General features: G+C 37.9%; 50 protein-coding genes (2 of these 50 cut by a window edge). 32 read left to right on the forward strand and 18 right to left on the reverse strand.

Translation table 11 applies throughout. From position 1 onward, the window contains the following. The 4 genes from rnc to Q0947_RS07020 form a co-directional block, all read left to right on the forward strand. A protein-coding gene (rnc, locus tag Q0947_RS07005) for a ribonuclease III (protein WP_299394300.1) crosses the window boundary here: on the forward strand, position 1 shows a 1-nt sliver of it. The gene continues 746 nt to the left of window position 1, outside the view; a 1-nt sliver of its 747-nt coding sequence is all that appears in the window; its start codon lies beyond the left edge, outside the window; the stop codon is cut by the window's left edge — 1 of its three bases falls inside, at position 1. 126 nt (positions 2–127) lie between these two features. Next, positions 128–607, forward strand: coding sequence for an IPExxxVDY family protein (locus tag Q0947_RS07010; protein ID WP_299394304.1), 480 nt, complete (start codon positions 128–130; stop codon positions 605–607). Positions 608–610: 3 nt separating this feature from the next. Next, positions 611–2,053 carry a pyruvate kinase gene (gene pyk / locus Q0947_RS07015; protein ID WP_299394308.1) on the forward strand — a complete coding sequence of 481 codons (1,443 nt, stop codon included), beginning with the start codon at positions 611–613 and terminating at the stop codon, positions 2,051–2,053. A gap of 146 nt (positions 2,054–2,199) precedes the next feature. Beyond that, a complete protein-coding gene (locus Q0947_RS07020) occupies positions 2,200–2,595 on the forward strand; it encodes a hypothetical protein (RefSeq protein WP_299394313.1) in 396 nt (131 codons plus the stop codon). Between the two features lie 28 nt (positions 2,596–2,623). Here the strand turns inward: Q0947_RS07020 and dinB are convergent, their stop codons facing one another. After that, on the reverse strand, positions 2,624–3,733 hold the full coding sequence (gene dinB / locus Q0947_RS07025) for a DNA polymerase IV (RefSeq protein WP_299394317.1): 1,110 nt from the start codon (positions 3,731–3,733) through the stop codon (positions 2,624–2,626). Between the two features lie 43 nt (positions 3,734–3,776). Here dinB and Q0947_RS07030 point away from each other — a divergent pair, with 43 nt between their 5' ends. Genes Q0947_RS07030 through Q0947_RS07040 form a run of 3 tightly spaced genes read left to right on the forward strand, consistent with a single transcriptional unit; the run spans position 3,777 to position 5,450 of the window. After that, positions 3,777–4,436 (forward strand): NAD(P)H-binding protein, encoded by a 660-nt coding sequence (locus Q0947_RS07030; RefSeq protein WP_299394322.1) that lies wholly within the window; start codon positions 3,777–3,779, stop codon positions 4,434–4,436. Further along, complete coding sequence (locus Q0947_RS07035; RefSeq protein ID WP_299394326.1) at positions 4,429–4,908, forward strand: CYTH domain-containing protein; 480 nt, start codon at positions 4,429–4,431, stop codon at positions 4,906–4,908. The genes Q0947_RS07030 and Q0947_RS07035 overlap by 8 nt, the downstream gene beginning before the upstream one ends. Positions 4,909–4,931: 23 nt before the next feature. Then, a complete protein-coding gene (locus Q0947_RS07040) occupies positions 4,932–5,450 on the forward strand; it encodes a YciI family protein (RefSeq protein WP_299394330.1) in 519 nt (172 codons plus the stop codon). 63 nt (positions 5,451–5,513) lie between these two features. On the opposite strand, the gene Q0947_RS07045 is transcribed toward Q0947_RS07040, so the two are convergent. From Q0947_RS07045 to Q0947_RS07055, 3 genes are all read right to left on the reverse strand, one after another. After that, positions 5,514–6,032, reverse strand: coding sequence for a heavy metal-associated domain-containing protein (locus tag Q0947_RS07045; RefSeq protein ID WP_299394334.1), 519 nt, complete (start codon positions 6,030–6,032; stop codon positions 5,514–5,516). A 232-nt stretch (positions 6,033–6,264) separates the two neighbouring features. Further along, the gene (locus tag Q0947_RS07050) at positions 6,265–8,340 is read right to left on the reverse strand and encodes a pitrilysin family protein (protein ID WP_299394339.1); all 2,076 of its coding nucleotides are present in this window, start codon (positions 8,338–8,340) and stop codon (positions 6,265–6,267) included. Between the two features lie 28 nt (positions 8,341–8,368). Beyond that, positions 8,369–9,688: a pitrilysin family protein gene (locus tag Q0947_RS07055; RefSeq protein WP_299394344.1), complete on the reverse strand. Its 1,320-nt coding sequence runs from the start codon at positions 9,686–9,688 to the stop codon at positions 8,369–8,371. Positions 9,689–9,877: 189 nt separating this feature from the next. On the opposite strand from Q0947_RS07055, the gene Q0947_RS07060 reads away from it, so the two are divergent. The 3 genes from Q0947_RS07060 (at position 9,878) to rpmA (ending at position 11,655) form a co-directional block, all read left to right on the forward strand. Continuing rightward, positions 9,878–10,366, forward strand: a complete 489-nt coding sequence (locus tag Q0947_RS07060) for a DUF4199 domain-containing protein (RefSeq protein ID WP_299394348.1) — start codon at positions 9,878–9,880, stop codon at positions 10,364–10,366. Positions 10,367–10,686: 320 nt separating this feature from the next. Beyond that, positions 10,687–11,355 carry a 50S ribosomal protein L21 gene (rplU, locus tag Q0947_RS07065; protein WP_299394353.1) on the forward strand — a complete coding sequence of 223 codons (669 nt, stop codon included), beginning with the start codon at positions 10,687–10,689 and terminating at the stop codon, positions 11,353–11,355. 39 nt (positions 11,356–11,394) lie between these two features. Further along, positions 11,395–11,655, forward strand: coding sequence for a 50S ribosomal protein L27 (gene rpmA, locus Q0947_RS07070; protein ID WP_299394357.1), 261 nt, complete (start codon positions 11,395–11,397; stop codon positions 11,653–11,655). Between the two features lie 129 nt (positions 11,656–11,784). Here rpmA and Q0947_RS07075 read toward each other — a convergent pair whose 3' ends face one another. The 6 genes from Q0947_RS07075 to Q0947_RS07100 all read right to left on the reverse strand — a co-directional run bounded on the left by Q0947_RS07075 (position 11,785) and on the right by Q0947_RS07100 (position 19,373). Further along, positions 11,785–13,554, reverse strand: a complete 1,770-nt coding sequence (locus Q0947_RS07075; RefSeq protein WP_299394361.1) for a DNA mismatch repair protein MutS — start codon at positions 13,552–13,554, stop codon at positions 11,785–11,787. A 15-nt stretch (positions 13,555–13,569) separates the two neighbouring features. Next, positions 13,570–14,502 carry a M28 family peptidase gene (locus Q0947_RS07080; protein ID WP_299394365.1) on the reverse strand — a complete coding sequence of 311 codons (933 nt, stop codon included), beginning with the start codon at positions 14,500–14,502 and terminating at the stop codon, positions 13,570–13,572. Between the two features lie 100 nt (positions 14,503–14,602). After that, positions 14,603–15,349 carry a succinate dehydrogenase/fumarate reductase iron-sulfur subunit gene (locus Q0947_RS07085; protein WP_299394368.1) on the reverse strand — a complete coding sequence of 249 codons (747 nt, stop codon included), beginning with the start codon at positions 15,347–15,349 and terminating at the stop codon, positions 14,603–14,605. A gap of 11 nt (positions 15,350–15,360) precedes the next feature. Further along, positions 15,361–17,358 carry a fumarate reductase/succinate dehydrogenase flavoprotein subunit gene (locus Q0947_RS07090; RefSeq protein ID WP_299394371.1) on the reverse strand — a complete coding sequence of 666 codons (1,998 nt, stop codon included), beginning with the start codon at positions 17,356–17,358 and terminating at the stop codon, positions 15,361–15,363. A 12-nt stretch (positions 17,359–17,370) separates the two neighbouring features. Next, on the reverse strand, positions 17,371–18,045 hold the full coding sequence (locus tag Q0947_RS07095; protein WP_299394375.1) for a succinate dehydrogenase cytochrome b subunit: 675 nt from the start codon (positions 18,043–18,045) through the stop codon (positions 17,371–17,373). A 95-nt stretch (positions 18,046–18,140) separates the two neighbouring features. Further along, positions 18,141–19,373, reverse strand: a complete 1,233-nt coding sequence (locus Q0947_RS07100; protein WP_299394379.1) for a hypothetical protein — start codon at positions 19,371–19,373, stop codon at positions 18,141–18,143. 289 nt (positions 19,374–19,662) lie between these two features. Between Q0947_RS07100 and Q0947_RS07105 the strand changes: the two genes are divergently transcribed. Then, complete coding sequence (locus tag Q0947_RS07105; protein ID WP_299394384.1) at positions 19,663–20,955, forward strand: aminopeptidase P family protein; 1,293 nt, start codon at positions 19,663–19,665, stop codon at positions 20,953–20,955. Between the two features lie 56 nt (positions 20,956–21,011). Here Q0947_RS07105 and Q0947_RS07110 read toward each other — a convergent pair whose 3' ends face one another. Continuing rightward, the gene (locus Q0947_RS07110) at positions 21,012–22,334 is read right to left on the reverse strand and encodes an aspartate kinase (RefSeq protein WP_299394388.1); all 1,323 of its coding nucleotides are present in this window, start codon (positions 22,332–22,334) and stop codon (positions 21,012–21,014) included. A gap of 103 nt (positions 22,335–22,437) precedes the next feature. Between Q0947_RS07110 and Q0947_RS07115 the strand changes: the two genes are divergently transcribed. Beyond that, positions 22,438–23,094, forward strand: a complete 657-nt coding sequence (locus Q0947_RS07115; RefSeq protein ID WP_299394392.1) for a hypothetical protein — start codon at positions 22,438–22,440, stop codon at positions 23,092–23,094. On the opposite strand, the gene brnQ is transcribed toward Q0947_RS07115, so the two are convergent. Beyond that, entirely contained in the window at positions 23,072–24,355 is a 1,284-nt protein-coding gene (brnQ, locus tag Q0947_RS07120) for a branched-chain amino acid transport system II carrier protein (RefSeq protein ID WP_299394397.1), read from the reverse strand. The two genes, Q0947_RS07115 and brnQ, sit on opposite strands and share 23 nt — an antisense overlap. A gap of 82 nt (positions 24,356–24,437) precedes the next feature. On the opposite strand from brnQ, the gene Q0947_RS07125 reads away from it, so the two are divergent. Together Q0947_RS07125 and Q0947_RS07130 are read left to right on the forward strand one after the other, a co-directional pair. After that, the gene (locus Q0947_RS07125) at positions 24,438–25,211 is read left to right on the forward strand and encodes an alpha/beta hydrolase (RefSeq protein WP_299394401.1); all 774 of its coding nucleotides are present in this window, start codon (positions 24,438–24,440) and stop codon (positions 25,209–25,211) included. A 64-nt stretch (positions 25,212–25,275) separates the two neighbouring features. After that, on the forward strand, positions 25,276–25,539 hold the full coding sequence (locus Q0947_RS07130) for a DUF1660 family phage protein (RefSeq protein WP_299394405.1): 264 nt from the start codon (positions 25,276–25,278) through the stop codon (positions 25,537–25,539). A 419-nt stretch (positions 25,540–25,958) separates the two neighbouring features. Here the strand turns inward: Q0947_RS07130 and thiL are convergent, their stop codons facing one another. Next, positions 25,959–27,008: a thiamine-phosphate kinase gene (thiL, locus tag Q0947_RS07135; RefSeq protein WP_299394409.1), complete on the reverse strand. Its 1,050-nt coding sequence runs from the start codon at positions 27,006–27,008 to the stop codon at positions 25,959–25,961. Positions 27,009–27,181: 173 nt separating this feature from the next. Here thiL and Q0947_RS07140 point away from each other — a divergent pair, with 173 nt between their 5' ends. The 13 genes from Q0947_RS07140 to Q0947_RS07200 all read left to right on the forward strand — a co-directional run bounded on the left by Q0947_RS07140 (position 27,182) and on the right by Q0947_RS07200 (position 39,677). Then, positions 27,182–27,511 carry an iron-sulfur cluster assembly accessory protein gene (locus Q0947_RS07140; RefSeq protein WP_299394414.1) on the forward strand — a complete coding sequence of 110 codons (330 nt, stop codon included), beginning with the start codon at positions 27,182–27,184 and terminating at the stop codon, positions 27,509–27,511. Between the two features lie 51 nt (positions 27,512–27,562). Then, positions 27,563–29,011 carry a Fe-S cluster assembly protein SufB gene (sufB, locus tag Q0947_RS07145; RefSeq protein ID WP_299394418.1) on the forward strand — a complete coding sequence of 483 codons (1,449 nt, stop codon included), beginning with the start codon at positions 27,563–27,565 and terminating at the stop codon, positions 29,009–29,011. Between the two features lie 120 nt (positions 29,012–29,131). Beyond that, entirely contained in the window at positions 29,132–29,884 is a 753-nt protein-coding gene (gene sufC / locus Q0947_RS07150) for a Fe-S cluster assembly ATPase SufC (RefSeq protein ID WP_299394423.1), read from the forward strand. Positions 29,885–29,956: 72 nt separating this feature from the next. Then, positions 29,957–31,270, forward strand: coding sequence for a Fe-S cluster assembly protein SufD (sufD, locus tag Q0947_RS07155; protein WP_299394429.1), 1,314 nt, complete (start codon positions 29,957–29,959; stop codon positions 31,268–31,270). 131 nt (positions 31,271–31,401) lie between these two features. Continuing rightward, complete coding sequence (locus Q0947_RS07160; protein ID WP_299394433.1) at positions 31,402–32,616, forward strand: cysteine desulfurase; 1,215 nt, start codon at positions 31,402–31,404, stop codon at positions 32,614–32,616. A 194-nt stretch (positions 32,617–32,810) separates the two neighbouring features. Beyond that, positions 32,811–33,854: a zinc metalloprotease gene (locus Q0947_RS07165; RefSeq protein WP_299394437.1), complete on the forward strand. Its 1,044-nt coding sequence runs from the start codon at positions 32,811–32,813 to the stop codon at positions 33,852–33,854. A 125-nt stretch (positions 33,855–33,979) separates the two neighbouring features. Then, positions 33,980–34,630 (forward strand): DUF4377 domain-containing protein, encoded by a 651-nt coding sequence (locus tag Q0947_RS07170; protein WP_299394441.1) that lies wholly within the window; start codon positions 33,980–33,982, stop codon positions 34,628–34,630. A gap of 25 nt (positions 34,631–34,655) precedes the next feature. Next, positions 34,656–35,114, forward strand: coding sequence for a hypothetical protein (locus Q0947_RS07175; protein WP_299394444.1), 459 nt, complete (start codon positions 34,656–34,658; stop codon positions 35,112–35,114). Between the two features lie 40 nt (positions 35,115–35,154). Beyond that, entirely contained in the window at positions 35,155–35,577 is a 423-nt protein-coding gene (locus Q0947_RS07180) for a SufE family protein (protein ID WP_299394449.1), read from the forward strand. 76 nt (positions 35,578–35,653) lie between these two features. Further along, positions 35,654–35,977, forward strand: coding sequence for an iron-sulfur cluster assembly protein (locus tag Q0947_RS07185; protein ID WP_133756813.1), 324 nt, complete (start codon positions 35,654–35,656; stop codon positions 35,975–35,977). A gap of 191 nt (positions 35,978–36,168) precedes the next feature. Further along, positions 36,169–38,004 carry an ABC transporter ATP-binding protein gene (locus Q0947_RS07190; protein ID WP_299394459.1) on the forward strand — a complete coding sequence of 612 codons (1,836 nt, stop codon included), beginning with the start codon at positions 36,169–36,171 and terminating at the stop codon, positions 38,002–38,004. Positions 38,005–38,141: 137 nt separating this feature from the next. Next, positions 38,142–38,648 (forward strand): DUF2480 family protein, encoded by a 507-nt coding sequence (locus Q0947_RS07195; RefSeq protein WP_299394464.1) that lies wholly within the window; start codon positions 38,142–38,144, stop codon positions 38,646–38,648. 81 nt (positions 38,649–38,729) lie between these two features. Beyond that, the gene (locus Q0947_RS07200; RefSeq protein WP_299394467.1) at positions 38,730–39,677 is read left to right on the forward strand and encodes a DUF3078 domain-containing protein; all 948 of its coding nucleotides are present in this window, start codon (positions 38,730–38,732) and stop codon (positions 39,675–39,677) included. A 73-nt stretch (positions 39,678–39,750) separates the two neighbouring features. Here the strand turns inward: Q0947_RS07200 and hflX are convergent, their stop codons facing one another. After that, positions 39,751–40,965, reverse strand: coding sequence for a GTPase HflX (gene hflX, locus Q0947_RS07205; protein WP_299394472.1), 1,215 nt, complete (start codon positions 40,963–40,965; stop codon positions 39,751–39,753). Positions 40,966–41,038: 73 nt separating this feature from the next. Between hflX and Q0947_RS07210 the strand changes: the two genes are divergently transcribed. Continuing rightward, entirely contained in the window at positions 41,039–42,037 is a 999-nt protein-coding gene (locus Q0947_RS07210) for an endonuclease (protein WP_299394476.1), read from the forward strand. Positions 42,038–42,063: 26 nt separating this feature from the next. Here the strand turns inward: Q0947_RS07210 and Q0947_RS07215 are convergent, their stop codons facing one another. The 3 genes from Q0947_RS07215 to Q0947_RS07225 are packed head-to-tail and all read right to left on the reverse strand — an operon-like array spanning position 42,064 to position 46,704. Further along, on the reverse strand, positions 42,064–42,438 hold the full coding sequence (locus Q0947_RS07215; RefSeq protein ID WP_299394481.1) for a hypothetical protein: 375 nt from the start codon (positions 42,436–42,438) through the stop codon (positions 42,064–42,066). A 45-nt stretch (positions 42,439–42,483) separates the two neighbouring features. Continuing rightward, positions 42,484–43,908, reverse strand: a complete 1,425-nt coding sequence (locus tag Q0947_RS07220) for a DUF5689 domain-containing protein (protein ID WP_299394485.1) — start codon at positions 43,906–43,908, stop codon at positions 42,484–42,486. A gap of 36 nt (positions 43,909–43,944) precedes the next feature. Next, complete coding sequence (locus tag Q0947_RS07225; protein WP_299394486.1) at positions 43,945–46,704, reverse strand: TonB-dependent receptor; 2,760 nt, start codon at positions 46,702–46,704, stop codon at positions 43,945–43,947. Positions 46,705–46,925: 221 nt separating this feature from the next. Between Q0947_RS07225 and Q0947_RS07230 the strand changes: the two genes are divergently transcribed. Then, positions 46,926–47,978 (forward strand): endonuclease/exonuclease/phosphatase family protein, encoded by a 1,053-nt coding sequence (locus tag Q0947_RS07230; protein ID WP_299394489.1) that lies wholly within the window; start codon positions 46,926–46,928, stop codon positions 47,976–47,978. A 72-nt stretch (positions 47,979–48,050) separates the two neighbouring features. Here Q0947_RS07230 and Q0947_RS07235 read toward each other — a convergent pair whose 3' ends face one another. Then, positions 48,051–49,604 (reverse strand): aldehyde dehydrogenase family protein, encoded by a 1,554-nt coding sequence (locus Q0947_RS07235; RefSeq protein WP_299394492.1) that lies wholly within the window; start codon positions 49,602–49,604, stop codon positions 48,051–48,053. Positions 49,605–49,722: 118 nt separating this feature from the next. On the opposite strand from Q0947_RS07235, the gene Q0947_RS07240 reads away from it, so the two are divergent. The 3 genes from Q0947_RS07240 to pbpC all read left to right on the forward strand — a co-directional run. Then, positions 49,723–50,808, forward strand: a complete 1,086-nt coding sequence (locus Q0947_RS07240; RefSeq protein WP_299394496.1) for an isoaspartyl peptidase/L-asparaginase family protein — start codon at positions 49,723–49,725, stop codon at positions 50,806–50,808. A gap of 67 nt (positions 50,809–50,875) precedes the next feature. Next, positions 50,876–56,458 carry an MG2 domain-containing protein gene (locus Q0947_RS07245; protein WP_299394501.1) on the forward strand — a complete coding sequence of 1,861 codons (5,583 nt, stop codon included), beginning with the start codon at positions 50,876–50,878 and terminating at the stop codon, positions 56,456–56,458. A 186-nt stretch (positions 56,459–56,644) separates the two neighbouring features. Next, positions 56,645–57,671, forward strand: partial view of a penicillin-binding protein 1C gene (gene pbpC, locus Q0947_RS07250; RefSeq protein ID WP_299394505.1) — the start only. Its footprint extends 1,325 nt past the window's final position; the window shows 1,027 of its 2,352 coding nt (coding positions 1–1,027); its start codon is at positions 56,645–56,647; its stop codon lies off the right edge, out of view.

Genomic DNA, 57,671 nt, shown 5'->3' on the forward strand with positions numbered 1-57,671 from the left:
GTTTCTTCACTTTAGATAAAAGTTACTAACTACAACGATTTCGAGCAGTTGCGCTGTTAAGAATTCTCAAAACATCACAAATCAGTAGAGATAAAGTGCTATCTTTACGGCTCATGTTGTTATTACTATGGCGTTACACAAACTACTTGTAGATGATTTCTATGACGCTTCCTACTCGCTTTTAGCCGTACATTGTAGGTTGGAAGATTACAGACTAGCCTATCTTCTTAATAAATATTTGAATCTGAATTTAAAACGTCAGCCTCAAGATTTAGACTATAAGTATTTTGCTGCAACCTATCCAATTTACGAATGGTATGATGAGAATTTGTTTACAACGTGGCACATGGTATCAAACGTTTGTAAAAAGGAGGAAGACAGCTTGCAAAGCTCAGGAAGCTTGTTTTCAACCAGTGAAAAGGTCTTAAAAACATATCATTTTTTACCGGAACTGAAAAATGTAGATTTTTTAATAAAAATCACTAACGAGGACCGCTATCTTGATGAAAAGGACATCTTGGAAAAAATTCAAGCCATTCCTCAAGTCATAACAACTTACACCATTGACGTAGACCAATTAAAGTCTAAAGACAACTTAATTTTTTGATTAATGCAAAAACGTAAAAAAACTAAAATAGTAGCCACTTTAGGGCCAGCAACAAGTACTAAAGCCGTATTAAAAGCAATGCTTGATGAGGGGGTTGATGTATTTAGAATCAACTTTTCTCATGCTGATTATGCTGATGTTGAAGAACGCATCAAAATGATTCGTGAACTTAATGAAGAATTTGGATATAACGTTGCCATTTTAGGCGATTTGCAAGGTCCAAAGTTACGTGTTGGTGTCATGAAGGGTGAAGTTGTTGTAAATGAAGGTGACGAGATCATCTTTGCAACAGGCAAGAAATTTGAAGGCACAAGAGAGCGTGTCTATATGACGTATGATAATTTTCCACAGGACGCTCAACCAGGAGAACGCATCCTTTTAGATGATGGGAAATTGATTTTTGAAGTGGTTTCTACGGATAGAAAATCTGAGGTTAAGGCGCGCGTTATTCAAGGTGGACCGTTAAAGTCTAAGAAAGGTGTTAACCTTCCAAATACCAATATCTCTCAACCAGCGTTGACTGAAAAGGATATTGAAGATGCCATTTTTGCTATTAAGATGCAAGTGGATTGGATGGCGCTATCTTTTGTGCGTCATGCTGAAGACTTGATGCAATTGAAAGAATTGATCGAAGAACACAGTGATCATAAAATTCCGATTATAGCAAAAATCGAAAAACCTGAAGCAGTAGAAAACATTGATAAAATTGTGGCCTATTGTGACGGATTGATGGTTGCGCGTGGCGATTTGGGTGTGGAAATTCCTGCAGAGGAAGTACCATTAATCCAAAAGCAATTGGTGTTACGTGCGAAGCGTGCCAGAATTCCTGTAATTATTGCTACCCAAATGATGGAAACGATGATTACAAGTCTGACGCCAACACGAGCAGAAGTTAATGACGTTGCCAACTCTGTTATGGATGGTGCTGACGCGGTAATGCTTTCTGGAGAAACTTCCGTAGGGCAGTATCCTGTTCAAGTAATCAGACAGATGAGTAACATCATTAAGAGTGTGGAAGATTCACCTTTGATTAAGGTGCCACAATCGCCTCCTCACATTCGAACCAAGCGTTATATTACAAAATCGATTTGTTATCATGCGGCAAACATGGCCAATGAAATTAATGCCAGAGCCATTTCAACATTAACAAATAGTGGTTATACAGCGTTTCAAATTTCTGCATGGAGACCAAGTTCTCATATTTTAGTGTTTACTTCCAATAAGCGCATCTTAACGCAGTTGAATTTATTATGGGGCGTGAAAGCGTTTTTCTACGATAAATTCGTCAGCACTGATGAAACGATTGAAGACGTAAATGCTATCGCCTGCCAAAAAGGATATCTTGAAGCAGGAGACATGCTGGTCAGCTTAGCAGCGATGCCAATACAAGAAAAAGGAATGGTGAATACATTAAGGGTTACTGAAATTACAAGCTGTAGTTTTTAAGGAGCACTTTTTGATTGACTTTCGAAATATAAAAAACCTCAAAGACACTAAGCCTTTGAGGTTTCTTGTTTTAGGAAGTGATTTTTAAACCGATTTTAGCGCAACCTTTGTGCTCAAATTACATCTATAAGTTAAAGTGTGTTGTTATGATACAGAAGCTATTAATCTCTTTGGTGTTATTGCTTTGTTTTAGCTGTGGCAGTGATGAGCTTGTTACACCGAGTCCCATTGTATTAAAGGTAAACGGTTGTTTTGAGAAGTCTGAAAACGATGTCCGTATTTGCTTGGACTCAGTTCTTAATGATTCCAGATGTCCCAAAGGCTTGCTATGTGTTTGGGAAGGTGATGCTACTGCTGCGTTTACTTTAAGAAAGAATCAGGTTAGCAAAAGTTTCAATCTACATACCAATACTAAATTTCAAAATGACACGGTAATTGATGGCGTATCTGTTAAACTCGTGAATATTACACCTTATCCAACCGCTAATGATTCCATTAGTGCTTCTGAATATAAAGCGGAGATTAGAGTAGAGGTCAATTAGATTAGATGTTGGGAAACGTTGAGCTGCGTTAAAAGCCAAACTTCAATTGTACACTGACGCTCTTTTCTTTTAGGTCCGTAGGTTTTGAAGTAGTTTCTTCCGTATTTAAATTTGACATTGAAATCCCCAACAATCTTACGGAATTGCTCATCTTTTCCTGATACAGTAAATCTTTAGCTGTTTCAAGAATGATGTCTTTATTGCTGATAAAATAGGGCAAGGTTTTACTTCTGGTCTGTAATGTGAAATCGCTGTATTTTATCTTTAGGGTCACCGTTTTTCCGGCCACTTTGCTTTGTTCCAATCGTTTTGCGACTACAGTGGCTATTTTATCCAAGCGTTCGAGCATAAAAATTTCGCTGGATAAATTTTCGTTGAAGGTGCGTTCTGCAGCCAATGATTTACGGATGCGGTTGGGTTTTACTTCACTGTGATGAATGCCTCTTACAAGGTTGTAATAGTAACTTCCAGATTTTCCAAAATGGTCTTCAAGATAATCTAGGTTTTTAGACTTTAAATCTTTACCGGTAAAAATCCCCAATTGGTACATTTTGTCTGCCGTCACCTTGCCGACGCCATGGAATTTCCGAATGTCCAAAACCTCCAAAAACTGTAAAACATCTTCCGGATTGACCGTCTTTTGTCCGTTAGGCTTGTTGTAATCGCTGGCAATCTTCGCGACAAATTTATTAATGGATATGCCGGCAGAAGCAGTTAGCCCGACTTCTTCTAAAATGCGCGCTCTAATTTCTTGGGCAATCAGGGATGCGCTAGGATTTCCTACCTTATTTTCCGTCACATCCAAATAGGCTTCATCTAAAGAAAGCGGTTCCACCAAATCCGTATACTCGTAAAAAATGGAACGTATGTGTTTCGAGATTTCTTTATACCGATCAAACCGCGGTTTCACAAAAATCAATTCCGGGCAGTTGCGTTTGGCTTGCATGCCACTCATGGCACTCCGCACGCCAAATTTCCGCGCTTCATAACTCGCAGCAGCCACAACACCACGCTTCTCGCTGCCGCCAACTGCGAGCGCCTTACCTTTAAGTTCAGGATGGTCCATTTGCTCTACAGACGCGTAAAATGCGTCCATATCTACATGAATGATCTTTCTTATTGGTAAATCGTTTGGCATAGTGTAAATTTATAACATCTAAGCGGAACAGAAATTATTAAAGATGGCAAAAAAAGCGATTGTTTTAGGAGCAACTGGACTTACAGGCAACATTTTGTTGAAAATGCTTTTGGACGATGAACGGTATGATCATGTCACCGTTTTTGGTCGAAATAGTTGTGACATTAAGCATCCAAAATTAGAGGAATATATCATCGATCTTTTTCAATTGGAGCATTATGCCGCCAAATTTCAGGCAGATGAAGTGTATTGCTGTATCGGCACTACCAAGGCAAAAACGTCAAATAAGGATACCTATACCAAAATCGATTACGGTATTCCTGTGGCAGCTGCTAAACTGTGTAAGGAGAATGGCATTGATACGTTTGTGGTTATTTCAGCCCTGGGAGCTAAGAAAAACAGCAAAGTTTTTTACAACAGAACAAAAGGTAAAATGGAAGCTGCGGTGCTATCGCTTCAAATACCAAACACCTACATCTTGCAACCTTCCCTAATCACTGGTGATCGTGACGAATTTAGATTGGGTGAGCATATTTTTAAGATTATAATGAATTTTATAAAACCGATTTTCCGTTTTGGGGACTTAAAGCGCTATCAACCTATAGCGCCCGACACTATTGCCAAGTGTATGATATGGGTAGCGAATAATGGCTATGAATCCGCACGTATTAAATCAAAGAAAATTCAAGAATTAGGTGAGTAAATTAATTGAAATTGAACGTAAGTTTTTAGTGGTTTCGGACGCCTTTAAGTCGGAAGCTTTTAAGCAGACACGTATCGTACAAGCTTTTTTAAACTCTGATAAAAGTCGAACTGTGAGAGTAAGGTTAAAAGGTGATAAAGGCTATTTAACCATAAAAGGACCGTCTTTAGAAGATGGCGTGTCTCGATTTGAATGGGAAAAGGAAATCTCTAAACAGGATGCGGAAGCGTTGTTGCCGTTGTGTGAAGAAGGAATGATTGACAAAATCAGGTATGAAATTCAAGTTGGTGATCATGTTTTTGAAGTGGATGAGTTTTTTGGTGCCAATGAAGGACTTATTGTTGCTGAAGTAGAACTTGATGCTGTTGCTGAAAACTTTAATAAACCAAATTGGTTAGGTGAGGAAGTGACGGGGCAAATTCAATATTTCAACTCTCAATTAGTAAAACATCCGTTTAAAAATTGGACTTAATATAAATCGATAAAAAGAATCTTATGAAACATATTGTGTGTGTACTCAGCGTATTATTCGTTTTAACGTCTTGTAGCGAAAAATACAGAAAAATAGATAAAGATGATGTTACCATCAGTTCAGAAAGGTTGGATTCAGTGGTTGCTGTGCCTAAAACTAAAACCCAACTCAGAAAGGATTTGATCGCAAAGGGCTATAAAATATTTGATGTGATTGATGAAAAGACCAATGACACCATTATCATGCAGCAATATTTTATGGCGTTTTTAAAAAGTGGACCGACCAAAATTCAAAATGAAGAAGAGTCTAAGCGTTTGCAAAAACTACATTTAGAGCATTTAAAGAAGATGTACGATATGGGGTATGCTGATATTTCTGGTCCGTTTGGAGATGTAGGAGACATCTTGGGGATAACTATCTATAATGTACCAACATTAAAAATGGCGGATAGTTTGGCCAATGCTGACCCATTGGTAAAAGCAGGTGGTTTGGAAATTGAAATACACCCTTGGTGGGCAGCCAAAGGTTATAGGTTGCGATAAAGACATTAAAAAAGCCACAATTCAACTGAACGTGGCTTTTTATAATTTGACTTGGAAATTTCCTTAGGCTTTCTCTTTTTTAACGCAACATGCTTTTTTGCAGTCTGCATCACAAGATTTTTTGTCGGCTGAATGGTCTCCCATATTTTTATGAGGGCAAGTGGCCATGTTACAATCGGCGCCACACACGTGCTCCGTAGAAAATGCATCAACGGTTTTCATATCATTAACACTATAGGTGTCTGAAACCGACACCACAGCTTCTTCAAGCGATTTTGGTGTTACTTTGGCGTTATCATATTCAACCATCGCTAAACGCTTGTCAAAATCGACCGTAGCAGATTTTACGCCTTCCATTTTAGCAATTTTCTTCTCAATTGTTTTTGCACAACCCATCGCGCAAGTCATGCCTTCAATACCGAATTCGGCTTTCGCATACGTAGCGTTAGGGTCCAACTTCATTTCTGAAGCCATTTCTGGTTGCGCCATTTCTACCGTTTTTATTTCCGGTTGTGCGTCTTTACAACTTACTGAAACTAGTGCAAGAGCAGTTAGAAATACAAGTGTTTTTAATGTTTTCATAAATATGGTTTTTAGAACGCTTTGGAGTTCTCGTTTTAGAAAATCTTATAAACATCAAAATTAAGGAATTATAACGTTTACGCATCTGAAAATTCACGATTTAACATGTCAGCGCTTCCTATCGTTTGAGGCTATATAAGCCTTGATGTTAGTGTTTATCAGTCCAGTTTAGGCATAAAAAAAGTCTGAAGCATTATACTTCAGACTTTTTCTAAATCGTATGAACTAAATGTTATTTGAAATCTGCTTCAGTAACACCTTCATTAACTACATGATTCGTAACGTTCATTTTCACTACTTGCGGACCTGTAGTCACAGAGATGCTGTAAGGGTACATCACTTCTTTTACAGGAGAGTAGTTTCCGTAATCTTCTACGGTTGTAAATGATTGTCCTTGCATTTCAGTTGTTTTTTCAACTCTCTTTAAGAACCCAGATTCTACAGCATAATAGCGGAAAGAATCTTTTCCATTTTCGGTAACTTTAATTTTATAAACATCGCTTCCGTCAATGGTAGTAAGGCTTTCTAAAGATAAAGCGCTTGGCTCATAATACAATTCCGGGAAAATTGTATGTGTTGCCTTGTGCTCAGCAATCTGATCGGCAGTAAGGTCTCTTTTAGCACCTTGTTGTTCAACATATCCAGTAGTACCATCAAACTTTTGTTTCATAATCACACCCATACCATCTATAGACATTTCCATAGAGGTCTTGTTTGGTGTCATTGCTTTCATTTCGCTTAATGGAGAAAAAGGAGCGCCTTCAATAGTCACATTCGCTGAAGTCCAAACGGTTTTAACAGCTTTAGCTTTTTCTTTTCCACCAACAGCTTTAAAATAAGCATCCATTACAGTAGCTACTGTAACACCAGCAGGGATTGGTTTTGAAAATTCAGGTTTATCAACTGGATTTGCAAACGTGTCAAAATACATGATTGGAATACCTGTTTTTTCAAGGTTTCCAATTACGTCAGAACCTTTACCAACAACGACGATACGTGCGTTTTCTGGTTTGAAATATTTATTTGCCACACGTGTTACATCTTCAGCAGTTACTGCATTGATCTTTTGCAAAAAGGTTTCGTAAAAATCTTTTGGCAAGTTGTTCAATTTGATGTTTAGTGCATATCTAGCAACAGTCTGAGGATTTTCTAAAGCCAAAACAAAGTCACCCACATATTTTGCTTTTGCGTTTTTTAGCGCTTCAGCATCTACAGGTTCTGATTTTATACGCTTAATTTCCTTTAAGGTTTGAACCACTGCACTATCAGTTACCATGTTTCTAACCGCTGTACTTGCAGTAAAACGACCTACATATTTGTCAGCATCTATACCAGAACGTGCACCGTAAGTATATGCATGTTTTTCACGTAAGTTCATGTTAAGGTAGCTATTGAAACCACCACCCAAGATTCTATTCGCAATTAACACAGCGTGATAATCTGGGTCATTCATTTTTAGATCAATGTTGTTAGACAATGAAATGTTCGATTGAACCGCATTTGGCATGTCAACAAAATTAATCTGTGTGTACTGAACATTCGGGATGGCGTCTGGCACCGTAGTTTGAACATCAATAGATTTTTTCCAGTTGCCAAAACGTTTTTCAATTTGAGACTTTACTTTTTTGAAATCTACATCACCAATAACAACTAAATAGGCATTGTTTGGATTGAAGTTTTCTTCGTAAAATGCAGAAATATCGCCAAAAGTGATGTTGTTAACAGTTTCAATAGAAACAAACTCTCCATAAGGATGTTTTACACCGTAGGATAATGCTTTACCAACACGTCCTGCAACAGCATCAACACTCTTTTCTTGAGATTTTAAGCCTTCAATAAGTCTTTCTTTTTCTTTATTGAATTCCTCTTCAGCCAATAATGGGTGCATAGCAGCATCTGCCATTAATTCCAAAATACGATCAGAGTATTGAGAAAGTGCACTCGCATAAGCGCCTGAAGAACTGAAATTTAATCGAGCTCCTAAGAAATCAATTTCTTCATTGAATTTTTCTTTAGAAATAGACGTAGTCCCGTTGCCCAACATCCCACCAACTAAGGTAGAAACACCAGCTTTAGCGCCTTCCGTTTCAGGTTTGTTGTCAATAGTTAAGCTAAAAGAAACTCTCGGTAATTTATGATTTTCTACAACCATCACCTTCATCCCATTTTTAAGGGTAAATTCTTGTGGTGATTTTAAATCGATTTTTGGAGCAGGTCCAGGTTGCGGTTGTTTTGAACGGTCAATTTGTGCGTGCACAGAAAAGGCCATAAAAAATACCATTAGGAACGCTGATATATAAGTTTTCATATGATACAATGTTTGTTTAAAGTTTTAATTATTGGTCATCTTTTTTTGGAAGATATTCAAGTTCTACACGTTGGTTAGGACTTAAGTATTTTTTAGCAACATCTCTAATTTCTTCTCTCGTTATTGAACGGTAGATTTCAATTTCAGTATTGATAAGGTTAACATCACCTTTAAGTAAATAATTGGTTGCTAAGTTTTCGGCAACACCTTCAACACTTGAGTTAGAGTTAACGTAACGGTTTTCGAATTGGTTTTTAAGTTTTTGATAATCGCGTTCAGAAATTAATTCAGTTTGCAATTTTGCAATTTCCTCATCCATTTCACTTAATAACGCATCTAAAGTAACCTCACCTAATGGTAAAGCTAAAATTGCAAAAACGCTATAGTCCATTTGACCAAGGTTGATAGCTTGTGCTTGAAGTGCCATCTTTTTCTCGTCTACCAATTTTTTGTAGAGTACAGAACTCTTTCCACCACTTAAATAGCTAGAAACCATATCTAAAATATAAGACTCACGCTCTTTAAAGCCAGGCGTACGGTAAGCAGCAATAACCGCTGGGATTTGAATGTTATTGTCGTAAGCTTTTGCTTTAATGGTTTCAGTGATAGGCGTTTCTTTTGGGAAATTTCTAACTACATCAGCACCTCTTGGAATAGCACCGAAATAATCTTTTACCATTTTTTTGGTCTTGGCTACGTCGATATCACCTGCAACTACTAAAACAGCGTTGTTTGGTACGTAGTATTTTTTGAAATATGCTTGGAACTCCTCTAAAGTAGCCGCATCCAAATCTTCCATTTCACCAATATTTTTCTCTTTATAAGGGTGAACTGAGAATAAGTTTTCTCCAATAGCGCCTAAAAATCCACCGTAAGGTGCATTGTCATAACGCAATCTCTTTTCTTCTTTTACCACTTCGTTTTGAGTGTTTACACCAATTTGGTTGATGATTGGGTGCATTAAACGCTCAGATTCCATCCATAACCCTAATTCTAGATTGTTTGATGGAAATATCTCGTAATAATAAGTTCTGTCTAAAGACGTGTTTGCATTGTTGGTACCTCCGTTTGAAGAAACAACGTTAAACCATTCGCCACGGCCAATGTTTTGTGTGCCTTCAAATAAAAGATGTTCGAAAAAATGGGCAAATCCGGTACGGTTAGGCTCAAAATCTTTTCCTCCAACGTCGTACATAACTGAGGTAATTACTACTGGAGCTGTATTATCTTGATGTAGGATAACATGAAGACCGTTATCAAGATCAAACTCCTCAAATTCGACCTGTTGAGCATTGGCAAATGTGCCAAAAAGCAGCAAAGAGGCTAAAGAGAATAAACATTTTTTCATTGTGTTCTTTTTAATATTAATTATTATATACTGTAAGTAGCAACTTACTAACAAATGTTACACTTACAGCCAAAAATATCAAAATATAGTGGTATTTAGGTAGTTAAGCTGTAAAATAAATCTTAAAAATTGTGTTAATAACGAATTTTTCACGAATTTTAAGAATCATAATTCTAAAACAGTACAGCCATGAATAGATCTTTGTCCGTTGCCTTAAAATATGGCTTATTTATTACCGCCAGTTTAATCGCGTATTTCTTAATCTTGAGGTTATTCGATTTGCACAATAATGCGTGGTTGCGTATGGCCAATGGAATTTTCATGGCAGCAGGTATTTATTTCGCCATCAAGTATTACAAATTTAAATACAACGCAGACTTTACCTATGTTGACGGATTTAAAACAGGCTTACTGACAGGTTTTATAGCTACCGGTTTTTTTATCGTTTTTATGGCGATTTACATGTTCCACTTGGATACTGAATTTCCTAAAACGATCTTAAAAACGTGGTTTGATGACACCAATCAAGGAGCAGGAATTCTCATTATCATTATTTTGATGGAGGGTCTGGCCTCTACAGCGATTTTAACCCTCATGTTCATGCAAATCTTTAAGAAAAGTCAACATGTTGGTCAGCAGGAGCATTTGATGGGTGACGATAAATCAAAAATAAAATAATAAACGTTTTAGTTTAATCCTGTATTCCATTTATTAAAATGGGATTATTGCGCTATGCAAAATTTTAGGATTTCCGTGGTAATAAGAACTCATGTTAGGGAATTAGGGCGTTGAGGTGTTTATAGCACGTTGAGGTTTTTAAGAATTGTAATTGCTTCTAAGTCAAATTAAAGCATCGTAAAAAAGCAACGCTATTGACTTTTCCAAATTTTGGAGCAATTTATTTACTTCTGACGCTAAAAAACGTTTGTAGTTTAATTAATTAGGTGTATATTTGCACCCATTTTATAACAAAAATTAACTAATTTAAACGTTACGCTATGTACGCAATTGTAGAGATAGCAGGGCAACAATTCAAAGTTGAAAAAGACCAGAAAGTGTTTGTTCACCGTTTAGCAACAGAAGAAGGAAAGACAGTGTCTTTCGATAATGTTCTTTTGATTGGTGATGGTGAAAATATTACTTTAGGCGCCCCAGCTATAGACGGAGCTCTAGTAGGAGCAAAAGTCTTAAGTCACCTTAAAGGTGATAAAGTTATCGTTTTCAAAAAGAAAAGACGTAAAGGTTACCGTGTGAAAAACGGACACCGTCAAGCTCTTACTGAAATCGTTATTGAAAGCATTGTTGCTTCAGGAGCTAAAAAAGCTGAGAAAACTGAAAAAGCAAAGCCGGTAAAAGAAGCGAAAGCTGAAAAAGCTGCTCCAAAGGCGGCAGCAAAAAAATCAACTGGAAAAGCTGACGATTTGAAAAAAATCGAAGGTGCTGGACCTAAAGCCGCTGAAGCATTAGTTGCAGCAGGTGTTGATACATTTGCTAAATTAGCTGAAATGAAGCCAGAGGCTATCAGCGAAATTTTGACTGATGCTAGTTCAAGATTGGCTCACATAGTCACAGACACTTGGCCAAAGCAAGCTCAATTAGCTGCAGACGGTAAGTGGGATGAATTACAAGTTTATCAGGAAAAATTAGATGGTGGTATTGAAAAATAATTCAATCCATTAAGTATAACAAATTAAAACCTTAAGACAATGGCTCATAAAAAAGGAGTTGGTAGTTCTAAAAACGGTAGAGAATCAGAATCGAAACGCTTAGGTGTGAAGATTTTTGGTGGTCAAGCTGCTATTGCTGGAAATATCATCGTAAGACAAAGAGGCTATACACATCACCCAGGTGAGAATGTGTATGGTGGAAAAGATCACACTTTGCATGCAAAAGTTGACGGTCTTGTCAAATTTACAAAGAAGAAAGACAACAAGTCTTATGTATCAATTGAACCGTTTGACGTTTAATTAACACATATTCTTTTATATATCAAAAAACCCTTTCTGTTATCAGAAAGGGTTTTTTAGTTTAAAGCAGCACCTATTAATTTATATCAGACCTCCCAGTTTTTCAAACCCTGTGAGGTCTTTTAGCTTTTATACAATGTTCATCTTTTTCAATAGGAAACTCGCATTCATATTCTTGCAAACCCCAGTTTTGAACGTATAATCGAAATGCAATTCATCGTCAATAATTTCAGCGTCAAAATAGTAATTCTTGACATCCTCAAGTTCTTTCTCTATTTCACACAGGCTTAAATCGTGCGTTGCAATGATACCTGTAGCATTTGATGCGACAAGTTTTTCAACAAATTTGCGTGAGCCTATCGCTTTATCGGTACTGTTGGTGCCTTTTAATATTTCATCTAAGATGATAAAATAGGGTTCTTCCTGAATGGCGTCTACAATAAATTTTAAGCGCGTTAATTCTGAAAAGAAGTATGAGCTATCATCGGTTAAAGAATCGCTTGTACGCATGCTCGTAATGAGTTTTACAGGATTGTATTTGCTGGACGTAGCACAAACTGGCAGACCCACATTCGCCATCACGATATGGAGGGAGACCGTTCTCAAAAATGTACTTTTTCCAGCCATATTAGCGCCTGTAACAATAAAGAACTGTTCGTTCTCAATGACAAGATCATTATCCACTCGCTTTTCAGTTTTTAGTAACGGATGACCTAAACCAATTGCATTGATGACGTTCTTGTCATTGGTAATTGTTGGAAACACATACTGTGGATGGTTAAATGCATAATTCCCTAAACTGTTATAGGCATCAAAGAACGATACGACTTCAAACCAATCTTCTACTTTGTTTTTATAGTCTTCCAGCCATTGTTCTACTTTATAACTGTTTTTTAAATCCGATAAGAAATAACCGTTTCCAAAAATAGCAGAGATGAAGTTATTTCTATTATCCAACGCATCTAAGGCTTTCGAGAACTTATTGAAAATCAACGAAGCTTGCTGTGCTTCTGATTGAATTTGTTTTTGCTTTGCTTTTAGTAATTCTGAGGTGAACGTTTCATTTTCGATTTGATTCAGAAGTAAGGCGTATTGCTTAAAAGTGTCCTTCACCTTTCCGGTGTGCACTGATAATTCATTAATCCTTTTAACGTAAATCGCGGTAATCCCTAATCCTAAAAAGAGCCAATATCCTAAAAAGTTAGGACTGAGAATTTCAAAAAAGAACAATGCAAATAGCGTAATCGTACCCCCAAGAAACGCCATCGGAATCCATTTCATCGCTTTTGGCAGGAACATATTGTGGTTCTTTAGCCAAGTGATAATTGTTTGCGCTGGAGTTTCAACTTTAATTAAACTTGCTGTTGCGGAATATAATTGACGCCATTCCGGTTTTGACGCCAGTTCCTTAATAGCTTCCTGGCGTTGTTCAATACCATCCACCGCGTTTGCTGTTAAAGCTTTCGCCAATTTTTCAGTACCCTCATCAATAACGGTTCTATTGATAAATTGAAAGAAAGAACCACGTCCAAATAAATCGATATCCAAACTATAAAAGTGTAAAGGATCTTGATAGGTTAGCCCTTTATTTCTATCGTGAAAGCTACCTTTACTAATGTCAATCTCTGTTTGGTTAATAGCGATTAAGGCTTTTTTAAGCTGTCTTTGGGCTTTTACATCAGTATATCTGGACAAAAGGAAAACAAAGATTAGAATGCCTACAAATGCGATTCCTGCTGCTATTTTCCAATTGGAAAAGGTCATATAGATTCCAAATGCGGTCAGCAAAAAAACCACTATGCGTAACGTGCTTAACAAGGTCATTTTTTTGTGCAATGCACTTGCTTCAGCCTGATAACGTTCTATATTTTGCTGGTAATAATGGTTTGGATTATCCATGTATAAAATATTTATCTATAATTGCATGGCATCTACTGTGCCGAAAATTGAAATTATAGTTTTAACGGCATTTTTGTAAAATTCCGGATGAATGTTTTCAAAAGTGTCAGAAGGTTTATGATAGTCTTTGTGGTCTTCTACACCAAAGTATAAAAATGGAATCTTCATTTTATGAAACGGCGCATGGTCTGAAGCGTGGGTCCAATTCTGTTTCCCATCTTGACCATCATGGCCCATTAGCAGTATTACATCTGTTGAACTTTTATAATTGGAAATAACCGATTTTAAGGTAGTGTTATAAGCTGTTCCTACGGCATATAGCTCGTTTTTATCATTCCGACTGATCATGTCCATATTGATATTGAGCTTAATTTTATCCAACGGAACTATGGCATTGTTGACGTAATGATGGGAACCTGAAATGCCTAATTCTTCTGCATCAAAAGCTGCTAAAATAACCGAATGCTCTGGCGGATGGTTTTCAAGATATTCGGCAAATGCGAAAAGTGCTGCTATACCTGATGCATCATCATCCGCACCATTATAAATTTGGTTGTTTTTGATGCCTTCGTGATCATAATGCGCTGAGATAACTATATATTCCTCTGGCTTTGTTGAACCTTTAATTAGTCCTAAAACATTGACAGCATTGTAGGTGGTGCCTCTTGTCGTAAATGTAAATGCTTGTTCGTAATCCTTAACTAATGGTTCAACATTTAAGATTTTGAATTTGTCTATGATATAGTGTTTAGCTTTTTCAGCACCGGCGGTTCCTGTACGTCTGCCTTCAAAGGCATCTGAAGACAAGGTTTTAATGTGGTGGATTAAACTGTCTGTGTTAAAACCATAGTGTGCGTCAACACTAATCTGTTGCGCAGTAACCTGGGCATGAGCTAGTGTAATACTGCAAACCAATGCGAAAATCGAAAGGCACAATTTGTGCTTCATAATAGGGAGTATTTAAGATATAAAGAAACAAAAAATCCCAATAAAGCATTGGGATTTTGAGTGATATTAATTTCTTCCTTTTGGGAAGTATATGATTGGATTATCCTTTTAATCCTGCAGCTAAATATTCACGGTTTAATCGTGCAATATTTTCAAGAGAAATACCTTTAGGGCATTCCACTTCACAAGCTCCAGTATTGGTACAGTTACCAAAACCTTCTTCATCCATTTGCTTAACCATGTTTAAAACACGCTCTGTAGCCTCAATTTTTCCTTGTGGCAATAATGCAAATTGCGATACTTTAGCACCAACAAATAACATGGCAGATGAGTTTTTACAACTCGCTACACATGCACCACAACCAATACAGGTTGCAGATTCGAATGCTGTATCAGCATCATGTTTATTAATTGGAATAGCGTTGGCATCTATCGTGTTTCCTGAAGTGTTGACAGAGATAAATCCACCAGCATGCTGAATACGGTCAAATGAACTACGGTCTACAACTAAATCCTTAATGACAGGGAAAGCAGTTGCTCTAAAAGGCTCTATATGAATCGTGTCGCCGTCATTGAACATACGCATATGCAATTGGCACGTAGTTACTAATCGGTCAGGCCCATGAGCTTCTCCATTAATATATAATGAGCAAGTACCACAAATACCTTCACGACAGTCGTGATCAAATGCTACTGGTTCTTCGCCTTTATTAATGAGTTGTTCATTTAAAACGTCTAACATTTCTAGGAAAGACATATCGCCTTCAATACCGTCAATTTGGTAATCGACTAGTTTTCCTTTGGTGTCAGCGTTTTTTTGACGCCATATTTTTAAGGTTAATTTCATAACGTTACTTCTTATTTATAACTTCTCTCTTTCACTTCAATATTCTCGTACTTCAATTCTTCCTTATGAAGAACAGCCTCTTTTGGCTCACCTTTAAATTCCCATGCCGCAACATATTGGAATTCTGGTCGTCTCAATGCTTCACCTTCTTCTGTTTGGTATTCTTCTCTAAAGTGTCCACCAGCAGATTCTTCTCTTTGTAAAGCATCTTTCGCAAATAACTCACCTAATTCCAAGTAATCAGCTACACGCATTGCTTTTGCCAATTCCTCGTTATACTCGTTTTGCGTTCCAGGAACTCTAACATCTCTCCAGAATTCTTTACGAAGCTCTGCAATTTCAACAATAGCTTCTTGTAAGCCTTGTGCGTTACGAGCCATTCCGCATTTGTTCCACATGATTTTTCCAAGACGTTTATGGAAATGATCAACAGAATGTGTTCCTTTATTATTGATTAAGTGATCTAAACTGTCTTTAACGTTTTTCTCTGCTTGATCAAATTCAGGTGTATTTGTAGGTATTTTTCCTGTACGAATATCTTTCGATAGATAATCGCCAATAGTATATGGCAATACAAAATATCCATCAGCCAAACCTTGCATCAATGCCGAAGCACCAAGACGGTTAGCACCGTGGTCAGAGAAGTTTGCCTCTCCAATAGCATATAATCCAGGTACATTGGTCATCAAGTTGTAATCAACCCAAAGTCCACCCATGGTGTAATGCACCGCTGGATAAATCATCATTGGAGTGTTATATGGATCCTGATCTACGATTTTCTCATACATCTGGAATAAGTTGCCATACTTTTCTCTGATAACTTCTTGACCTAATTTTTTAACAAGCGCTTTATCGTTAACATCTAAATGTCTTACGGTTGCTTGTTCTTTTCCGTAACGCTCAATAGCAGATGCGAAATCTAAGTAAACGGCTTCACCTGTTTTATTAACACCATATCCAGCGTCGCAACGTTCTTTTGCTGCACGAGAGGCCACATCACGAGGTACTAAGTTACCGAATGCTGGGTAACGACGCTCTAAATAATAATCTCTGTTTTCTTCAGGAATTGCTGTTGGTTTTAATTTTCCTTCTCTAATGGCAAGAACATCTTCCATGTTTTTTGGTACCCAAATACGTCCGTCATTACGAAGCGATTCAGACATCAAAGTCAATTTAGATTGATGATCTCCAGAAACAGGAATACAAGTTGGGTGAATTTGAGTATAGCAAGGGTTTGCGAAGAAAGCGCCACGTTTGTGTGCTTTCCAAGCTGCCGTTACGTTACTTCCCATCGCATTGGTTGACAAGAAGAATACGTTTCCGTAACCTCCAGTTCCTAATACAACAGCATGAGCAGAATGACGCTCAATTTCACCTGTTACCAAGTTTCTTGCGATAATTCCTCGTGCTTTTCCATCAACGATAACAACGTCTAACATTTCGTGACGGTTATACATTTTGATTTTACCACGACCAATTTGACGGTTCATGGCAGAATAAGCACCTAATAATAATTGTTGCCCTGTTTGACCAGCAGCATAAAACGTTCTTGATACAAGAACACCACCAAATGAACGGTTATCTAATAATCCGCCGTATTCACGTGCAAAAGGAACCCCTTGAGCAACACATTGGTCAATGATATTTGCCGATACTTCTGCCAAACGATACACGTTAGCCTCACGAGAACGGTAATCACCACCTTTTACAGTATCATAAAATAAACGGTAAGTAGAATCCCCATCACCTTGATAGTTTTTCGCAGCATTAATACCACCTTGTGCAGCAATAGAGTGAGCACGACGTGGTGAATCCTGGAAACAAAACGCTTTTACGTTATAGCCTAATTCTGCTAAAGTAGCAGCGGCAGAACCTCCAGCCAAACCTGTACCTACAACGATAACATCAATGTTACGTTTGTTAGCTGGGTTGACAAGGTTAATGTTGTTTTTATAGTTGGTCCACTTATCCGCCAGTGGGCCTTCAGGTATTTTTGAATCTAAAGCCATATTAGATATTTTTTAGTGATTAAAATGATGATAAAGTGCGATAAAAATAAATCCTAATGGGATAATGATTGCATAAGCTTTACCAAACCCTTTTAATCCTCTTGTGTATTTATTGTTAGCTCCGACCGATTGGAATGCAGAACTGAACCCGTGTAATAAGTGAAGTGCTAAAAACACAAAGGCAAGACAGTAAAGCGCTACACGCCATACGTCTACAAACTTGTGCTGCAATTCTTCAAAATAGCGATATTCGCCATTTGCAAGCGTGCCGCTCATGTCTCCTTCTATGAATTTGGTGTTGATTTCCGGTAACCAGAAATCGTAAAAATGGAGTCCGAGGAACAATAAAATCGCGCCACCTGTCCAAATCATGTTTCTGCTCATCCAAGTAGAATTGGCACTGCCATTATTCTTGACATAAGCAATTTTACGTGCGTTTCTGTTTCTTATTTCCAAGATCATTCCCATCACAAAGTGAAAAAGAACGCCCAAAATTAAAATGGGTTGAAAAACATATTGCACTACCCAGAAGGTTCCCATAAAATGAGAAGCCTCGTTAAATGTATCCGCACTAAATACTGATAGGATATTAATTGCAAAATGTTGTAATAAGAAAATCATGAGGAAGAATGCCGAAAGTGCCATGGCAAACTTTCTTCCAATTGAAGAATTTAAAATTCCGCTCATCTTTTGAAGGTTAGTTTAATGTTAAGCAAAGATACACTTCAATCGATTGAATGCCAAAAAATAGAAATATTTATACTTATTTGGAATGATTTTAATTAAAAATTAAAGCGCGGATTTACGATCGTGTTATATATAGAACCAAATGAGTAACTTAAACCAACGTTGAAAAAATAATTATAACCCGATCTTAATTGTTGTTGTTGCAGTAAGAGTTTTTCTAAGGATACATCGCCTGCCGGAAGATTGATTTGGTTTCTGGTAATGCTATAACTGCCGCCCAAATTAAAGTTAAAACCTTTAACTATTCTGATATTTGTGCCTAAATAAAAGGTAAGCGAATTAAGACTTGTGTCGTGCAAATACTGTTCAAAAGCGGCTTCACCATTTATATTCCCCCATTTTTGGTTGACACTGCCTCCTAATTTCAATTCATGCTCCCATAGGTATTCATTTTCTTTGGCATAAACCGATTGCTGAATATAGTTGTTATAAGCGATGCCATTAGAATACGTCAGGGCCAACTGCTTTTTTGCTGATTCGGAATAGTTGAAGAAATTGTATTCAATTGCTGGTTTAAACTCCCAGTAAAATTCTTGGTTGCTATACATTGATGATCCTAAATTGGCAAACGCACCTGCGGACCAATGGTCGCTGATACTAATGATATCACTAATAGAAAGGTATTTTGAATTTCGCTTTGAAATAATATCAGTGCCGTTATAACTAAAGGTGGATTTATTCTCTGTAAAACCCGCCCTAAAGGAAAACTTGTTTGCCTCCGTAACACGTTTTGATGATACGTTGACATTAAAACTGCTGAATTTACTCGATTCTTCACCACTATAAAAACCAGAAACGGAGGTACCAAAAACCCAATAATTCCAAGGGTCACTAATGCTGTCCGTAGCCGTTTCGTTCTCTAGAGGTTTCGTAATGTTCACTGAAATGTGCTCGGTACTGCCTTTCTTTATCCAATATCTGACCAATCCTAATTTTACATATTTTAAAATTTTAATTCTGATATCATCACTGGTCATATCTGAATCTGTAGAAAACTTGATTTGATCTTGAAGGTCTTTAAACGATTTTTGACCTATAAAATCAATGGCATACTCACTGCCACCGCTGCCATTGGTTTGGCGTGTAAAAAATAAATGGACTTCCGCATAATTTTGGTCTCTTACAAATTCAACGTTTGTAAGGTTTTGTTTAATGTAAGTCACATCGCAAATGTCGCAATCAAAGAATATCTTTAGGTCTCTCGACTCTTGGGAAAATGCATAGGAAGACACAAGAATAAGGCAGAAAATCAGAGCGGATTTAAGCATGTAATTTAGCGGTTAAAGCGTTAGGGGCGTAAGATTAGCATGCGTGAAATCCCACAAATTCAATTGAATTTCAATCTAAAAGAAAATTAAAATCTGTTAGAAAGATAGAAAAAAAATGATTCTTAATCATATGAAGTTGAAAATCCGCATGAATTTTTTAAAACGATATGTGACTAGGCGTCTAAAATTTGATTTCCTCATCGCATATTTTACGGTTAAAAATTTCATAAAGCCGCTATAGATTTTTTTTAGCAACACTAAAACTGTAATTTTGAAAAAACTTCACATTATGAAATACGATCAAATAGACCGCACACTTTTTATAAAGAACCGAAAAAACTTTATGGCTCAAATGAAACCGAGCAGTTTAGCGGTTTTCAACTCAAATGATATTTACCCAATTAGTGCTGATAGCACCATGCCTTTTCAACAACACCGCGATATTTTTTATCTAAGTGGTGTAGATCAGGAAGAAAGCATCTTGGTGCTTTTCCCAGATTGTCCAAAAGAAAACCATCGTGAAATTTTATTCTTAAAAGAAACGAATGATCATATTGCTGTTTGGGAAGGTGAGAAATTGAGTAAGGAAGCGGCGTTTGAAACATCTGGTATCAAAACCGTGTATTGGTTGCAAGACATGGAGAAAATCATGTTTGAATTAATGACGCAATGTGATACCGTTTACATCAATACAAATGAACATTATCGTGCCAATGTAGAAACGGAAACTCGTGAAGACCGTTACACAAAATGGTTAAAGGAGAAATACCCTGCGCATTCTGTTGCGAAGAGTAATCCAATTTTACAGCGTTTACGTTCTGTAAAAGATCCAATTGAGATTGACTTGATGCAAAAAGCATGTAACATCACTGAAAAAGGATTTAGAAGACTGTTGAGTTTTGTTAAACCTGGTGTTTGGGAATATGAAATTGAAGCTGAATTGATGCACGAATTTTTACGTAACCGTTCTAAAGGCTTTGCGTATACGCCAATTATTGCTGCTGGAAACAATGCGAATGTATTGCATTATGTAGTCAACAATCAACAATGTAAAGAAGGCGATTTGATCCTATTGGATGTTGGTGCGGAATACGCTAATTATTCAAGTGATATGACCCGTACGATTCCAGTGGGCGGTAGATTTTCTAAGCGTCAAAAAGAAGTGTACAATGCTGTTAACCGCGTTAAAAAAGAAGCTTCTAAACTGTTGGTTCCTGGAACTGATTGGGCAGAATACCACAAAGAAGTTGGTGATATGATGACGTCAGAATTATTGGGTCTTAAACTACTTGACAAAGCCGATGTTCAAAATGAAAATAAAGATTGGCCAGCTTACAAAAAGTACTTTATGCATGGTACGAGTCACAATATCGGTTTGGATACGCATGATTACGGTATTTTAACTGAGCCAATGCAAGAGAATATGGTCTTTACTGTGGAGCCAGGTATTTATATTCCTGAAGAAGGGTTAGGTGTCCGATTGGAAGATGATTTGGTCATCCAAAAAACAGGAGAGCCGTTTAACTTGATGGGTAATATTCCTATTGAAGCAGACGAAATTGAAGACATAATGAATTCATAACATAAAGAAAAAGGCACTTGAAAAAGTGCCTTTTTTATTTTTACATGGTAACTGCGTTATGCAGGTACCAAGTCGAATACGTAGCGGTTGAGTTTTCTTAAAGTTTCAACCTTATCGCTCGTGTTAATCAACAATGATATATTGTTGTTGCTACCACCATAAGCAATCATTCTCACATTGACGTCTTGCAGAATTTGGAATAATTTTGGTGTGTCTGGATGATAGACAATCTGATTCCCCACTAAACATACAATGGTTCTATAATCGTCCACTTCTACTGTGGCGAATTTTTCTAATTCTTCAACTATTTCTGAAAGGTGTTTCGTGTCGTCAATAGTTAGAGACACTGCAATTTCAGAAGTTGTAATCATGTCAATAGACGTCTCATACTTCTCAAATATTTCGAATACTTTTTTTAAGAATCCGTGGGCAAGGAGCATTCGGGCCGATTTAATTTTAATGGCTGTAATGCCGTCTTTAGCTGCAATCGCTTTAATGCCTTCACCATGAATAGCATTAGTGATTAATGTGCCGTGAGAGGAAGGTGACATTGTGTTTTTTAATCGCACAGGAATGTCCAATTCTCTGACAGGCATTACGGTTTGTGGATGTAAGATTTTAGCTCCGAAATACGCCAACTCCGCTGCTTCATCAAATGATAAATTTGAAATGGCATGTGTGTCGGGTACAAAACGCGGATCATTATTATGGAAACCGTCAATATCGGTCCAGATTTGAACTTCAGTAGCCTGTAAGGCAGCGCCAATAATTGTAGCCGTATAATCACTTCCGCCACGTTGTAAGTTGGCAATATTGCCATCAGCATCTAAGCAGATAAATCCTTGGGTGATATAAATGTCCGCTTCAGGGCGCTCTTCGATGATGCGGTTAAAACTCTGACGGATATAGAAATTATCGGGTTCATTAAATTTATCAATCCGCATGAATTCCAAAGCGGGAAGTAAACACGCATTCAGACCTTCTTGTTTTAAAAAACGACTGAAGATAAAGGTGGACAACAATTCGCCTTGAGCAACAATTTTATTGGCTAATAATGGTGAATAAATAGCGTTGGTGTCATCTTTAAGCGAATCAAATATCGATTGCACATAAGTCTCTACTTCAGTTTTCAGCGCTTCGTTGTGAATCAATTTCGCCACCGTATGCTTATACGTGGTATGCAAATCAGAGATGAGGTCTAAGGCATTTTCAATCTCCTTAAATTTTATGCACTCTGAAATTGTTACCAAGGTGTTGGTAGTTCCTGACATAGCAGATAAAACCACCACTTTGCGTTGGCCATCGTTAATGATGTTTTTAACATTGGTCATGTTTTCAATTGACCCTACAGATGTTCCTCCAAATTTTAAAACAAGCATAATTATAATGTATTAAGCGCACGAAAGTAGAGGTCTTAAGCCTCTTAGCCATAAGAATTCAAAATTTTGACTAATTTTACACAAAATGTTATATAATTAACAAATGAGAACAATTGCAGCGTGCGTGCAGGAGATTTTGATTGCACAACCCTTTTTGGAAGAGGCGTTGTCCAGAGGAATTATCAATTATTCTGCTTTAGCGGAAGAGTTGGTAGCGCCAATTGGAGAAATGCTCAGAAAGCCTGTAAAATCTGGCGCTATCATGATGGCGTTGCGACGTTATCAACCTCCGGTCGATTTTGGAAATTCATTAAAACTTAAGCGCGTCATTCAGCATTTGGGAGATATCACCGTACGGTCTAATCTCACCGATTTCACGTTTCAAAATTCAAAAACCTTAATCCATAGCCATTCCAAAATAATGCGAGATATGGACGGGCTTTCCAATGTGTTTTATGCGTTTACGCGTGGTATTTACGAAAGCAACATTATAATATCATCAGCCCAAAAACATAACGTTCTTAAGAATTTTCAGTTTGAGCTTTTAATAGGAGAGAAAGCAGATCTTTCTGCAATTACCATCAGTTTGCCTTCAGATAACAGCAAGGTCACCGGACTTTATTATCAGATTTTTAAACGCTTGGCTTGGGAAGGCATTGCACTCTATGAAGTGGTATCCACGACCAATGAATTTACAATTTTGGTAGAAGATGACGTCGTGGACAGAGCCTTTTCTGTTATGAAGCGGTTGAAGGATTAAATTGTTTATACATATTAAGTAGGACAAATATTAATAGTGATGGGAAAATCCATCCCAAATTATAGTGACCTAGAGGAATGGTGTCAATAATCGCATTTAAACCCTCCGAAGGCATCAAAATCTTCAAGAAATCAGGAATGCTAAAGATAAAGGCCGTAATTACCGTGCCTCTAAAAACAAGCGCTGAGGCCCATTTTTCGGGAATAACATTCAACAGAATTAATATGATGGTAATCGGATAGATAAACATCAAGGCAGGAATAGCCACATCTATGATGAATTTTACATCAAATTGACCAATAACAATGCCCATGACACTTCCAATAATCGCGGTAATTGTATAGACGGTTTTGGAATTATTAAATAGCCCCTTTAAATAATCGGCAGTACCGGTAACAATTCCCACGGCAGTGGTAAAACATGCCAAGGCAATTAAAATACTCAATAAGCTCGCGCCGGCTGTTCCTAAGGTCTTATTTCCTAAACCTAGCAATAATGCGGATCTCGACACATCTTCTGGGAATTCTGAATTGTGTAACGATCCGATTAATACAAGTCCTGTATAGATGATGAATAATCCGAAACCTGCTACTAATCCCGCTTTAAAAATGAGTTTTTGTTTATCTGCAGCGGGACTGGAATTCTTTAAATTTATGGAGATGATCAACACCGCGCCAACAACCATTGCTGCAATAGCATCAAAGGTTTGATAGCCTTCTAAAATACCATCAACCAGCGGTGTGGTAAAATGTGTGGGTTGGACAACGCCCGGCGCCGAAAACACAGCAATCCCGATAATTGCCAACAAGATGACAATAATTATAGGTGTTAGATATTTGCCTAATAAGTCTAAAACTTGGGAGCGATTCATCACAAAAATGAATACCAAAACAAAATAGATGGTGCTGGTTAAGAGGCTGCTCGTATTGAAAAACGGTGCGATAGCCATTTCATGTGTTACGGAAGCTGTTCTTGGACCAGGAAGTAATAAGCAAATGCCATAGACGGTAAAACAATAAATGGTACTGAAAATTGGCGATACTTTTTTCCCAAAATCGTACATGGTGCCTTGTAATTTGGCATGCGCCACGATACCTAAAATGGGAAAAATTACTGCGGTAATAACGAAACCAATAGTGACCAATAACCATTTTTCGCCCGCTTGAAAGCCTAAGAAAGGTGGTAAAATAAGATTTCCAGCTCCAAAAAACATTGAAAATAATGCAAAACCGGTAATGAAAATGTCCTTGGTTCTATTCATTGCGTGCAAGCTTAAAATTGATAGCCAACTCATTAGGGTCAACTAAAGACTATAACTTATATTTGCCGAATATAGATTAAATATGATAGTAGAATACAAAGACATCCCAGTTTTTTATCAGGATCAAGGACGCGGAAAAACCGTGGTTTTACTACATGGTTTTCTTGAAACCTCAATCATGTGGAAGGATTTAATTCCTGAAATTGCAAAAAGCCATAGAGTAATTGCCATAGATTTATTAGGTCATGGCGAGACGGGCTGTTTGGGTTACATCCATACAATGGAAATGATGGCGGATGTTGTAAAGTTCGTTATGGAGCATTTACACATTGAAAAATCTGTAGTCATTGGGCATTCCATGGGAGGCTATGTTGCCTTGGCGCTGGCTGAAGCCTATCCTCACAAAGTTGAGAAATTATGTTTGATGAATTCGTCGCCATTTCCTGATTCGCCGGAACGTCAAACTAACAGAGATCGTGCGGTAGAAGCTGTGAAGTACAATCATAAGAATTTTATCAGAATGTCTATCGCTAATTTGTTCAGTCCTGATAATAGGGAGCGTTTTGATGAAGACATCGAGTTTATTAAATCGGTTGCCATGCAGTTGCCAGTTCAAGGGATTGTGGCGGCGTTGGAAGGTATGAAGGTGCGGAAGGACAGAAGTGAGTTGCTAAAAAATCTCAATATCCCAAAATTGGCTATCCTTGGCAGGAAGGATCCTGTTTTAGAGTATGATAGCGTACGCCCGCAGTTGGTAGCATTGGGCATTGAAATTGTTGATTTTCCTGACGGACACATGTCGCATATCGAAAATAAAGAAGAATTAACTTACAAATTAATGCATTTTGTCGAATAATAATGTGTTTTGGCGTTAATTGTGCTTATTTTGAGTAAGTTAGACCTCTCAAACACAGATAATCATGAAAAAAAACAATACTGCACCAGCTCCGATGAAGCTTTATTGTAATCTTTTCGGACACAAGTACGAAGTCTCTAAAAAAGTGACGCTACATGTTAAAGAATATACCTGTAAATGCTGCAAAAAACAATTGACCACCAATAGCGATGGCGATTTGACGGAATTGACACCTAAGTTTAAAGAAATCAATTCCATATTAGAGGAAATGTACGTGCGTCGAATGGAACGTTCTAGGGAAAAAGGCTTCCGAGTTCCTGCATACTAATACCGGCAATGCTCTTTTTTACTCTTTAGTGTATTTAAACTGTCAGATCAATCCAATTTTTTAAATGGAATACTTATCAATCGTGAAGCCATAATCTGACGCGGAATATTTTTCTTTTAAATTCTAATTTAAAACAATCTTAACACATAATCTTTTCGAAATTAATTCGTTTTGATTACTATGTAGGATGTTATAAAATTTTGAGTTTTGAAAAATTTATATTGCAGATTATTCAGTCACAGTTTCATAATAAAAAACGAAATCACGAAGTTCGTTAAAGAGTATACTTGTTCACAGTGCGGCAAGCATTTCACCACTAGCGATCAAGGGGATCTCATCCCTTTAACCGATAAAAGGCGTGAAATCAATCAAGAATTAAAATCGCTTTATAACAAACGCAGGAAGCTAAAAAAGAACGTTTATTGATCTTTTAATGCGTTCCAGCCTTTCGCAATTAATGGTACAAGCGTTTCTCCTCTCGTAATTAAATGCATGCCTCTTTCTTTTTCTGTCATATAACCAATAACGGTTAAATGTGGATTGCCTTTAATTTTTGGGAAATCTTCTTGGGAAACAGTCATTAACAATTCATAATCTTCGCCGCCATTTAAAGCAATGGTCGTGCTATCAATATTGAATTCTTCACATGTAGAGATAACTTGTGGATCTAGCGGAATTTTATTTTCATATAATGCCGCTCCAACACCGCTTTGTTTACATAAATGGATGATTTCTGACGACAGTCCATCGCTGATATCAATCATGGACGTTGGCTTCACTTTTAAATCTTTAAGCAACTTCACGATGTCCTTACGCGCTTCAGGTTTCAACTGTCGCTCAACAATATAAGTATACGGATCTAAATCAGGCTGGTTATTCGGATTCACTTTAAAGACTTCCTTTTCTCTTTGCAGTACTTGGAAACCCATGTAGGCGGCGCCTAAATCGCCAGAAACAACTAATAAATCATTAGGTTTTGCACCGCTTCTGTAGACTACATCGTTCTTATTGACTTCGCCAATGGCTGTTACAGAAATGATCAATCCGGTGGTAGAAGAGGTGGTGTCGCCGCCAACAATATCCACGCCGTACACTTGTGCGGCAGCTTCAAAGCCGGTATAAAGTTCTTCAATGGCTTCTAACGGGAACCTGTTAGACACAGCAATGGAAATAGTCACTTGTGTGGCCGTGGCGTTCATGGCATAAATATCAGATAAATTGACCATAATCGCTTTGTAGCCCAAATGCTTGAGCGGCATGTAGCTCAAATCAAAATGCACATGTTCTACCAATAGGTCGGTGCTGACCACAACTTGTTTCGATTTAAAATCTAAAACAGCGGCATCATCACCAATCCCTTTTACGGTCGATTTTTGTGTAATTTCAAAATGTTTGGTTAAATGGTCTATCAGGCCAAATTCACCCAAATCAGCCAGAGACGTACGTTGTTGGTTTTTATCTTCTATCATAATTGCAAATTTATTAATAAGCCCAGTAATACAACAGTTTTTATCAGAAAATTATGATAATCACTATGTGCAATTTCCTATAGTACCATTTACTAATATAATGTTAGGTTGTATGGTAAAACACTTCTTAAGTTGTATATTTGTGGTCTATTTAGAAATAATCTATATAACGCATGATAAAAGTATCTGAATCAGCTAAAAAGAAGGTCATTGAACTGATGACTGAAGATGGCTACAACTCGTTAACCGACTTTGTACGCGTTGCTGTGAAAAGTGGTGGTTGTTCGGGTTTATCATATGATTTGAAATTTGACAAATCACAAGACAGTGAGGATAAAGTTTTTGAAGATAATGGTGTCAAAATTATTGTCGATAAAAAAAGCTTTTTATACCTCATTGGTACAACTCTTGAATATTCAGGAGGGTTGAATGGTGCAGGCTTTGTATTTAACAATCCAAACGCCAATCGTACCTGCGGATGTGGGGAATCATTTTCCCTTTAAACCCATCCCATCTTCCTAAGAGGAAGAAAATGAATAATTAATGAAATTGACATGACGAAATACACAGAAGACGACTTAAGAGAAGAATTAAAAACCAAGGAATACGAGTATGGTTTTTACACGGATATGGAGTCAGATACGTTTCCCATTGGTTTAGATGAAGATGTTGTTCGCGCCATCTCATTGAAAAAAGAAGAACCACAATGGATGACGGACTGGCGTTTGGAAGCATTCCGTGCCTGGAAAGATATGATTGAACCAGAATGGGCGAACGTGAAATACGTAAAACCAGACTTTCAATCTATTTCTTATTACTCCGCACCAAATACTAAACCTAAGTATGATAGTTTAGATGAGGTAGATCCTGAACTATTGGAGACCTTTAAAAAACTAGGTATTTCTCTTGATGAACAGAAAGCCTTGGCAGGTGTTGCAATGGATGTTGTAATTGACTCCGTTTCAGTAGCCACAACGTTCAAGAAAACCTTGAATGAAAAGGGTATTATTTTCTGCTCTATAAGTGAAGCTATTAGAGAGCATCCGGAATTAGTAAGAAAATATATTGGTACAGTGGTGCCACAAAAAGACAATTTCTATGCAGCCTTAAATTCTGCTGTATTTAGTGATGGTAGTTTCTGCTACATTCCAAAAGGCGTGCGTTGCCCAATGGAATTGTCAACCTATTTCCGAATCAACCAAGCCAATACAGGGCAGTTTGAAAGAACCCTTGTGATTGCTGATGAAGGAAGTTATGTGAGTTATTTGGAAGGTTGTACCGCGCCAAGTAGAGATGAGAACCAATTGCATGCCGCTGTGGTAGAGTTGATTGCTATGGATGATGCTGAGATTAAATACTCAACCGTTCAGAACTGGTTCCCTGGAAATGCTGAAGGAAAAGGTGGCGTGTATAACTTCGTAACCAAAAGAGGCTTGTGTGAGAAAAACGCAAAAATCTCATGGACACAAGTGGAAACAGGTTCAGCAATTACATGGAAATATCCAAGCTGTATCTTAAAAGGTGATAATTCAGTAGGTGAATTTTACTCTATTGCCGTTACCAACAATCACCAACAGGCAGATACTGGAACGAAAATGATCCATTTGGGTAAAAATACCAAATCGACCATTATCTCCAAAGGTATTTCTGCAGGTAAATCTCAAAATTCCTATAGAGGATTGGTTCAAGTGAGTTCAAGAGCTGATAACGCCCGTAACTTCTCGCAGTGTGATAGTTTATTGATGGGTAATGATTGTGGAGCGCATACCTTCCCATACATTGAGGTCAAAAATAAATCGGCCATAATTGAACACGAGGCAACGACCAGTAAAATTGGTGAAGATCAAATTTTCTACTGTAATCAACGTGGAATCGATACTGAGAAAGCCATTGCGTTAATCGTTAACGGTTTTAGTAAGGAAGTATTGAATAAGCTGCCGATGGAATTTGCCGTGGAAGCTCAAAAATTATTGGAGATCAGTTTAGAAGGCTCTGTTGGATAATACACCAACGCCGTCATTATATAATAGTACAAGTTTAGAAAATAAAATAGTCAGATTCTGAAAGTAAACCCTCAGGATTTGGTCCCGATGCAAAGGGATAATAATTGAAAGTTAAATCTTATGTTGAAAATTAACAATTTACACGCAAGTGTTGAAGATAAAGCCATCTTAAGAGGCATTAATTTAGAAGTGAAAGCAGGGGAAGTACATGCCATTATGGGACCAAATGGTTCTGGTAAAAGTACCTTGGCATCTGTTATTGCGGGTAAGGAAGAATATGAAGTAACCGAAGGAGAGATCTTATTGGAAAACGTAAATATTGACGAGATGGCACCAGAAGAGCGTGCTCACAAAGGTATTTTCCTGTCTTTTCAATATCCTGTAGAAATCCCTGGAGTTTCTGTAACAAACTTCATGAAAACTGCTATCAATGAAACCCGTAAAGCAAACGGTCTTCCTGATATGCCAGCTAATGAGATGTTGAAATTGATCCGCGAAAAATCTGAAATGTTAGAGATTGACCGTAAATTTTTATCCAGATCTTTAAACGAAGGATTTTCAGGTGGTGAGAAGAAGCGTAACGAAATATTCCAAATGGCCATGTTGGAGCCTAAATTAGCAATCCTTGATGAAACGGATTCTGGTTTGGATATTGATGCTTTGCGCATTGTAGCCAACGGCGTTAACAAATTAAGAAGTAGGGATAATGCAGTCATTGTTATTACGCACTACCAACGTTTGTTAGATCATATCGTTCCTGATTTTGTACACGTATTGTTTGAAGGACGTATCGTAAAATCTGGAGGTAAGGAATTGGCACATGAGCTTGAAGAAAAAGGCTACGACTGGATTAAAGAGGAAGTGAACGCTTAATTAAGTATGCAGTCCACAGGATGCAGTCTTCAGTGACTGCTGACTGAAAACTGCCAACTGAAGACTGAAAAAATGGAATTAAAAGAAAAACTCATAGCCTCATTTATGGCATTCGAAAATCAGGTGGATATCGATTTGCCTGTACATGATGTGCGTAGTGAAGCAATAAAGCAATTTGAAACCCAAGGTTTCCCATCCAAACGTGATGAGGCTTGGAAATACACGTCTTTAAACAGTATTTTAAAGCATGATTATAGCGTGTTCCCAAAACGCGAAAATCATATTGATTATAACGATATTAAAAAATATTTCATCCACGATATTGACACCTATAAGATTGTCTTTATTGATGGGAAATATTCATCACATCTTTCTGAGACCACGCATGACGGTATTGATGTGTGCTTAATGTCATCAGCATTAACAAAGCCTAAATACAGACTCATTATTGAGAATTATTTCAATAAAGTGGCCACAAAAGATAGCTTATCATCTTTAAATACGGCTTTTTCTCAAGAAGGTGCCTACATTCATATTCCTAAAAATAAATTGGTAGCAAAACCAATTCAGATTGTACATTTTTCTACAGGAAATGAAGCAGCATTATTGTTGCAACCTCGTAACTTGATTGTGGTGGATGAGAATTCACACGTTCAAATTATTGAGCGTCACCAAAGTTTGACTGAAAACCCAGTGTTGACCAATAGTGTCACTGAGATTTACGCAAATAAACGTGCCATTGTGGATTATTATAAAATCCAGAATGACAATGAAAACGCATCGTTAATTGACAGCACTTTCGTCAATCAAAAGCAAGAAAGTGTTGCTTCCGTGCATACGTTTTCTTTTGGAGGTAAACTGACCCGTAATAACCTGAATTTCTATCAAAATGGAGAACGTGTAGATTCTACAATGAAGGGAATTACCATTATCGGTAACAAACAACATGTAGATCACAACACTCTTGTTCACCATATTGAACCAAATTGCGAAAGCCATCAAGACTACAAAGGTATTTTTGGAGACAGCAGTACCGGTGTATTTAATGGTAAAGTTTTGGTGGATAGAGAAGCACAAAAAACCAATGCATTTCAAGCCAACAATAATATTTTGTTGAGTGATAAAGCGACCATCAACACGAAGCCTCAATTAGAGATTTTTGCTGATGACGTGAAATGTTCTCATGGCTGTACCATCGGACAGTTAGATGAAACTGCTATGTTTTACTTGCGTTCTAGAGGTGTTCCAGAAAAGGAAGCAAAAGCATTATTGATGTTTGCTTTTAGTAACAATGTTATGAGTTCAGTTAAAATCCCAGAAATTAAACAGCGTATCACTAAGATTATCGCGACTAAATTAGGGGTTAATATTGGCTTCGATCTGTAATTCCTAAACGCAAGATCCTCTTAAATTAAATTTGAATTTATTTTATTTGGAGCTATTTCCAGCTTTCGGCAGTCGCTCTCTACGAGGAGCTCCAACAATGCCTCAATCTGGGCTATGAAAAAATAAAACCTATGTTCAACGTAGAAACTATAAGAAAAGACTTCCCAATACTTAAAAGACAAGTTAATGGGAAGTCTTTGGTGTATTTTGACAATGCTGCAACCTCACAAACCCCACAACAGGTTATTGATGTTATTGTAGATTATTATTCAAATTACAACGCGAATATTCACAGAGGTGTGCATACGTTAAGTCAAGAAGCAACTGACAAATACGAACAGGCACGCCTTAAGATTCAGAAGCATTTTAATGCAAAGGCGTCTCATGAAATCATCATGACCTCAGGTACTACACACGGCATCAATTTGGTGGCAAGTGGTTTTACCGCGCTATTGGAAAAAGGCGATGAAATTATTGTTTCGGCTTTAGAACACCATAGCAATATTGTGCCTTGGCAAATGTTGTGCGAGCGTACTGGCGCAATTTTAAAGGTCATTCCTATGAATGACGAAGGCGAATTGGTCATGTCTGCTTACACGGACTTACTCTCTGACAAAACAAAACTTGTTTTTGTAAATCATATATCAAACGCCTTAGGAACCATTAATCCTATTGAGTTCATCATCCAAAAAGCACACGCCGTTGGAGCAGCGGTATTGATTGATGGGGCGCAGGCATGCCCTCATGTGAAACCAGATGTGCAAGCGCTTGATGTCGATTTTTATGTGGCATCAGCTCATAAAATGTGTGGTCCAACAGGGGTTGGGATGTTGTATGGAAAAGAAGAATGGCTAAATAAACTACCTCCTTATCAAGGCGGTGGGGAGATGATTGCTGAAGTTACATTTGAGAACACTACTTATGCTGACTTGCCTCACAAATTTGAAGCAGGTACACCAAATATCTGCGGAGGTATCGCTTTCGGAGCAGCAATAGATTATATGAATACTATAGGCTTCGATAAAATTGCTGCTTACGAGCATGAACTTTTAGACTATGCTACGGCGGAACTTCTAAAAATAGAAGGCTTAAAAATTTATGGGACTGCAAAAGAAAAAACATCAGTAATTTCTTTCAACTTAGAAGGTATTCATCCATATGATGTGGGCACATTGCTAGATAAAATGGGCATTGCGGTACGTACCGGACATCATTGTGCACAACCTATTATGAATTATTTTAAGATTCCTGGAACCATAAGAGCGTCTTTTGCTTTTTACAATACGAAGGAAGAAATTGATGCCTTGGTATCTGCCACTAAAAAAGCCCAATTAATGCTTTCATAGATGGTCTTCAACGTTATAAAACTCAGTAAACTATAGTAGAAAAACATCCGAAAGGGTGTTTTTTTTATGCCAAATTGCGAATAAATTGCAATTTGCATTTCATCGAAAAATCATTAAAAAAGTTATCAATTTAGCTTGTTTTTTATTTCAATACTCTACTTTAGGGAAAATTTTAACTTAAAACATAGATTTATATGAAAAAAATTTTCCTAGGAATGGCAGCTTTAGCACTCGTTTTCACATCTTGTGATAAAAACGAAGAAGCGATCAATCAAGAGCAAGTAAGTGTTGATATGAGTGACTTTAACTTGTATACAGATCTTGCTGACACAGGAGAGGCTAGACCTTCATCAGATGCGGCGTTAAAGAATTGTTTTTCCATGGCTAACCTGAACAGGTTATTGGATGAAAACCCGGGGCTATACAAAAAAATGTATGACGTAGAGTATCATACAAGAAAAAGTCAAGTAGGAAAAGGTAAGCCAGGCGGCGGAGGCGGAGAAGACCCGACACCACCATCAGATAACTTAGGGGTAATAACTATTCCGGTTTATGTACATGTGGTGTACAGCAATTCTCAGGAAAATATCTCTGATCAGCAAATTGCTTCACAAATGGCAGTTTTAAATAAGGATTTCAGAAAAACAAACTCTGATCTAAATACTATTCCAGCAGAATTTGCTGGCCTTGCAGCTGATACTGAAGTGCAGTTTACACTTGTTAACACATTCAGACACGCTAATTCAAAAACCTCATGGGGAACTAATGACCAAGTGAAAAGTGTTTATCCACCAGTATCTCCAGAAACTCATTTAAACATTTGGGTTTGTAACATTGGCGGTGGTATTTTAGGTTACGCACAGTTTCCTGGAGGTCCACTTGCTACAGACGGTGTTGTAGTAGGGCCTAACTATTTTGGAACTACAGGCTATGTGTCTTCTCCATTTGATAAAGGAAGAACATTAACACATGAGGTTGGACATTATTTAAACTTACGTCACATTTGGGGTGATGGAAGATGTAATCAAGATGATTATGTTGCTGATACGCCAACTTCTGATGGCCCAAATTATGGTTGTCCATCTTACCCAACAGTTAACTGTAGATCTACGGACATGACTATGAACTATATGGATTATACTAATGACGCTTGTATGAGCATGTTTAGTTTAGGTCAGAAATCAAGAATGCGTACCATCTTTGCTTCAGGAGGTCCTAGAGCTGCTATGGCAAACTAAAAACACATAAATATGAAACAAAATGCCTCTTTATGAGGCATTTTTTGTTGACAAATTTAAATGCCGATAAGGCGAAAATCCTTATCTTAAATTAAGACCTTTGTCTATGGAAAAGGTTTTAAAATATGAAAGTGAGATTAGCGTCTGTAGTATTAGTGTTTAGTTTTTTGTGGTTTACTTCGTGCCAATTACTATCCTCAGAAAAAATTATATATGTTAAGAATGCTTCTGTGGCGTGTGCCGATGATGCATCGCAAAAATGTCTTCAAATAAAAACATCTGAAGATGCGCCGTGGACAAATTTTTCTGGCACCATTGATGGTTTTGATTATGAGGAAGGGAATTTTTATAAATTAAAAGTCTCAGTTAGTTCGGCCGAAAACACTTCTGCGGAAGCGCCACAACCGTCCTACACATTAGTGCGCATAGAAGAACAAACCAAGACCCCATTAACCTTAGATAACGGCTTTTGGATTGTGGTGGACATATTGGATCAAACACGATTGCCGAGAAATCCAGTGTTTAGTATTTCGGAAAATCAGATAAAAGGGAATACAAGTTGCAATAAGTTCTTAGGCTCTTTGGAATTAGATGCTAAAAAATTTAAAACCAGCATTGCCAAAACGACGGATATGGGGTGCAAAACAAATGAGGTCGAGTACTTATTTGTTGAGAACCTGCCTCATGTAAAGCGCTACAAAATTAAGGGCGACAGTTTGTTGCTAATGGATAAGCACAATAAAAAAATAATGGCATGCGTTTATGCACATGACTAATTCCTAACATCTTAAACTATAATTTATGAAAATCATAATAAGCATTTTTACATTAATCTTATTCTCTAACCAATGCGGTCAGAACAACGAATCGAAAGTTGAAGACGCACAAGTTGGGCAAAATCAGGAGGAATTGACCATTACATATGAAGCGCAAACGAGAGGTTTTTACGAAAAAGTATGGGCAGATCAGACAGGAATATTCTTTGCTGATAACCGCGAATTAAACAATGTAAAAACTGCTCAAATTTCTAAGGCCGTTTGGGAAGAACTGATGGCTCTTAAAAATGCTATCAATCTTGATGCCTTGCCAAATTTGAAAGCGCCTTCTGAAAAACGATTTTCGGATGGAGCGCCAATTGGTAGTTTAATTATCAAAACAAAGCAGGCTGAAGTTGAAAGTAGCGAATTTGATCACGGAAATCCGCCACAAGAGATCAAGGCATTGGTAAATAAGTTATTAAGCATCAAGGAAAAGCTCTGAAAAACAATAGATAAATTGTAACTTTGTAGAAAATTTTAGAATGACTATAAAAGCCATACAAGAAGACCTGATAGACGAGTTTTCAATGTTTGAAGATTGGGAGGAACGCTACCAATATATGATAGATCTTGGTAAAACCTTGCCGTTGATTGATGAGCAATACAAAACGCAGGACAACATTATAAAAGGATGCCAAAGTAAAGTTTGGGTCCATGCTGAAATGAAAGATGATAAAGTTGTGTTTACTGCAGATAGTGACGCTATTATCACCAAGGGAATCATCGCTATTTTAATTCGCGTTTTTTCTAATCAAGAACCTAAAGATATTATTGCAGCTGATACTGACTTTATTGATGCTATCGGTCTTAAAGAACATTTGTCGCCAACACGTGCCAACGGATTGGTGAGTATGATCAAGCAATTAAAAATGTATGCTATTGCATACCAAACCCAATTAAATTGAGCTAAGAAGCTTTAAGATTTAGATGTTTTTACACCCCTAAACTCTTAAACTCGTTAACTCCTAAACTTTAAAAAAAATGAGTGATACAATAGATGTTACCGCCTTAGGCGAAAAAATAGTAAGAGTTTTAAAAACAATTTACGATCCAGAAATTCCAGTAGATATTTATGAACTTGGATTGATTTACGATGTGTATGTCAATGAAGATATGGATGTGAAAATTCTGATGACTTTAACCACTCCAAACTGTCCTGTTGCAGAGACCTTGCCTTTGGAAGTTGAAGAAAAAGTGAAATCCTTAAACGAAGTAAAATCTGCTATTGTTGAAATTACTTTCGATCCGCCTTGGACGCAAGAACTGATGAGCGAAGAAGCACGCTTAGAATTGGGCATGCTTTAGTTTAGTCTAGTTTAGTCTGCAGACTGCAGTATTCAGTTTGCAGTTTTCAGTTGATAGTATTTAGTCGATAGCTTTCAACTTTTTGATATGGAATTTGATGGTCACAATTGAGAGTTTCAAAAACGTTCTTAGTTGCCCATTAGCCTAATTAAGAAATTTATCAGCCACCGTTTAAACCTTGATACCCAACAATGCCAAGACACAATCCTAAATCATTAAAAGATAAAGACAAAACAAGTTTAAAGAAGTCTTTTAGTGCCTTGGTGTTCATTCCGCGTTTCTTTAAGGAGATTTGGGCAACCAATAAAAAATTATTTCTTTTATCTGCGTTTTGCCGACTTATTGGAGCGCTCTTGCCTGTCATCATTTTATGGGTTGGAAAGCTTATCATTGATGAGATCATTCTTCAGACCAAAATTGATACGTCTGATTTAACCCAACTTTGGACCTATGTAGCAATTGAATTCGGACTCATAGTGCTTTCGGATTTGATGAGTCGTGCCATTTCTCTAACAGATGGGCTACTGGGCGATGCCTATTCAATTGATTCATCTGTCACCATCATCAAAAAAACCAATCAAATAGACATCAGTCTCTTGGAAGATTCTGAATTCTATGATAAATTGGAACGTGCCAGAATGCAAACCGCAGGCCGTGTCGGGTTATTATCGAACGCGCTTGGGGAAGTGCAAAGTCTGATTTCCATTATAACGCTTATCGCAGGTTTAATTTATTTTGAACCCTATCTGATTATTTTGTTGGTGTTGAGCATTATTCCCTCTTTCATCAACGAAATTTGGTTCAGTCAGGAGCAATATTCTTTGGCAAGAGGTTGGACTGCGGAACGTCGCGAACTCGATTATCTCCGATTTATCGGTGCCAACAACGTAACGGCTAAAGAAATTAAACTTTTTGGGTTGACTGATTTTATCGTAGATCGGTTTAAAAACCTATCCGAAGAATATTTTCAACTGAATAAAAAACTAGCGATCAAACGCTCCGCTCTAGGATTTGTCTTCAACGTTTTAGGTACAATTAGCTATTATGGTGCCTATATTTTTATCATTTATCGCGTTATTTCTGGTGTGATCACACTTGGGGAATTGACTTTCTTATCCGGATCCTTCAATCGATTGACGCGTAATCTTCAGGATTTCTTTTCAAAATTCACAAGAATTACTGAAAGTGCGCTGTATTTGAAAGACTACTTCGAATTTATCGATATTTCCATCGAACCAAAACATAGTGAAGATCAACCGTTGCCTAAAAAGATACAGACAGGTTTCGAATTTAGGAACGTTCGTTTCTCGTATCCTGATTCTGAGCATGAAATTTTAAAAGGGGTCAGTTTTAAAATTGCAGTGGGAGAAAAAATGGCGTTTGTAGGTCAAAATGGTGCCGGTAAAACAACGCTTACCAAGCTTATGTTGCGTTTTTATGAGCCCACTTCTGGTGAGATATTGTTGGATGGCATCAATATTAACCGCTATAAAAGAGACGAATATCAGGAGTTTTTTGGGGTGATTTTTCAAGACTTTTTCCGCTATGAATTTACGGTTAGAGAGAATATTGCCATTGGTGATATTTCAGAATTGGACAATCAAGAGAAAATTGAAAATGCAGCTCGATTAAGTTTGGCCGATGAGGTGATTGCAGGCTTTAAAAAAGGTTATGACCAACAACTTGGGAAACGTTTTTATAAAGGTCAGGAACTTTCTGGTGGGCAATGGCAAAAAGTAGCGTTGGCAAGAGCTTATATGAAAGATGCTGAGGTCATGATTTTAGATGAGCCTACATCAGCATTAGATGCCAAAGCGGAGAGTGATGTTTTTAAACGGTTTATTGGCTTAACGCAAGGTAAAACGAGCATTATTATCTCCCATAGGTTTAGCACCGTAAGACAAGCTGATAGAATTTTGGTGTTGGAAGAAGGCAAGGTTTTAGAAATAGGCACTCACTTAGAATTGATGGGAAATGACGCCTTGTATGCGCAATTGTTTCAGTTGCAAGCGGAAGGCTATCAATAGTAAGGTGATTCTCCACACGACATTATAAATCAAAAAATCATAAAAATTCGGAAGGCGTTGACGCGATGCGTTATCCTATCAGTGCACCAAGTAGTTTCAAAATAGAAAGGGATTAATAAATAGCTTATTTTTGTAATATGGAAAATGAAATTATCAATAGAGTAGCCAATAGTAAATTGGTGGTTGTAGATCTTGAAGATTATTATCCGAAAGGCCCGCGTACTGTTCTTGATATTAAAGATTGGTTGTTTCAGGAATTAGTGTTGCGTGAAAAGGATTTTAGAGAACATGTTAAGCAACATGACTGGGAGCAATATCAAGGTCATTATGTGGCGTTAACCTGTTCATCAGATGCTATTATCCCAGGTTGGGCCTATATGTTGATCACGATGAATTTGGAACCCTATGCGAAAAGTATCGTTATTGGCGATTTGGAGCAATTGGAAACTTCAATTTATCAGGAGATTATTCAGAATTTGGATACCTCTGCTTTTGTAGATCAACCGCTGATCATAAAAGGATGTTCCAACAAGCCTGTACCTACGAATGCTTACATCATGCTGTCCCAAAAATTAAAACCACTTGCAAGGTCCATTATGTATGGCGAAGCCTGCTCTTCGGTGCCCTTGTACAAAAGGAAATAATAATCCTTTTGAAGACATTTCAATATTATCGTATCTTTGCACGCTTTTAAAATAAATTAGTAGAATTTAAAACAGTGAATTATGAGAAATAAAGTACTATTAAGCTTTGTCTTAATGTTGACTATGTCATTTGGTTTTGCACAAACCAAAGAGGAGCTACAAGCTCAGAAATCAGAAAAACAAGCAGTTGCTGATGCAGCACAAGCTGAAGCAAATGCAATTCAAGCACAAATTGACGCCCTTCCAGGTTGGAAAAAAGGTGCGTTTGGTGTGATTGGTGGAAGTTTATCAAACTTCAACAATTGGTATTCTCAAGGATCGCCTAACAACAGTTCAGGTAACATCGGTATCAACTTTAATGCTTATGCAAATAAGTTAGAGGATACTTATTTCTGGAGAAACTCTTTAACAGTTAACTTAGCGTGGGTTAAGTTTGATGATAAAGACAATCCAAATGATGATGATAGTTTCAGACCATCAACTGACGTATTCAATATCTCTTCTTTATACGGAAGAAAATTGAGCGATAAATGGGCTGCTTCTGCTTTAGGAGAATACAGAACTACTATCCTTAACAACTTCAACGATCCTGGATATTTAGATTTAGGTGTTGGTTTTACATGGACACCAACTGACAATTTAATTGTTGTGATCCACCCATTGAACTACAACTTTGTATTTGCTGACAATGACGCTATCTTCAATTCATCTTTAGGTGCTAAAGTTGTGGCTGACTATACAAGAAAAATTGGTGCGATTAACTTTAAATCTAACTTGTCTGCTTTTTACAGCTACGAAGATTCAGATTTATCTAACTGGACATGGAGCAACGCATTTAGCTACACACTTTGGAAGAATATTGGTGTAGGATTTGACTTTGCATTAAGAAGCAACAAACAAGAGGCTTTAAACTATGCATATGGAAAATACAACCCAATTGCTGTTCCAGCACAAACAGAGCCTACATTTGATAATGTAGACAATGATTTACAAACATATTATACAGTAGGTTTGACTTACAAATTCTAAGTTCAACACTACCTTCATAAAAAAAATGCTACCTGATTGGGTAGCATTTTTTGTTTGTAATGTATTGAAGTGATTATTCTTCCTCTTCTTGGTAATCTGGATAAAGAAAGTTGTTATAAGGGAAACGAGCCACGTGAATGTCTCTTACTTCATCATACACACGTTTTTTAAACGCTTCCATATTCTCTTTGTTTAACGCAGAAATAAAAATGGCGTCATTCCCAATTTTATTCATCCAGGTCTTTTTCCATTCCTCAAGTGAATAATTTGCCTTGGTTCTTACCGCAACCAAATCATCTTTGTCAAAAGGTACAGCTTCATAAGCGTCGATTTTATTGAAAACCATAATGGTTGGCTTATTTGCACTGTCAATTTCACCTAGAATTTTATCAACTGAGGCAATTTGGTCTTCAAAGTTAGGGTGCGAAATGTCTACCACATGTAATAGCAAATCGGCCTCACGAACTTCATCTAACGTGCTTTTGAAGGATTCTACCAATTGCGTAGGAAGCTTTCTAATGAAACCTACGGTATCCGTCATTAAAAACGGAAGGTTGCCAATAACTACTTTTCGCACAGTGGTGTCTAAGGTTGCAAACAATTTATCTTCTGCAAACACTTCGCTTTTACTAATGACGTTCATTAATGTAGATTTCCCAACGTTGGTATACCCCACCAATGCAACGCGTACTAACTGACCTCTATTGCCACGTTGTACCGACTGTTGACGGTCAATAGTTTTGATTTTTTCCTTTAAAAGTGAAATTCTGTCGCGAACAATACGTCTATCCGTTTCAATTTCAGTTTCCCCAGGACCACGCATTCCAATACCACCTTTTTGACGTTCCAAATGCGTCCACATTCCTTTTAGGCGTGGAAGTAAGTATTCGCATTGTGCTAATTCAACCTGTGTTCTCGCGTAACTTGTTTGTGCACGTTGGGCAAAAATATCGAGGATAAGGTTGGTTCTATCCAATACCTTGCATTCTAATAGTTTACTAATATTGCGTTCTTGTGCTGCTGATAATTCGTCATCAAAAATGGCAGTCCCAATCTCGTTCTCTTTGATAAATTCGGCGACTTCCTGCATTTTCCCAGTCCCAATAAAGGTCTTAGGATTTGGCATTTCCATTTTTTGTGTGAAGCGTTTTACGACTTCCCCGCCAGCGGTATACGTTAAGAATTCGAGTTCATCTAAATATTCTTTAGACTGTTCTTCATTCTGTGCCTTGGTGACAACACCAATTAAAACGGCTTTCTCTAAATTAATATCTTTTTTCTCTAGCATAAATCTGATTAAAACACAAAGTTACATAATTGATTGGCTATCATTTAGTATTTTTAGGACTTAAATTATTAAAGTGATTCCTCAACATCCCAATTCTGATATTCATACCATTGCCTTTTACAACACTGAGAATCTGTTTGATCACATAGATGATCCGCTTATTTTGAAAGCCGATTTTCTAGAAAAGACAACGAAAAAATGGAATAAAGAGCGGTATGAAAATAAAATCTATAAAACAGGAAAAGCCATTTCTAAAATAGGCTTTACGGATGCACAAAAGCCTCCAGCACTCGTTGGCTTGGCAGAAGTTGAAAATGATAAGGTGTTGACCGATTTGGTGCAGAGTAGGTACCTAAAACCTTATAATTACGACTTTGTACATTATAATTCGCCCGATGAAAGAGGAATTGATGTGGCTTTGCTGTACGACAAAAGCAGTTTTCGGTTAGAGTCTTCTGAAACTATCATGCTTCATGTTGAGAGCGAAGTTGGCGTTAGGGATTATACAAGGGATATTCTTAAAGTTAGTGGCTATTTAAAGGACGAAAGAATTCATGTTTTGGTCAATCATTGGCCGTCCAGACACCAAGAGTCCGATGCAACGGGTCATAAACGCATGACGGCTGCTCAGCGAGTTATCGATCTTATGAATGACATTCTTAAGGAAGAACGCGATGCAAAAATTATGGTGATGGGCGATTTTAATGATAATCCTAAAAACGAAAGTATTCAGTATTTAAAGAATGCGCATCAGCTTTATAATCCGATGGAATCGTTGCTATCTTACACAAGAGGCAGTGCGAATCATAGCTTCAAATGGATTTTATTTGATCAGATTTTGATGACCAACAATTTATTGTCGCCTCAAAATGGTGGACTTCAATTTTTGAAGGCCGATATTTTTGATGATAAATTTTTAACCCAATATGAAGGTAAATATAAGGGGCAACCTTTTAGAACCTATGAGGGCAAAAAATATAAAGGTGGTTATAGTGATCACTTTCCAGTCTACGTCCAATTAGAGCGTAAAACAGGGCTGTTAAACGGTAATGAATTTGTTGCTGAGCATTAAAATGGTTTTAGATAGGAAACCAATTTCTAAATCACTTTCAAGAATAATACCGCCAAAAACACAGCTACTACAGGAATTAGCCATAGAGTCAGCGTGCTATAACCCGAGGATTTCTTTTGGATGGCATTCATGATTTTACGTTTCTTGCCGCTGTATTGAATCCAGTTTATAAAATATAGGATAAAGAACGCAAACACAAGCAGTATCCAGGCGTTTGTTGCAGACATGGTGTCTACATGCATTTGTTTGAAAAACTCTGCAAAAAAGACCCCTAAAACCAGAAGTAATGAGGCTTGGACAAGAGTGATGTATAAAATAGAAATTTTATTAGCCTTCGCCTTATAGGCAGTCTTCTTATAGTTATTAAAACTATTGAAAAATAATTGGTCGAAAATCGTCATAGGCGGCAAAAATAATCAAATAAACCTCTTCATCGTAAAGTTATTTTAGTCTGACGTTAAAAGAAATACATCATCAATTTGGTACGATCCATCCAAGGTGGTGTCGGTTCCTGATCCTGTCACTTTAAAGGCGACATGCAAGGTCCCTGTATATGAGGAAAGATCAATCAAGCCGGAGTAGACATATTCATACCAAGGGTTGCTTTGAGATGGGAGGGCGGCTTCTACGGCAATCCAAGTAGCATCCAGGGCATTTGTACCGTTATAATTTGTAGAGACCATTACTTCAAGAGTGTTATTGGGAGAATCCAAATGATGTTGTGCTGCCCTAAAGTATAAAAACTCATTAGATTGTGCATTCATATTGAACCCAGGCGTTATCAACCACCCGATATTTAATGGAGCGCGCGAACCAAAAGTGCCGAATTCAGTAAAGCCATTGCCTTCAAGGTTTTTCTCACGCCATTTTGTAGTGCCCGCTTCGGCAAAGTTTGTCCAACCTTTAAAATTTAAATTGGTATTATGCTTCGCAGATTCAAAATCTTCCTTAAATATCACAGTAAAATCGTCCATTTTTAAGGGTGTACATCTACTATTGGTCATGGAAATATCGGTAATATCGTTTAAAGCGATTACTAATTTGGTGCCATCATATGTTTTTGAAACAACGCCTGCTATACTCCCATTTCCTGTAGGTAACAACACATCTTTAAACGCAGCAAAGGAGCTTGTTTCTAAAGTGAACTTTGAATACCCAATTGTTCCTGAGCAACTTTGAAGCTGTCTTAACGTGTCAAAATCCTCTTTAGAATCAAAATAACGTTTCCCATCTAGGTTGGTGGGGAATTCGACCCCGCTCAACTTTGCGTAAATGCCGATGTGACTACTGTTTACTTGAGAAAGTGTAAGCGCTAACGGCATCATTTCTAAGGTTGTTGAAGATCGAAACATGTTTTGGGTTCTCTGATTCTCAGTTAAGCGTTGAACAATAGTACCGAATTGATTGGTTTTTGTGGTTCCGCCGATGGTTACCACACCATTTCCCACGCGTTCTTCACCAATATACAGCCCTTTTAATTTGATATAAACCTCTCTTCCAAAGTTATATTGGTTATAACTGTCCACTTGATTCACGATAACCTTGATGCCCGCCGTAGGATGTTGTGCTGCATTCTGAATAAATAGTTCCTTAAAAAAGTTTCCTGATTTATCAGAGGAACTCACATATCCTTTGATGTAAATGTTATTATCAATAAGCACCGGGAGCGAATTGTTGTTGGTATATTTTGCTTTCAAATCTGTAAAGGAAATTTCAGTAGCACCACTTGTCAGAAGTGCGTCTAAGCCTTTATTTTCTTCAATTCCCAAATCTTCTGGGATTGAAAAATCGTCGTCTTGTACACATGAAGTTGTAGCAAATATTGCTGCCATAATAACGAATACCCGGAATACTTTATATATCTTAATCATGGCAGCTCTTTTTGATTTCTTATTTAAAATTTGATTTTAAAATCTCACATACACGTTTAAAAAGTAGGTGGCACCTCGTCCGTACCAATATTTTGAACCAAACACAGGCGTATCGTGATTGGCATCTTCCTTTAACTCTCTGTAATTGGCATTTCTGCCTTGTTCAAATCCTCCTGTTTTATGTACGGTGTCTAGCAAATTGTTTATGCTCGCAAAAAAGCCTAAATAATAGTGGTCTATCTTCCAAGATTTTCCGCCAACAAGATTTACAATCATATAATGATCAAATTTCTCTTGTTTTAAAAGCTGTTTTGCCACTTCAGGGTCATAATCAATAAAAGGCAATCCATCAGCATCAGTATAAAAATTTCGAGATCGGGTTAACGGGTTGGTGTCTACATAGGTGTCATCGAAAAAATTGGCAGTAGCTCCAAACCACCAATAGTCGGGGTCACGATATTCAAAGCCGACAGAATAAGCGGTTTGAGGTCCGTTGGACAATCTGTAATTTTTTAACGATGCTTCCCCAATTTCGATACCGCTAGGATTGGTAAAACTCGAAGACGTCAAGTATAAATTTGGGTTGTTGCTATAGGTATATTGACCTAATGAGCCAGCACCTTTTAATTTAATTGTTGGTGTAATTTGTGCCTCAATACCCAATTCTACTCCAAAATGTTGCTTGTCAATACCCTGTAAAATCTCTTGAACAAATGCTGAGGTTTGGTTTTCGGTGATTTCAAAACTGCTCAACCCATTGGCATAATAAAATGAAATTTCGTTAGCATCGGCAATCTGCATATAAAACCCCGTAAGTTTGGCTTTCACGATAGAAGAACGGAAGATATAACTAGCATCTGCCGAGATGATTTTTTCTTCGGTAATATTTTTGACCACATTATGATTTTCCCGAGAGTTGGAATAGGTGTTTCTGAGTGAAGGCGCTTTTGAGAGGTATGCTGCATTCATGGCTAATACATGTTTTCCAGTGATTTTATAGGTGATTCCTCCTTTAGCACCTAAACCGGTAAAATTTAATTTAGCACCTTTTCCAAACGAATTCTCTTCATAAACTTCATGTTGATACCGTCCGTCACGTTGATAAGCGGTTTGTGTGACATTTAAAGCAGCAAAAAAATCTACCTTACTGTATTTAAATTGTGCCTGGGCAAATCCGGAAATGACGGTCGCGTTAAGCAGGTAATTGTACCTGAAGCGTTCGCCTTCCCCAACAATTCTATTGGGGTTTTTTAAATCATATTGGATGTTGTCAAACGAGTCTACATTTAACGCGCCATTTGCCCCTAATAAATCGGTGATTTCAGCAAAATTATCCGAATTAAGATGGTTAAAGTTTAAAAATCCATTCACGGTGATGTGGTCCGTGATATCAGAAATAAAAATCGTGTTAGCTGTGAGTTGTGTATCATCATTGCGGTCTTCATACAATAAATACGCCGCCGAGGATCCGCTGCTATTATTGGTGATGTTGGCATCATAAATCCTGCGCCAATCAATTTGTCCATCTTTCAAAAATTCTTGTTCTAAAAGATACGCGGTGGTATAATCAGGGCCATTAGAATTGGCTAACGCATAACTAGGCAGTTTTTGATAATAGGCGCCACTAGGGTTGGCGCCTCCAGGATAATCCAAACGGCTATTTCCCGTTTTGCCAAATTGATAGCCTATGTTGGTGTTCAGGGTCGTATTCTTATTTATTTCCCAATAATGATTGAGCATCAAAATAGGTTCGCTGACTTCCTTCACGCGTGAATTTCGCTTTTCACCATTTTGATAACCCCAATATTCATTATAGGTAATGCCTTTAAGATCGTAAACTTCTTGAGTGTTGGGTGATGATTTTCCTCTACGGTTTGGCGTATAAATGGTGGTAAGGTTAAGACTATGTTTCTCATCAATTTTCTTTTCGATAGCTGCGAAAAACGAATTGGAATCATAAAAAGTAGCCTCTTGAAAACCTTCCTCTCCCCAGCGTTTGCCGACAGCTGCAGCTATTGCCCAATCACCTTGCATCATTCCTGTAGCGTAACTGCCAATCACACGATTGGTATAACTTCTGTCAGAAGATGAATAGGTTAATCGGCCACCTTTTTTATATTCTGAAGCTCGGGTATTGATATTGGTTGACCCAAGCACGCCGCCAAACGTGTAGTTTGAGGGCGTTAAGTTGGTCGCTAATTCTTGATTTCGGACCACATCATTTAAACCGCCCCAATTGCTCCATTGCGGTCTGCCATTATACAATTTGTTCATTTCAATCCCGTTCATCAGAATAGTGCCATTTTCAGAGCCCAAGCCTCTAATGCTAAAAAAGGAGGAACTGAATTCAAAAGCTGCTGTTCGTTGGAAGATATCCTGTGAAGATTGTAAAAGCCCAGAAACATTGTCGGCACCGCCCGTTGTGTCGTCATTCAATTCGTCGTCAGAAAGTGTAACGGTAAACATGTCCACCGAATCAGCAACGTTAATATCAAGCATCATATCGCTGATATCCAAAGTTTGACCCTCGTAAATGATGATGGGAAACCGTTTTGTAAGGTACCCACTTTTTTCAATTTTTAGAATCTGTTCTCCTAACGGAATAGTTGCCGTAAAACTAAATTTTCCTTCAGCATCAGTTTCTGTGGTTTGAAGTGTTTCCTCAATGGTGATTTTTACGCCAGGAATGGGAGAGAGGGTTGTGCCATCTATAACACTTCCTCTTAAAACAGTTTGTTGAGCGACTGCAGAAAAGGCAAAACAACCAAATAAAAAAAGCATGGTATAATTTTTCATAGGCTACTTTTTTATTTGATATGTCAAACTCGAGTTCTGACAAGAAGTGATGGTTATCTAAGTGTAGGTATTCTTACAAAATTGTCAGATTGATAACATTTGAAATAATTGCTCTGTTTATTTAAAAATCAGATAATTAGCAGTATCAAATGTAGGTTATTTATAATAAAGATTTACATTTGATTCAGGAATATTGCAAGCACACAAAAACAATTTGTAAAATGAAATTACAGACCTTATGCTTCAGTCTTGTGTTAGTAGTGTTTGCTTCCAATCTGTGGTCACAAGAGCCAAAGAAATTTAAGATTCATACCGTAGCGTTTTACAATCTGGAAAACTTTTTTGATACTATCAATGATCCTATCAAGTTTGATGAGTCGAGCCCGATGATGGAATTAAATACGGGACGCTCAGCGGTGTATGAAAAAAAGGTGAGCAACATGGCGCGTGTTATTGCGGATATAGGCGCTGATGGCGCTCATAATGGGCCGGCTATTTTGGGAGTTTCAGAAGTTGAAAATAGAAGTGTTTTGGTCGATTTGGTTAATGATCCGCTATTGTTAGGCAAGGATTATGGCATTATTCATTATGAATCTCCAGATATACGCGGCATTGATGTGGCCATGATTTATCAAAAGGCACTTTTTCAGCCGATTTCCACAAGTAGTCATACCTTAAAAATTTATGATGAAACAACTAAGAATCGCGTGCATACAAGAGATCAACTTTTGGTTAGTGGAAAACTAGATGGCGATTTGATTCATATTATCGTCAACCATTGGCCTTCGCGAAGTGGTGGCGAAGAACGTAGTCGTAGTAAGCGAATTGCCGCAGCGAAACTCAATAAAAGACTTATTGATTCTTTGCAGATTGTCGATCCCTACGCCAAGATTATTACGATGGGCGATTTAAATGATGACCCCAACAATGCGAGTTTAAAAGAGGTATTGAATGCAAAGCCTGATAAGGAACAACTAAATTTAAAAGACCTCTACAATCCGTATGAAAATTTCCATAAAAACGGATTGGGCACAACGGCATATCGTGATGCTTGGAGTTTGTTCGATCAGATTTTAATGTCGCAATCTTTATTGGAAAAGGATTATTCGTCATTCCGATTTTACAAAGCCTTTATCTATAATAAGAATTACTTGACTACCAAACGCGGACGTTGGAAAGGGTATCCGTTTAGAAGTTTTTCAGATGGCGGATTTACGGGTGGTTTTAGTGACCATTTTCCCGTGTACGTCTATCTGATTAAAGAAGTGCCATAACTACTATATAGAAATAAAAAAAAGCCACTTTCAAACGAAAGTGGCTTTATAAATTTATAAAAATGAGATCTCTTACAAGTCAAACTTGATGCCTTGTGCTAAAGGTAATTCGTCAGAATAATTAACGGTATTTGTTTGACGGCGCATGTACACTTTCCAAGCATCAGATCCAGACTCACGTCCGCCACCTGTTTCTTTTTCACCACCAAATGCACCACCAATTTCAGCACCTGAAGTTCCGATATTTACATTGGCAATTCCACAATCTGAACCAGCGTAAGACAAGAATTTCTCTGCTTCCTTCATTTCGTTGGTCATAATAGCAGAAGATAACCCTTGGGCCACACCATTTTGTGTTTGAATTGCATTTTCTACATCACCAGAATATTTCATCAAATATAAAATTGGGGCAAACGTTTCGTGTTGCACAATTTCATAATGATTTTCTGCTTCAATAATTGCTGGTTTTACATAGCAGCCGCTTTCAAAGCCTTCGCCTTCTAAAACGCCACCTTCAACCAATACTTTTCCGCCTTCAGCTTTTGCTTTTTCAATAGCTGCTAAATACGTTTTTACAGAATCTTTGTCAATTACTGGTCCCACATGATAGTTTTCATCTAAAGGATTCCCGATTTTTATCTGACCGTAAGCACCAACTATGGCATCTCTAACTTTATCGTAAACTGATTCGTGAATAATCAAACGACGTGTTGAGGTACAACGTTGTCCTGCAGTACCAACAGCACCAAATACAGCACCCGGAACGACCACTTTTAAATCGGCAGATGGTGTGATAATGATGGCATTGTTGCCCCCTAATTCTAATAATGATTTTCCAAAACGTTCCGCTACAGTCGTACCAACAATACGTCCCATTCTGGTAGAACCTGTTGCAGAAACTAGTGCAATTCTATGGTCTTTTGTCATGAATTCACCAACCTTATAATCGCCATTGATGATACAAGAAATCCCTTCAGGTAAATCGTTGTCTTTTAAAACTCCTGCAATTATATTTTGACAGGCTATAGAACATAAAGGTGTTTTTTCAGAAGCTTTCCAAACACAAGTGTCACCACAAATCCACGCAAGTGCTGTATTCCAAGCCCAAACAGCAACAGGAAAGTTAAATGCTGAAATGATCCCAACAACACCAATTGGGTGCCATTGTTCTCTCATCACGTGACCTGGACGCTCAGACGGAATGGTTTGTCCATTTAATTGACGAGACAAACCTACTGCGAAATCACAAATATCAATCATCTCTTGTACCTCACCATAGCCTTCTTGCAGTGATTTTCCCATTTCATAAGACACGAGCTTCCCAAGAGGTTGCTTCAATTCTCTTAATTTATTTCCAAATTGACGTACAATCTCACCACGTTGAGGTGCTGGTACGTCTCTCCAAGTTTTGAAAGCTTTGGTAGAAGCGTCCATCACTTTATCGTAATCTTCTTTGGTCGTAGATTTTACCTTACCAATCAGTTTTCCATCTACTGGTGAATAGCTCTCAATAACTTCGCCGTTAGAAAAACTAGTTGAGCCTGTTGAAGTGCCTTCATTTATATCTTTAACGCCTAATGCTTTTAGGGCTTTTTCAATTCCAAAATCTGTAGCAACTGCTTGCATATATATATTTTTTAATTAATTAATGATGTTTGCGAAGATAACAATAATATGTCGCTTTTAGAAGCCTTAACTCCTTAAAAAAATGCTAACTTTAAGGCTGAATATCAATACCTATGCTATGAAAAACCTCATTTATTTCCCGCTTTTAATGCTTTTTTTTCTGAATTGTAAAGACAATCAGAAGGCTTCGGCTTTAGAACAATCAACTCATACAGAAGCGGCAAAAGCCAAAAATTCTGAATCAAAAAAAGTAAATGAATTTGCCATTGTCATTCATGGTGGCGCTGGTACAATTTTACGGGAAAATATGTCGGCAGAAGATGAAGCAGCCTATAATGCGAAGTTAGAAGAGGCTATTAGAGTTGGGCACGACATATTAAAAAATGGCGGGTCAAGTTTGGATGCTGTAGAGAAAACCATCAATGTTTTGGAAAATTCGCCACTGTTTAACGCAGGTAAAGGTGCGGTGTTTACAAATGCGGGCACGAACGAATTGGATGCCTCAATTATGGATGGAAAAACATTGAATGCTGGTGCTTCCGCGGGAACCAAAACTGTTAAAAATCCGATTAATTTGGCAAGAGCGGTTATGGAGAATTCACCGCATGTGATGTTGTCGGGAGAAGGTGCTGAATTGTTTGCGAAAGAACAAAATTTGGAGTTGGTGGATCCATCCTATTTTTATACTGAAAGCCGATTTAAAGCATTAGAACGTGTAAAAGCAGTTGAAGACACTAAGAATGCACGCGACAAAACTGCCTTTTATGATCCGATCATTAAAGATTCAAAATTTGGTACTGTCGGGTGTGTGGCATTGGATAAAAACGGGAATCTTGCCGCAGGAACTTCCACAGGTGGAATGACCAATAAACGTTGGGGCCGCATTGGGGATGCGCCAATTATTGGGGCGGGTACCTATGCCAACAATGCTACCTGTGCCGTAAGTAGTACGGGTTGGGGTGAATATTTTATCCGTGCGATGGTGGCGCATGATATTTCAGCCTTAATGGACTATAAAGGCTTGAGTCTGCAAGAAGCTGCGAGAGAAGTTATTCAGAAAAAAGTGCCTGATTTAGGTGGCGACGGTGGTATTGTTGCGGTTGATAAAGATGGCAATATGGTCATGGAATTTAATACTTCGGGCATGTACAGAGCGTCTATGGATGCGTCTGGCAAATTAACGGTCGGGATTTACAAAGACTAATTTTTTAATGTAATCAAAATATTCACAGAAGCTTTATCGCTTCTGCATCTACCTAATACCATCCGTTATGCCGTTTAAAAAATTCGTTGCGTTTGTTTTTCTATTGCTTCTGGTCGTGTCTTGTAAAAAAGAAGACGCTAAACATGAAGACACTGATAATCTTTTCAAATTCCGAGATTACATCAGTTATACAACGGCTGGACGTGTATCCGTTGCTGATCCTATCCTTATTAGCTTGGCAAATGATGTTGAGGGTTGGACTGCGGGGCAGGTCATAAACGAGAACCTTATCAAAATTGAACCAAAAGTTCAAGGGAAATTAGTGGTTGAAAATGCGCATACCTTAGTTTTTAAACAAGATGGACCGCTTAAACCGGATACTGAATACACCGTAAATATTAACTTGGCTGAACTCTATAAAAATCAGCCTAAAGAATTCAAAACCTATACCTTCCAGTTCAAAACCATCGCGCCTAGTTTTAATGTGGCCACCACCAATTTACAATCCTACAGTAAAAAGTGGCAGTATGTGGAGGCGGTTTTAAAATCGGCGGATGTTATCGATCTTAAAAACGCAAAACAACTTGTTGAAGCGTGGCAGAACGGGAAAAAACTCAATTTACAGTGGAATGAAGCGGCAGGGAAAGAGCGGGTTTTTGAGTTTAAAATTGACAGTATCAATCGACTGCTTGAGGACAGTGAAATTCTAGTCAAATGGAATGGCAAAGCCATGAAGGCAAGCAATTCTGGCGAAAGTAAATTCAAAATTCCTGGCATCAATAATTTCACGATTGTCAATGTCTCAGTCGTTCAAACACCTGAGCAAATGGTGTCCATTAATTTTTCGGATCCCTTAAACAAGCAACAAAATTTTGACGGATTGGTAACCATCCAAAATTCTAAAAATCCAAAGTTTATAGTGGATGGCAACGTTTTGAAAGTGTATCCAGAATCGAAATTAGTAGGTGATGCGTTGGTTGATGTTTATCAAGGTATTGCCAATACCGATGGCTTTAAACTTAAAAAAGGATTTTCTGAAACCATTTCTTTTGAAGATCTTAAGCCTCAAGTGCGTCTTATCAGCAATGGCACAATATTACCGAATTCCAACGAACTTAAATTCAATTTTGAGGCTGTCAATTTGAAGGCGGTCGACGTTCGCGTAATCAAGATTTTTGAAGATAATGTGTTGCAGTTCTTACAAGATAACGATTTTCAGAGCAATAATCAGTCGGCTATTAAGCGCGTAGGACGACGAATTGCCAAACAAACCATCACCTTGCAAAATGATGCGGTTGCCAATGATGGGAAATGGAAAGCTTACAGTATTGATCTTTCAAAATTTTTCAATGCCGATCCGGGTGCGAATTACCGCATAGAATTGAGCATCAAAAAAGAGTATTCCGTCTTTAATTGTGATAATTATGCGAACGTAGGTAATTCAGAAGACGATTATTATGAGGACTATTATTACAATGAGTATTACCAGGAAAATTACAATGAAAGCAACACGGAAGATGAAGATTTGCGTGAGGAAGAATATTGGGATAATTTAATTTACAGCTATAGAAAATCTAACTATAACTTGGAGGAACGCAACAACCCGTGTCATGAAGCTTATTTTAATGAAAACCGTATTGTTTCCCAAAATCTGATTGCGTCCAATTTGGGTGTTATCGCCAAACAAGGCGCGAATAACACGTATTATTTTGCAGTTTCGAATATTTTAAATACGAATCCTGAGTCGGGTGCAACGGTGAGATTGTTCAATTTCCAACAACAAGAAATTGGAAAAGTAACAACAGATAGTGAAGGCTTGGCAGCATTTAAAAGCACTAAAGTAGCCTCATTTGCTATTGTCACTAAAGGGAAAAATACGAGTTACATTAAATTGGTAGATGGCAATTCATTGTCCTTAAGCAAATTTGATGTGTCAGGAAACAGTCTGCAACGCAGCCTTAAGGGCTATATCTACGGTGAGCGTGGTGTTTGGCGTCCTGGAGATTCGTTGTTTTTGACGTTTATGTTGAATGATAATGATAATAAATTGCCGAAAGGACATCCGGTGAAAATGGAAGTAACGGATCCGAGCGGAAAACTGATCTACAAGAATATTAGTTCGGAGAACATTAATAATTTCTACCGATTTACAGTGCCTACAGAGTCTGAAGGAAAAACAGGAAGTTACAATGCGAAAGTTTCCGTTGGCGGCGCGTCATTTTATAAAGGATTGCGCGTAGAAACCGTCAAGCCAAACCGCTTAAAAATCAAAATCGATTTTAAAGATGAGATCTTGTCTAACAACGAGCCTCTGAACGGAACGTTAGATGTACAGTGGTTACATGGTACGCCTGCAAAAAATTTAAAAGCCGAAATTAAAGCCAAGTTCAGCACTTCTTACGAAGGCTTTAAAAACTTTAAAGATTATGAGTTTGTGGATCCTACCCGTTCGTTTTCTTCAGAAGAACTCACTGTTTTTGAAGGCAGCTTAAATGATGAAGGGGTCGCAAACATTACCAAACCTTTAAACGTGGGTAAAAATTCTCCCGGATTATTGAACGTTCAATTTTTAGTGCGTGCTTTTGAAAATGGTGGTGATTTCTCGTTGGATGCATTTACTAAAACCTATGCGCCTTACAGTTCTTTTGTCGGTTTAAAATCTCCAGAAGGAAACAAAAATGGCTCCTTTTTTACAGATCAAAATCAAACATTTGATGTGGTTACGGTCGATGCAAAAGGGAAACCTATTCAGCGTGAAAATCTTGAAGTGAAAGTCTATAAAATAGAATGGCGCTGGTGGTGGAATTCATCTGAAGACAACCTGTCCAGTTACGTGTCGAGTACCTATCACAAGCCTTATTTGGACAAAAAGGTGACGACAAATGCCAACGGGAAAGGGAAATTTTCCTTAAATATTCCAGAGCATGAACGTGGTAGATATTTAATCAGAATTACAGATCCTCAGAGTGGACATGCAACCGGAAGAACGGCATATTTCTATAAAAATTGGTATCAAAACTCGTCAGATACCGACAAAGAAGCAGCCAAAATGTTGGTGTTTTCAGCAGATAAGGAGAATTATAATGTTGGACAATCGGCCAAAATCACCTTTCCGTCAGGTACTGAAGGCCGAGCGCTTATCAGTATAGAAAATGGCTCAGAAGTACTTTCCTATAAATGGATCCTCACCAAACAAGGTGAAACGACCGTCAATATTCCGATTACAAAAGACATGGCGCCCAACGTGTTTGTCAATATTTCCTTATTACAACCGCATGCAACCACGGCGAACGATTTGCCACTTCGTTTGTATGGGGTTATTCCGTTGATGGTTGAAAATCCAGAAACGAAACTGAAACCGGAAATTAAAATGCCAAATGCGCTGCAACCTGATCAAGAGTTTGAAGTGGTGGTCAGTGAGCAGAATAAGAAACCAATGACTTATACGTTGGCAATTGTGGAAGAAGGTTTATTGGATCTCACCCGATTTAAAACGCCAAATGCATGGGACGAATTTTATGCCCGTGAAGCTTTGGGAGTTAAAACTTGGGATATTTTTGATGATGTCATTGGTGCCTACAGTGGAAGTATTGATCAGGTGTTTGCCATTGGAGGTGATGCAAATGCTGCTGCCGGTAAAAACAAAAAACCGAACCGATTCAAACCGGTGATCAAATATTTGGGACCGTTTACTTTGGGTGCAGGCGAGCGAAAAACACACAAGATTAAAATGCCAAACTACATTGGATCCGTGAGAGCTATGGTTGTTGCAGGTGATGCGAAAACCGAAGCTTACGGTAGTGTGGAGAAATCCGTACAAGTCAAAAAACCATTAATGGTGTTGGCAACATTACCACGTAAACTCAGTCCAGGTGAAAAAGTGACTTTACCGGTAACTGTGTTTGCCATGGAATCTAAGGTGAAAAATGTCAATATCAGTTTGAAATTAAGTGACGGGATTTCAGTAGTCGGTGCAGCATCTAAATCGCTGACGTTTGCGATACCAGATGAGCAGATGACCTATTTTGAGTTGGACGTCAGTAAGTCAAAAGGCTTCAATACCGTTGAGGTGATTGCAACTGGTAATGGCGAAAAATCAAGTTATAAAGTGGATATTGAGGTCTATAATCCAAATCCAATCACCTCAAAATCAATAGATGAAACTTTGGAAGCCAATGCTTCCAAAAGCATGGATTTTACAACCTTTGGAGAAGCAGGTACCAACAGTGCAATAGTTGAATTTTCAACCTTACCTCCAATGGATTTTACCAGACGTTTACACTATTTAATTCAATATCCACACGGGTGTTTGGAACAGGTGACCTCGGCAGTGTTTCCACAATTGTTTTTGAATGATATTTTCGATTTGACTTATCAGAAGAAACAGGACATTCAAAAGAACATTGAAGCTGGAGTAAAGCGCTTGGGCAATTATCAAGTGGCTTCTGGCGGCATGAGTTATTGGCTGGGCGAGCATACTGTAGATGATTGGAGTACAACTTATGCCGGACATTTTATGTTGGAAGCCGAGAAAAAAGGCTTTGTATTACCGTTGACGTTTAAGAATAATTGGCTGCGTTATCAAACCCAAGCAGCAAGAGATTGGCGCCCGAGTTTCAGAACCCCGAATACTGATTTGGCACAAGCATACCGCTTGTATACGCTTGCTTTGGCAGGAAGTCCAGATTTGGCAGCCATGAACCGCTTACGGGAGTTTAGTGAGATTTCCAATGAAGCCAAATGGCGATTGGCAGCAGCTTATGTATTAGCAGGTCAGAAGGAAGCTAGCCAAAAAATTTCGAGCACCGCCAATATTAATTATACGCCGCCAAAATATAATTATTACACCTACGGATCGGTGGATAGAAATCGTGCCATGGCTTTAGAAACCATGGTGTTGACCAAAAACCCTAAAATGCGTGAAGTCGCACAGGATTTAGCGAAAGATCTGTCGAGTTCAAAATGGATGAGTACCCAAACCACTGCCTATAGTTTATTGGCTATGGCGAAAATGGTGGAAGCAAATGGCGGAAAATCGCTTGAAGTTAGCTATACGTTCAACGGTAAATCGGAAACTATTGACACCAAGAGCGCTATTGCCCAACGTGAATTAGCCGTAAAAAATGGAAATAATTCGATCAGTTTTAAAAACAATCAAGATAATTTAGTCTATGTACGGGTGCTGAATTCTGGAAAATTGCCTCTAGGAGAAGAGCTTTCCGAGCAGCGCGGTTTGAGTGTCTCCGTAGTTTATAAAGATTTAAAAGGGAATGTGTTGGATATTGGGAAGTTGAATCAAGGGCAAGATTTTGTGGCTGTGGTAAAAGTAACTAACCTCAAAAACCAAGAGGTGAACGATGTGGCGTTGACCCAAATATTCCCATCGGGATGGGAGATTTTAAACACGCGTTTTACTGCTTTCGGCGATACCACAACCAGTACAGCGAGATATACGGATATCAGGGACGATAGGGTAAACTTCTATTTTGATTTACCACAGAAAGGCAAAGAAGGTACCAAAACTTTTACGATCATGTTGAATGCTTCTTATTTAGGGACTTATTATTTGCCAGGTATTCAGGTAGAAGCCATGTATGATAATGAGTTTATGGTACGCAGTAAAGGACGCTGGATTGAGGTTTTGAGGTAGATTTAGTTTTAGACTGAGACTAAAATTTTTAAATATAGCAACATCAAAAACTTTCTTCCCTTTTTAAGGGAAGGTGGCTTTAAGCCCAGATATGGGCTTAAAGACGGAAGGGCTTTTAGAATAAATATTAAAATATAAATTACAATCAGACCTCATAGGTTTCAAAAACCTGTGAGGTCTTTACTCATGAACAAGATATTAACCTACATAAAACGCCACAAATTCAAATCAGCTCTAATTATTGTGGTGCTGTTGCTATATTATTTCTGTTTGCCAAGGCAATTGTTCAAAGATCCGACGTCAACCGTTATTACAAGTTCTAAAAATGAGCTTTTGGGAGCGATGATTGCCAAAGACGGTCAATGGCGTTTTCCGCAAAACGATACGGTACCGGACAAATTCAAAACCTGTATTGTTCAATTTGAAGATGCTTATTTTTATCAACATCTTGGGTTCAATCCCGTGTCGATTGCAAAGGCTTTAAAAGAGAATTTAAGTTCAGGCGGTGTCAAAAGAGGAGGAAGCACCATTACACAACAAGTCATCCGATTATCTAGAAAGGGTCAGTCTCGCACCTATTTTGAAAAGATCAAGGAAATCGTGTTGGCCACTCGCTTGGAATTTAGGGCATCCAAAGAAAAAATTCTGTCCTACTATAGCAGCAATGCGCCTTTTGGGGGCAATGTGGTAGGCCTCGACGCGGCATCTTGGCGGTATTTTAATAGAGATGCATCCCAATTATCATGGGCTGAAAGCGCCACGCTTGCTGTGTTACCTAATGCGCCGAGTTTGATTTATCCAGGGAAGAATCAGGAGCAGTTGTATAAAAAGCGCAATCGGTTATTGCACAAATTAATGGAGCAAGAGATTATTGATTCCTTAACTTATCAATTGTCCATTGTTGAGGGTTTGCCTCAAAAACCTTATCCGCTGCCACAAATTGCCCCGCATCTGCTTCAAAAAGTTACTGAAGCCCATTCTGGGCAGTCAGTACAAACCACGATTAAAAAGCCAATCCAAGAGCAGATCAATACTATTGTATCCAATCATTATCAAACGTTAAAACAGAACGAAATTTACAACGCCGCTGTGCTGGTTTTGGACGTCCGAACACGTAAAGTTTTGGCCTATGTAGGCAATACCCCAACCGACAAAGCCCATCAGAAGGATGTGGATGTTATTGATAAACCACGGAGTACCGGAAGTATTTTAA

Source organism: uncultured Gelidibacter sp. (assembly GCF_947500795.1).
Lineage (GTDB): Bacteria > Bacteroidota > Bacteroidia > Flavobacteriales > Flavobacteriaceae > Gelidibacter.

Coding starts and splice junctions, on each gene's coding strand:
- Q0947_RS07010 (WP_299394304.1), top strand. CDS start 128: ATGGCGTTACACAAACTACTTGTAGATGATTTCTATGACGCTTCCTAC.
- pyk (WP_299394308.1), top strand. CDS start 611: ATGCAAAAACGTAAAAAAACTAAAATAGTAGCCACTTTAGGGCCAGCA.
- Q0947_RS07020 (WP_299394313.1), top strand. CDS start 2,200: ATGATACAGAAGCTATTAATCTCTTTGGTGTTATTGCTTTGTTTTAGC.
- dinB (WP_299394317.1), bottom strand. CDS start 3,733: ATGCCAAACGATTTACCAATAAGAAAGATCATTCATGTAGATATGGAC.
- Q0947_RS07030 (WP_299394322.1), top strand. CDS start 3,777: ATGGCAAAAAAAGCGATTGTTTTAGGAGCAACTGGACTTACAGGCAAC.
- Q0947_RS07040 (WP_299394330.1), top strand. CDS start 4,932: ATGAAACATATTGTGTGTGTACTCAGCGTATTATTCGTTTTAACGTCT.
- Q0947_RS07045 (WP_299394334.1), bottom strand. CDS start 6,032: ATGAAAACATTAAAAACACTTGTATTTCTAACTGCTCTTGCACTAGTT.
- Q0947_RS07050 (WP_299394339.1), bottom strand. CDS start 8,340: ATGAAAACTTATATATCAGCGTTCCTAATGGTATTTTTTATGGCCTTT.
- Q0947_RS07055 (WP_299394344.1), bottom strand. CDS start 9,688: ATGAAAAAATGTTTATTCTCTTTAGCCTCTTTGCTGCTTTTTGGCACA.
- Q0947_RS07060 (WP_299394348.1), top strand. CDS start 9,878: ATGAATAGATCTTTGTCCGTTGCCTTAAAATATGGCTTATTTATTACC.
- rplU (WP_299394353.1), top strand. CDS start 10,687: ATGTACGCAATTGTAGAGATAGCAGGGCAACAATTCAAAGTTGAAAAA.
- rpmA (WP_299394357.1), top strand. CDS start 11,395: ATGGCTCATAAAAAAGGAGTTGGTAGTTCTAAAAACGGTAGAGAATCA.
- Q0947_RS07075 (WP_299394361.1), bottom strand. CDS start 13,554: ATGGATAATCCAAACCATTATTACCAGCAAAATATAGAACGTTATCAG.
- Q0947_RS07080 (WP_299394365.1), bottom strand. CDS start 14,502: ATGAAGCACAAATTGTGCCTTTCGATTTTCGCATTGGTTTGCAGTATT.
- Q0947_RS07085 (WP_299394368.1), bottom strand. CDS start 15,349: ATGAAATTAACCTTAAAAATATGGCGTCAAAAAAACGCTGACACCAAA.
- Q0947_RS07090 (WP_299394371.1), bottom strand. CDS start 17,358: ATGGCTTTAGATTCAAAAATACCTGAAGGCCCACTGGCGGATAAGTGG.
- Q0947_RS07095 (WP_299394375.1), bottom strand. CDS start 18,045: ATGAGCGGAATTTTAAATTCTTCAATTGGAAGAAAGTTTGCCATGGCA.
- Q0947_RS07100 (WP_299394379.1), bottom strand. CDS start 19,373: ATGCTTAAATCCGCTCTGATTTTCTGCCTTATTCTTGTGTCTTCCTAT.
- Q0947_RS07105 (WP_299394384.1), top strand. CDS start 19,663: ATGAAATACGATCAAATAGACCGCACACTTTTTATAAAGAACCGAAAA.
- Q0947_RS07110 (WP_299394388.1), bottom strand. CDS start 22,334: ATGCTTGTTTTAAAATTTGGAGGAACATCTGTAGGGTCAATTGAAAAC.
- Q0947_RS07115 (WP_299394392.1), top strand. CDS start 22,438: ATGAGAACAATTGCAGCGTGCGTGCAGGAGATTTTGATTGCACAACCC.
- brnQ (WP_299394397.1), bottom strand. CDS start 24,355: ATGAATAGAACCAAGGACATTTTCATTACCGGTTTTGCATTATTTTCA.
- Q0947_RS07125 (WP_299394401.1), top strand. CDS start 24,438: ATGATAGTAGAATACAAAGACATCCCAGTTTTTTATCAGGATCAAGGA.
- Q0947_RS07130 (WP_299394405.1), top strand. CDS start 25,276: ATGAAAAAAAACAATACTGCACCAGCTCCGATGAAGCTTTATTGTAAT.
- thiL (WP_299394409.1), bottom strand. CDS start 27,008: ATGATAGAAGATAAAAACCAACAACGTACGTCTCTGGCTGATTTGGGT.
- Q0947_RS07140 (WP_299394414.1), top strand. CDS start 27,182: ATGATAAAAGTATCTGAATCAGCTAAAAAGAAGGTCATTGAACTGATG.
- sufB (WP_299394418.1), top strand. CDS start 27,563: ATGACGAAATACACAGAAGACGACTTAAGAGAAGAATTAAAAACCAAG.
- sufC (WP_299394423.1), top strand. CDS start 29,132: ATGTTGAAAATTAACAATTTACACGCAAGTGTTGAAGATAAAGCCATC.
- sufD (WP_299394429.1), top strand. CDS start 29,957: ATGGAATTAAAAGAAAAACTCATAGCCTCATTTATGGCATTCGAAAAT.
- Q0947_RS07160 (WP_299394433.1), top strand. CDS start 31,402: ATGTTCAACGTAGAAACTATAAGAAAAGACTTCCCAATACTTAAAAGA.
- Q0947_RS07165 (WP_299394437.1), top strand. CDS start 32,811: ATGAAAAAAATTTTCCTAGGAATGGCAGCTTTAGCACTCGTTTTCACA.
- Q0947_RS07170 (WP_299394441.1), top strand. CDS start 33,980: ATGAAAGTGAGATTAGCGTCTGTAGTATTAGTGTTTAGTTTTTTGTGG.
- Q0947_RS07175 (WP_299394444.1), top strand. CDS start 34,656: ATGAAAATCATAATAAGCATTTTTACATTAATCTTATTCTCTAACCAA.
- Q0947_RS07180 (WP_299394449.1), top strand. CDS start 35,155: ATGACTATAAAAGCCATACAAGAAGACCTGATAGACGAGTTTTCAATG.
- Q0947_RS07185 (WP_133756813.1), top strand. CDS start 35,654: ATGAGTGATACAATAGATGTTACCGCCTTAGGCGAAAAAATAGTAAGA.
- Q0947_RS07190 (WP_299394459.1), top strand. CDS start 36,169: ATGCCAAGACACAATCCTAAATCATTAAAAGATAAAGACAAAACAAGT.
- Q0947_RS07195 (WP_299394464.1), top strand. CDS start 38,142: ATGGAAAATGAAATTATCAATAGAGTAGCCAATAGTAAATTGGTGGTT.
- Q0947_RS07200 (WP_299394467.1), top strand. CDS start 38,730: ATGAGAAATAAAGTACTATTAAGCTTTGTCTTAATGTTGACTATGTCA.
- hflX (WP_299394472.1), bottom strand. CDS start 40,965: ATGCTAGAGAAAAAAGATATTAATTTAGAGAAAGCCGTTTTAATTGGT.
- Q0947_RS07215 (WP_299394481.1), bottom strand. CDS start 42,438: ATGACGATTTTCGACCAATTATTTTTCAATAGTTTTAATAACTATAAG.
- Q0947_RS07220 (WP_299394485.1), bottom strand. CDS start 43,908: ATGATTAAGATATATAAAGTATTCCGGGTATTCGTTATTATGGCAGCA.
- Q0947_RS07225 (WP_299394486.1), bottom strand. CDS start 46,704: ATGAAAAATTATACCATGCTTTTTTTATTTGGTTGTTTTGCCTTTTCT.
- Q0947_RS07230 (WP_299394489.1), top strand. CDS start 46,926: ATGAAATTACAGACCTTATGCTTCAGTCTTGTGTTAGTAGTGTTTGCT.
- Q0947_RS07235 (WP_299394492.1), bottom strand. CDS start 49,604: ATGCAAGCAGTTGCTACAGATTTTGGAATTGAAAAAGCCCTAAAAGCA.
- Q0947_RS07240 (WP_299394496.1), top strand. CDS start 49,723: ATGAAAAACCTCATTTATTTCCCGCTTTTAATGCTTTTTTTTCTGAAT.
- Q0947_RS07245 (WP_299394501.1), top strand. CDS start 50,876: ATGCCGTTTAAAAAATTCGTTGCGTTTGTTTTTCTATTGCTTCTGGTC.